The organism is Burkholderia sp. 10_S31 (genome assembly GCF_056930375.1).
In genome coordinates, this window is record NZ_JBXOWK010000001.1 from 396175 (window position 1) to 453446 (window position 57272).

Annotated in this window: 51 protein-coding genes and 4 pseudogenes (2 of these 55 only partly in view); 28 read left to right on the forward strand and 27 right to left on the reverse strand. The window is 58.7% G+C overall.

Translation table 11 applies throughout. The features are described 5' to 3' along the window. The 3 genes from AC1Z3W_RS01815 to AC1Z3W_RS01825 form a co-directional block, all read left to right on the forward strand. Positions 1 to 224, forward strand: partial view of a helix-turn-helix domain-containing protein gene (locus AC1Z3W_RS01815; RefSeq protein ID WP_082262906.1) — the 3' portion only. 67 nt of this gene lie to the left of the window's left edge; the window shows 224 of its 291 coding nt (coding positions 68–291); its start codon lies off the left edge, out of view; its stop codon occupies positions 222 to 224. A 134-nt stretch (positions 225 to 358) separates the two neighbouring features. Next, positions 359 to 3370, forward strand: coding sequence for an HsdM family class I SAM-dependent methyltransferase (locus tag AC1Z3W_RS01820; RefSeq protein WP_483506762.1), 3012 nt, complete (start codon positions 359 to 361; stop codon positions 3368 to 3370). Beyond that, positions 3367 to 4065: a hypothetical protein gene (locus AC1Z3W_RS01825; RefSeq protein WP_483506763.1), complete on the forward strand. Its 699-nt coding sequence runs from the start codon at positions 3367 to 3369 to the stop codon at positions 4063 to 4065. Before AC1Z3W_RS01820 ends, AC1Z3W_RS01825 begins: the two co-directional genes overlap by 4 nt. Positions 4066 to 4440: 375 nt before the next feature. On the opposite strand, the pseudogene AC1Z3W_RS01830 reads toward AC1Z3W_RS01825, so the two are convergent. Continuing rightward, a pseudogene (locus AC1Z3W_RS01830) lies at positions 4441 to 5043 on the reverse strand (DDE-type integrase/transposase/recombinase); the annotation flags it as partial. A 466-nt stretch (positions 5044 to 5509) separates the two neighbouring features. Further along, positions 5510 to 5914: a DUF2384 domain-containing protein gene (locus AC1Z3W_RS01835; protein ID WP_483506764.1), complete on the reverse strand. Its 405-nt coding sequence runs from the start codon at positions 5912 to 5914 to the stop codon at positions 5510 to 5512. A 148-nt stretch (positions 5915 to 6062) separates the two neighbouring features. Here AC1Z3W_RS01835 and AC1Z3W_RS01840 point away from each other — a divergent pair, with 148 nt between their 5' ends. From AC1Z3W_RS01840 to AC1Z3W_RS01880, 9 genes and pseudogenes are all read left to right on the forward strand, one after another. Beyond that, on the forward strand, positions 6063 to 6320 hold the full coding sequence (locus AC1Z3W_RS01840) for an MbcA/ParS/Xre antitoxin family protein (protein WP_483506766.1): 258 nt from the start codon (positions 6063 to 6065) through the stop codon (positions 6318 to 6320). 463 nt (positions 6321 to 6783) lie between these two features. After that, positions 6784 to 7140, forward strand: a complete 357-nt coding sequence (locus AC1Z3W_RS01845; RefSeq protein WP_483506768.1) for a helix-turn-helix domain-containing protein — start codon at positions 6784 to 6786, stop codon at positions 7138 to 7140. A gap of 291 nt (positions 7141 to 7431) precedes the next feature. Next, entirely contained in the window at positions 7432 to 8067 is a 636-nt protein-coding gene (locus tag AC1Z3W_RS01850) for a TnsA endonuclease N-terminal domain-containing protein (RefSeq protein ID WP_241021138.1), read from the forward strand. Further along, on the forward strand, positions 8048 to 9997 hold the full coding sequence (locus AC1Z3W_RS01855) for a Mu transposase C-terminal domain-containing protein (protein WP_483506770.1): 1950 nt from the start codon (positions 8048 to 8050) through the stop codon (positions 9995 to 9997). Before AC1Z3W_RS01850 ends, AC1Z3W_RS01855 begins: the two co-directional genes overlap by 20 nt. A gap of 10 nt (positions 9998 to 10007) precedes the next feature. Then, positions 10008 to 10916, forward strand: a complete 909-nt coding sequence (locus AC1Z3W_RS01860) for a TniB family NTP-binding protein (protein ID WP_483506772.1) — start codon at positions 10008 to 10010, stop codon at positions 10914 to 10916. Beyond that, the gene (locus AC1Z3W_RS01865) at positions 10913 to 11881 is read left to right on the forward strand and encodes a TniQ family protein (RefSeq protein WP_483506774.1); all 969 of its coding nucleotides are present in this window, start codon (positions 10913 to 10915) and stop codon (positions 11879 to 11881) included. Before AC1Z3W_RS01860 ends, AC1Z3W_RS01865 begins: the two co-directional genes overlap by 4 nt. A gap of 131 nt (positions 11882 to 12012) precedes the next feature. Continuing rightward, on the forward strand, positions 12013 to 12249 hold the full coding sequence (locus tag AC1Z3W_RS01870) for an antitoxin Xre/MbcA/ParS toxin-binding domain-containing protein (protein ID WP_483506776.1): 237 nt from the start codon (positions 12013 to 12015) through the stop codon (positions 12247 to 12249). A gap of 31 nt (positions 12250 to 12280) precedes the next feature. After that, positions 12281 to 13051 (forward strand): TniQ family protein, encoded by a 771-nt coding sequence (locus AC1Z3W_RS01875; RefSeq protein ID WP_483506777.1) that lies wholly within the window; start codon positions 12281 to 12283, stop codon positions 13049 to 13051. Between the two features lie 105 nt (positions 13052 to 13156). Next, positions 13157 to 13727, forward strand: a pseudogene (locus tag AC1Z3W_RS01880) (transposase); the annotation flags it as partial. A 23-nt stretch (positions 13728 to 13750) separates the two neighbouring features. Here the strand turns inward: AC1Z3W_RS01880 and AC1Z3W_RS01885 are convergent. From AC1Z3W_RS01885 to AC1Z3W_RS01915, 7 genes are all read right to left on the reverse strand, one after another. After that, complete coding sequence (locus AC1Z3W_RS01885) at positions 13751 to 14905, reverse strand: alkene reductase (RefSeq protein ID WP_483506778.1); 1155 nt, start codon at positions 14903 to 14905, stop codon at positions 13751 to 13753. Between the two features lie 53 nt (positions 14906 to 14958). Continuing rightward, on the reverse strand, positions 14959 to 16209 hold the full coding sequence (locus tag AC1Z3W_RS01890; RefSeq protein ID WP_483506780.1) for an MFS transporter: 1251 nt from the start codon (positions 16207 to 16209) through the stop codon (positions 14959 to 14961). Positions 16210 to 16541: 332 nt separating this feature from the next. Beyond that, the gene (locus AC1Z3W_RS01895; protein ID WP_483506781.1) at positions 16542 to 16994 is read right to left on the reverse strand and encodes a DUF3331 domain-containing protein; all 453 of its coding nucleotides are present in this window, start codon (positions 16992 to 16994) and stop codon (positions 16542 to 16544) included. A gap of 40 nt (positions 16995 to 17034) precedes the next feature. Continuing rightward, the gene (locus AC1Z3W_RS01900) at positions 17035 to 17754 is read right to left on the reverse strand and encodes a hypothetical protein (protein WP_483506782.1); all 720 of its coding nucleotides are present in this window, start codon (positions 17752 to 17754) and stop codon (positions 17035 to 17037) included. Positions 17755 to 18023: 269 nt separating this feature from the next. Next, the gene (locus tag AC1Z3W_RS01905) at positions 18024 to 18941 is read right to left on the reverse strand and encodes a LysR family transcriptional regulator (protein WP_483506784.1); all 918 of its coding nucleotides are present in this window, start codon (positions 18939 to 18941) and stop codon (positions 18024 to 18026) included. A gap of 74 nt (positions 18942 to 19015) precedes the next feature. Beyond that, the gene (locus AC1Z3W_RS01910) at positions 19016 to 20149 is read right to left on the reverse strand and encodes an alkene reductase (RefSeq protein WP_483506785.1); all 1134 of its coding nucleotides are present in this window, start codon (positions 20147 to 20149) and stop codon (positions 19016 to 19018) included. A gap of 197 nt (positions 20150 to 20346) precedes the next feature. Continuing rightward, complete coding sequence (locus AC1Z3W_RS01915) at positions 20347 to 21273, reverse strand: LysR family transcriptional regulator (protein WP_483506787.1); 927 nt, start codon at positions 21271 to 21273, stop codon at positions 20347 to 20349. 258 nt (positions 21274 to 21531) lie between these two features. Between AC1Z3W_RS01915 and AC1Z3W_RS01920 the strand changes: the two genes are divergently transcribed. Next, a complete protein-coding gene (locus AC1Z3W_RS01920; protein ID WP_483506789.1) occupies positions 21532 to 22788 on the forward strand; it encodes an MFS transporter in 1257 nt (418 codons plus the stop codon). A gap of 182 nt (positions 22789 to 22970) precedes the next feature. Here the strand turns inward: AC1Z3W_RS01920 and AC1Z3W_RS01925 are convergent, their stop codons facing one another. The 4 genes from AC1Z3W_RS01925 to AC1Z3W_RS01940 all read right to left on the reverse strand — a co-directional run bounded on the left by AC1Z3W_RS01925 (position 22971) and on the right by AC1Z3W_RS01940 (position 26600). After that, positions 22971 to 23960: a zinc-dependent alcohol dehydrogenase family protein gene (locus tag AC1Z3W_RS01925; RefSeq protein WP_483506791.1), complete on the reverse strand. Its 990-nt coding sequence runs from the start codon at positions 23958 to 23960 to the stop codon at positions 22971 to 22973. A 68-nt stretch (positions 23961 to 24028) separates the two neighbouring features. After that, positions 24029 to 25147, reverse strand: coding sequence for a Gfo/Idh/MocA family protein (locus tag AC1Z3W_RS01930; protein WP_205785759.1), 1119 nt, complete (start codon positions 25145 to 25147; stop codon positions 24029 to 24031). Between the two features lie 94 nt (positions 25148 to 25241). After that, a complete protein-coding gene (locus AC1Z3W_RS01935; protein WP_483506793.1) occupies positions 25242 to 25982 on the reverse strand; it encodes an SDR family oxidoreductase in 741 nt (246 codons plus the stop codon). A 201-nt stretch (positions 25983 to 26183) separates the two neighbouring features. Further along, on the reverse strand, positions 26184 to 26600 hold the full coding sequence (locus AC1Z3W_RS01940; protein WP_483506795.1) for a nuclear transport factor 2 family protein: 417 nt from the start codon (positions 26598 to 26600) through the stop codon (positions 26184 to 26186). 324 nt (positions 26601 to 26924) lie between these two features. Here AC1Z3W_RS01940 and AC1Z3W_RS01945 point away from each other — a divergent pair, with 324 nt between their 5' ends. Next, positions 26925 to 27902 (forward strand): GlxA family transcriptional regulator, encoded by a 978-nt coding sequence (locus AC1Z3W_RS01945; RefSeq protein WP_483506797.1) that lies wholly within the window; start codon positions 26925 to 26927, stop codon positions 27900 to 27902. Positions 27903 to 27980: 78 nt separating this feature from the next. On the opposite strand, the gene AC1Z3W_RS01950 is transcribed toward AC1Z3W_RS01945, so the two are convergent. Both AC1Z3W_RS01950 and AC1Z3W_RS01955 read right to left on the reverse strand, forming a co-directional pair. Then, positions 27981 to 28802 (reverse strand): alpha/beta fold hydrolase, encoded by an 822-nt coding sequence (locus AC1Z3W_RS01950; RefSeq protein ID WP_483506798.1) that lies wholly within the window; start codon positions 28800 to 28802, stop codon positions 27981 to 27983. Positions 28803 to 28938: 136 nt separating this feature from the next. Next, complete coding sequence (locus tag AC1Z3W_RS01955; RefSeq protein ID WP_241021141.1) at positions 28939 to 29697, reverse strand: alpha/beta fold hydrolase; 759 nt, start codon at positions 29695 to 29697, stop codon at positions 28939 to 28941. Between the two features lie 540 nt (positions 29698 to 30237). On the opposite strand from AC1Z3W_RS01955, the gene tnpB reads away from it, so the two are divergent. Further along, the gene (gene tnpB, locus AC1Z3W_RS01960) at positions 30238 to 30384 is read left to right on the forward strand and encodes an IS66 family insertion sequence element accessory protein TnpB (protein WP_483507822.1); all 147 of its coding nucleotides are present in this window, start codon (positions 30238 to 30240) and stop codon (positions 30382 to 30384) included. Here the strand turns inward: tnpB and AC1Z3W_RS01965 are convergent. Then, positions 30345 to 30530, reverse strand: a complete 186-nt coding sequence (locus AC1Z3W_RS01965; protein WP_483507863.1) for a hypothetical protein — start codon at positions 30528 to 30530, stop codon at positions 30345 to 30347. The genes tnpB and AC1Z3W_RS01965 overlap by 40 nt on opposite strands. Positions 30531 to 30647: 117 nt before the next feature. Here AC1Z3W_RS01965 and istA (AC1Z3W_RS01970) point away from each other — a divergent pair. Further along, positions 30648 to 31628: pseudogene (gene istA, locus AC1Z3W_RS01970) on the forward strand (IS21 family transposase); the annotation flags it as partial. Positions 31629 to 32267: 639 nt separating this feature from the next. Here the strand turns inward: istA (AC1Z3W_RS01970) and AC1Z3W_RS01975 are convergent. Next, positions 32268 to 33896, reverse strand: a complete 1629-nt coding sequence (locus AC1Z3W_RS01975) for an anti-phage dCTP deaminase (RefSeq protein WP_483506800.1) — start codon at positions 33894 to 33896, stop codon at positions 32268 to 32270. Positions 33897 to 34691: 795 nt separating this feature from the next. Here AC1Z3W_RS01975 and AC1Z3W_RS01980 point away from each other — a divergent pair. Together AC1Z3W_RS01980 and AC1Z3W_RS01985 are read left to right on the forward strand one after the other, a co-directional pair. Further along, positions 34692 to 34859 (forward strand): annotated as a pseudogene (locus AC1Z3W_RS01980) (polymorphic toxin type 37 domain-containing protein); the annotation flags it as partial. Then, positions 34859 to 35167, forward strand: coding sequence for a hypothetical protein (locus AC1Z3W_RS01985; RefSeq protein ID WP_483506802.1), 309 nt, complete (start codon positions 34859 to 34861; stop codon positions 35165 to 35167). The pseudogene AC1Z3W_RS01980 and the gene AC1Z3W_RS01985, both read left to right, overlap by 1 nt. A gap of 241 nt (positions 35168 to 35408) precedes the next feature. Here AC1Z3W_RS01985 and AC1Z3W_RS01990 read toward each other — a convergent pair whose 3' ends face one another. Both AC1Z3W_RS01990 and AC1Z3W_RS01995 read right to left on the reverse strand, forming a co-directional pair. Beyond that, a complete protein-coding gene (locus AC1Z3W_RS01990) occupies positions 35409 to 36728 on the reverse strand; it encodes a hypothetical protein (protein ID WP_483506803.1) in 1320 nt (439 codons plus the stop codon). A gap of 113 nt (positions 36729 to 36841) precedes the next feature. Continuing rightward, positions 36842 to 36997: a hypothetical protein gene (locus AC1Z3W_RS01995; protein ID WP_483506805.1), complete on the reverse strand. Its 156-nt coding sequence runs from the start codon at positions 36995 to 36997 to the stop codon at positions 36842 to 36844. Positions 36998 to 37485: 488 nt separating this feature from the next. Between AC1Z3W_RS01995 and istA (AC1Z3W_RS02000) the strand changes: the two genes are divergently transcribed. From istA (AC1Z3W_RS02000) to AC1Z3W_RS02010, 3 genes are all read left to right on the forward strand, one after another. Continuing rightward, the gene (istA, locus tag AC1Z3W_RS02000) at positions 37486 to 38514 is read left to right on the forward strand and encodes an IS21 family transposase (protein WP_483506806.1); all 1029 of its coding nucleotides are present in this window, start codon (positions 37486 to 37488) and stop codon (positions 38512 to 38514) included. After that, a complete protein-coding gene (gene istB / locus AC1Z3W_RS02005) occupies positions 38511 to 39284 on the forward strand; it encodes an IS21-like element ISBcen13 family helper ATPase IstB (protein WP_483506808.1) in 774 nt (257 codons plus the stop codon). The genes istA (AC1Z3W_RS02000) and istB overlap by 4 nt, the downstream gene beginning before the upstream one ends. A 332-nt stretch (positions 39285 to 39616) precedes the next feature. Then, positions 39617 to 40195 carry a hypothetical protein gene (locus AC1Z3W_RS02010; protein ID WP_483506810.1) on the forward strand — a complete coding sequence of 193 codons (579 nt, stop codon included), beginning with the start codon at positions 39617 to 39619 and terminating at the stop codon, positions 40193 to 40195. 390 nt (positions 40196 to 40585) lie between these two features. Here AC1Z3W_RS02010 and AC1Z3W_RS02015 read toward each other — a convergent pair whose 3' ends face one another. Further along, positions 40586 to 41518, reverse strand: coding sequence for a LysR substrate-binding domain-containing protein (locus AC1Z3W_RS02015; RefSeq protein WP_483506811.1), 933 nt, complete (start codon positions 41516 to 41518; stop codon positions 40586 to 40588). Positions 41519 to 41638: 120 nt separating this feature from the next. Here AC1Z3W_RS02015 and AC1Z3W_RS02020 point away from each other — a divergent pair, with 120 nt between their 5' ends. From AC1Z3W_RS02020 to AC1Z3W_RS02045, 6 genes are all read left to right on the forward strand, one after another. After that, positions 41639 to 42352, forward strand: a complete 714-nt coding sequence (locus AC1Z3W_RS02020) for a type 1 glutamine amidotransferase domain-containing protein (protein ID WP_483506813.1) — start codon at positions 41639 to 41641, stop codon at positions 42350 to 42352. Positions 42353 to 42382: 30 nt separating this feature from the next. Continuing rightward, positions 42383 to 43216, forward strand: coding sequence for a type 1 glutamine amidotransferase domain-containing protein (locus tag AC1Z3W_RS02025; RefSeq protein ID WP_242431921.1), 834 nt, complete (start codon positions 42383 to 42385; stop codon positions 43214 to 43216). Positions 43217 to 43272: 56 nt separating this feature from the next. Continuing rightward, the gene (locus tag AC1Z3W_RS02030) at positions 43273 to 44067 is read left to right on the forward strand and encodes an SDR family NAD(P)-dependent oxidoreductase (RefSeq protein WP_057929505.1); all 795 of its coding nucleotides are present in this window, start codon (positions 43273 to 43275) and stop codon (positions 44065 to 44067) included. 100 nt (positions 44068 to 44167) lie between these two features. Continuing rightward, complete coding sequence (locus AC1Z3W_RS02035; RefSeq protein ID WP_242431922.1) at positions 44168 to 44371, forward strand: putative quinol monooxygenase; 204 nt, start codon at positions 44168 to 44170, stop codon at positions 44369 to 44371. A gap of 30 nt (positions 44372 to 44401) precedes the next feature. Then, positions 44402 to 45652 carry an L-dopachrome tautomerase-related protein gene (locus tag AC1Z3W_RS02040; protein ID WP_483506815.1) on the forward strand — a complete coding sequence of 417 codons (1251 nt, stop codon included), beginning with the start codon at positions 44402 to 44404 and terminating at the stop codon, positions 45650 to 45652. Between the two features lie 96 nt (positions 45653 to 45748). Next, complete coding sequence (locus AC1Z3W_RS02045) at positions 45749 to 46651, forward strand: LysR substrate-binding domain-containing protein (RefSeq protein WP_057929507.1); 903 nt, start codon at positions 45749 to 45751, stop codon at positions 46649 to 46651. A gap of 123 nt (positions 46652 to 46774) precedes the next feature. On the opposite strand, the gene AC1Z3W_RS02050 is transcribed toward AC1Z3W_RS02045, so the two are convergent. The 5 genes from AC1Z3W_RS02050 to AC1Z3W_RS02070 all read right to left on the reverse strand — a co-directional run bounded on the left by AC1Z3W_RS02050 (position 46775) and on the right by AC1Z3W_RS02070 (position 53578). After that, positions 46775 to 48169, reverse strand: coding sequence for an efflux transporter outer membrane subunit (locus tag AC1Z3W_RS02050; protein WP_483506817.1), 1395 nt, complete (start codon positions 48167 to 48169; stop codon positions 46775 to 46777). Continuing rightward, positions 48166 to 51357 (reverse strand): efflux RND transporter permease subunit, encoded by a 3192-nt coding sequence (locus AC1Z3W_RS02055; RefSeq protein WP_057929509.1) that lies wholly within the window; start codon positions 51355 to 51357, stop codon positions 48166 to 48168. Before AC1Z3W_RS02055 ends, AC1Z3W_RS02050 begins: the two co-directional genes overlap by 4 nt. Further along, entirely contained in the window at positions 51354 to 52553 is a 1200-nt protein-coding gene (locus tag AC1Z3W_RS02060) for an efflux RND transporter periplasmic adaptor subunit (RefSeq protein ID WP_124835535.1), read from the reverse strand. Before AC1Z3W_RS02060 ends, AC1Z3W_RS02055 begins: the two co-directional genes overlap by 4 nt. A 294-nt stretch (positions 52554 to 52847) precedes the next feature. Further along, on the reverse strand, positions 52848 to 53189 hold the full coding sequence (locus AC1Z3W_RS02065) for a DUF4148 domain-containing protein (protein ID WP_057929511.1): 342 nt from the start codon (positions 53187 to 53189) through the stop codon (positions 52848 to 52850). A 215-nt stretch (positions 53190 to 53404) separates the two neighbouring features. Then, the gene (locus tag AC1Z3W_RS02070; RefSeq protein ID WP_175827231.1) at positions 53405 to 53578 is read right to left on the reverse strand and encodes a hypothetical protein; all 174 of its coding nucleotides are present in this window, start codon (positions 53576 to 53578) and stop codon (positions 53405 to 53407) included. Positions 53579 to 53875: 297 nt separating this feature from the next. On the opposite strand from AC1Z3W_RS02070, the gene AC1Z3W_RS02075 reads away from it, so the two are divergent. Further along, a complete protein-coding gene (locus tag AC1Z3W_RS02075) occupies positions 53876 to 54991 on the forward strand; it encodes a branched-chain amino acid ABC transporter substrate-binding protein (protein WP_483506819.1) in 1116 nt (371 codons plus the stop codon). Positions 54992 to 55240: 249 nt separating this feature from the next. Here AC1Z3W_RS02075 and AC1Z3W_RS02080 read toward each other — a convergent pair whose 3' ends face one another. Together AC1Z3W_RS02080 and AC1Z3W_RS02085 are read right to left on the reverse strand one after the other, a co-directional pair. After that, a complete protein-coding gene (locus AC1Z3W_RS02080; protein ID WP_057929514.1) occupies positions 55241 to 56344 on the reverse strand; it encodes a porin in 1104 nt (367 codons plus the stop codon). Between the two features lie 346 nt (positions 56345 to 56690). Continuing rightward, positions 56691 to 57272: the 3' portion of an aldose epimerase family protein gene (locus AC1Z3W_RS02085; RefSeq protein ID WP_260428409.1), read on the reverse strand. The gene runs 537 nt beyond the window's last position; the window shows 582 of its 1119 coding nt (coding positions 538–1119); its start codon lies off the right edge, out of view; its stop codon occupies positions 56691 to 56693.

Below are 57272 nucleotides of genomic sequence, written 5' to 3' on the forward strand. Positions count from 1 at the left end.
TGGTAGGCATGAGGCCCAATTCCGTATCGAACTATGCACAATCACAAGATGTCCCCCGGCATCTAGCAATAATCGCTGCGCTGCTCCGCGAAATGAATGTCCAAGGGGTTGACTATCGCAAAGCAATCGAAGGGATTGGCAACGTACCCAAGAAGCCTCGTGGGAGAAGCAGGCCTGGCAGGTTCGGCGGCGATAAGCAGGGAGAATTGGAGTTGGGCTCGTGAACCTAGGGAAGTCGATTTCGCTTGATAAGGCACATACATCGCTTGGGTGGCCCGCACCTGAGGAGATAACACGGCCGGAGGGTGGAGGCGCGGCGGTATTTGCATCTCTGGTTAAGGCCAAAATCGGACGTGCGTTGGCTCGCTTCAACGATGGCCGAGATGCAACAGTCGGCATCCTAACCGCTGATCCACTGTCTACATCGACGGAGCCTCCCATTGCAATCGTTGTAGACTTTGGATGCGCCGCTAGCGAGCCGACCCTGCGGGAACTGCATCGACTCTGTTGGAATTTCTCCCACTGCCCCGTTCTTATTACGATAGAGCCTAACCTGTTGCGCGTTTGGAGTTGCTGCGAGGCGCCAGATCCAAATCGTCAAGTTGATCAGCTCCTGGTCCATCAGGTAACCGCGGCCGATTTCAAGAACAGTCATGCCGAGTCGATAGAAAGCAGTGCAGCGCAAGCTCTGCACTGGATCAATCTTGTCTCCGGGCAGTTCTTCCATGAACATGCGGAGAGGTTCAATCGGGATGGCCGAGCAGATCAGATGCTTCTCGGCAATTTGCGGTACATGCGTCAGAGACTTGCGGATGCGGGGCTGGTCGACGATGATATTTGCCATGATTTACTGGCTCGCGTCATATTTGTCCAATTCCTGTTTGACCGTAAAGATTCTGATGGTGCAGCGGCGCTGACCCCATCGAAGTTAGCTCGCCTCCATGCTGAGGGAGTGCTGGGTCACGTCCATAATAGTTTCGATAGCATACTTTCAAACTACACGGACACGTACAAGCTTTTTGATTGGCTCAACGAGCGATTCAATGGCGATTTGTTTCCTGGCAAGGGGGATACGGCACGTGCTCGTGAAGCGGGGTGGGCAAAAGAAAAGCGCATTGTACGCAAGCAGCATCTTGCCCTGTTGGCGGATTTTATTCGCGGCGATGTGGATATGCCGTCCGAGCAGCGTTGCCTTTGGCCTCAATACGCCTTCGATGTCATTCCACTAGAATTCATCAGCAGTATTTATGAGACTTTCGTTACCGAACGTGCAGCTCAGGATGGGATATTTTATACCCCACCGCATCTTGTCGATTTTGTTCTTGATCGAGTGCTGCCTTGGCAAGGCAATCACTGGGACCTGAAAATTCTCGATCCGGCTTGTGGATCAGGGATTTTTCTAGTCAAAGCTTTTCAGCGCTTGGTTCACCGATGGAAGCAAGCTAACCCCGGCCAACCAGTCCGCACAGAGTTGCTGAGGCGTCTACTGGAGCGTAACATTTTTGGTGTAGACAAAGATCCTCACGCCGTGCGTGTCGCCTGCTTTAGTCTTTATCTTGCGATGTGCGATGAAATAGAGCCGCGGCACTATTGGACTCAGGTCGTCTTCCCGACGATGCGGGAACGTCGTTTGATTTGTTCGGACTTCTTCGCTGAAGATCAATCGGGATTTACTACCGAGCAAGATGCAAGGACATATGATCTTATAGTGGGGAATGCTCCTTGGGGCGATAGTTTGGTAACGGAAGCTGCACTTAAATGGGCCTCGGACGAAACTCATCCATGGACAGTTGCTAATAAAGACATTGGTGGTCTATTCCTAGCAAAATCTGCACTTTTGCTTAAGCAACACGGACGGATTGCGATGATTCAGTCAGCCAACTCGTTGCTCTTTAATGGCAGTACAAAGGCCACAGCCTTCCGAAGAGAGATTTTTACTAGATATAGAATTGAAGAGATTAATAATCTTTCAGCGCTTCGGTTTAAGGTCTTTAAGCGCAAGACTCATGCAACAAAGACATCGATCTCTCCGGCCTGTGTTGTGGTCATGAACTCTGAGACCCCTACATCTGAAGATCGTATTTCTTTTGTGAGTCCGAAGCATCTCAAGCCGCTCGTGGATGAGTTCACGATCGTTGTGGAGCCGCATGATATTCGGTGGCTAACTGTACGCGAGGCGGTGACCGATTCTTCAATCTGGATGACGCTAATGTGGGGCAGTCAACGAGATCGAGCGCTACTTCGAAGGTTGCAAGGGTATCCCAGTCTCTCCACGATGAAAGATCGATGCGAGATTAAAACTCGGGAAGGTATTATCTTCGGGGATCGGAAAAAAGAAGCGCCGCAGCTTTCAAATCGACAGCTTTTTGATGAACGAATGTTCCCAAATGGGTCTATTCTTCATTTGGATGCTGATGCATTGCCAATCGCAGGTGATATCAGTGTTCATAGTCGCGATTCGACGGATTTCAGTGCATTTGCGTGGCCTCAACTACTCATTAAGCAAAGTTGGCAGAAGGAATCTGGGCGTTTTCATGCGCGCCTCGTTCAATCCGACAAGAAACGAGGAGTGCTGTGTAATCAGAGCTATGTGACTGTTCATGCGCCGGCACCCATACTGGATGCTGCATGCTTGTCCTTTAACAGCAAGATCGCCGTCTACTTTATGCAGCTTACTAGTGGACGAATGGCGGCCTATCGACCAGAAGCACAGGTGCGAGAGTTGTTGGATCTACCATTGCCCGCACCGCAAGCTGGGCTGCTCGCAGGTATTGAGAGTTACAGCGAACTGGATGAGCGGGCTTTTGACGCATTCCATCTAAAGGACGCCGAGAAAGTTCTAGTCGAAGATATGCTGGAGTACACCCTCGCGGATTTTCGCGGGAATGAAAACACACGTGGACGTCAAACTACGCACGGCGGAGATGACGAGGCATGTATTCGAGCTTACTGCGAGTATTTCATTCGTGTACTGAAAGCAGGTTTCGGGCAAGACAAGTCGATCGCCGCGACGATTTTCCGGGTAGGTGATGGCCAACAACTTCCTTACAGGTTGGTGGCAATTGAACTCGGGAAGAACACGGAAGTGCCGATTACTGTTGCGAAGGTCAATACAGAGTCCCTGCTCGGCAAGCTAGAACAGCTCGACCATATTCTTCAGGCGCCAGAGTCGCGTCGGCGCGGAATCTATCATCAACGCATTGCACGAATTTACGATAGCAGTACCGGAATACCTACCATTTACCTGATCAAACCGAATATGGTCCGCTACTGGTCGCGTAGCGCAGGACTGAATGATGGTGACGAAGTGGCATTAGATCTATTCCGCTGGCAACAGCAGGAGGCATCGCGGCAGGGAGAATTGCAATGATGGCGGCGCGTCTTCCAACTGGCGTTGGCATTGCTCCAGATCCCGCTTTCATAGCATTAGCGTGTTCATGGATGCGAGACCCTGCTCAATGGCTATTGGGATTTGTTTGGGCGGCCTACGACGAAATGCGAACAAATCCCCCGGCAATTGACACCCGCGATCTTGAGCGGAGCATTACCCAATTACTTGAGCCCCGCGTCCGCGATGCAATGACCGGGGATGAGCCCTTCTATATCCAACACGGATCATTTGAGCGGGAAACGATGGCGGCCCCTCCCGCACAGCCGCCGGCTTACGACCTTGCCTTTGTCCTACGAGCGGATGAGCGTATCATGTGGCCGCTCGAAGCCAAGGTGCTGGCGACGCCTGGGGCATTAGCGGACTATGAGCGCGACATTCGTGAGCAGTACCTCACGTGTCGCTACGCGCCATTCTCCGCTTCCGGAGCCATGCTTGGATATTTGCTATCCGGCACAGCCGCACAGGCGCTTTCCCGAATCGCCACTAAACTTGGCTGTTCACTCGATCCGGTGAGCGAGTTTCCTACAAGACCTCATCGAATTTCGGTTCATCGGCGTAGTGTCCCAGCCGGGAAGACCTATCCAACGGATTTCGGCTGCCATCACTTGGTACTGGAATATCCTGGGTTAGCGCGACATCAATCGTCGTCGGAGACCCAGCGTGGCCCCCAGTGAACAACCCCTTTTATTGTCCTCGCTAGTTCGCGAGCCTGACTATCGGCAGGCAGCCATTTCAAATTCTCCGATGTCGGGGGCGTTTATGGGTGGCGGGCTGCTTGTTACCGCCCGGCACCGCTCACCGTCGACGCTCCGGTCTACGGTCTGTAAGTGGTTGGAGAATCAATCTACAGACATCGTTCCAGTCCGCTAGCAAGACGGCTTTTTGCGTGTGCGTCTACAGTCGGCACTTCGTAGGGTGTCCAGGGCAGTTGGGCGTCCAGGCGCAGATGTCAGTTGGATTCTCTCGTCGCGCCCCGCTACTCTCACATCTTCTGTTCTTGACGTCGTTCAAGAAGAGCTGGAGTTGACCCTGTAATTCCGGACACGGCATCACACTAAGGTTGCTGAATCCGTCGCGCGCCGGAACTCGCGAGGCGAGCGGTATTTCAGCACGCTATGGGGATGCTTCTCGTTGTAATGCTCGAACGCGATGGCCAAGTTGCGTGCAGCAGTCGCTGGGTCCGGCTTCGGCATGAAGGCGACGTAGTCGCGTTTCATGGTCTTCACGAAGCTTTCCGCCATGCCGTTACTTTGCGGGCTGCACACCGGCGTGGTCAATGGCTTCAGACCGATGGCTGCTGCGAACCGGCGCGTGTCGTCGGCCGTATAGCCCGAACCGTTGTCGCTCAGCCACTCGATTTCGGACGGTGTATGCAGCTCGTTGCCAAACCGATTTTCCACTGCAGCCAGCATCACGTCGCGCACGATGTCGCCGCTGTGACCTGCCGTCGTAGCCGCCCAGCTCATCGCTTCGCGATCGCAGCAGTCCAGCGCGAACGTCACTCGCAGCGGTTCGCCGTTGTCGCAGCGGAACTCGAAGCCGTCCGAGCACCATCGCTGATTGCTGCGCGCGACGGCCACCTTGCCATCGTGCCGACGTTGCGGCCGAGGCGGAGTCGGACGGCGTTGCATCAGCAGACCATGCGTGCGCATGCTTTCGCGAGAATTTGAGCGAATCGCCCGGGACGGCCTTGTCGATCGTCTCGACGGCCTCACGGAGTAGACCCAGCGCGCTGCGCAGCCTTTTTGCGGCACACGCTTCCTTACTGCCATACCAATCCCATCGTCTTGATGCGGCGACGTGAGCCACATACATGGCAATTCATGTCGCTTTGAGACCCAGTGGCACCACTTTGTTTACGGGGGGAACGTCACGCAGATATCCGTACGCCCTTAACCGCAAGACCCGTGTTGCGGCATCAGGCAAGGTGAGGTGGACTATAGGCGGCCGACGCGCTGCCGGCCTACGCGATCCGCCTCTATCACGCGGCAGGCCTGGTGTCGACGCCGGCTCGATTCAGCCGACCGCCATGAAGTGCTGCGCCTGCGCTCGAAATTGGCTGGAAGGCTCATTTGGGCGCATGGGCGCGATAGGCCGACTCGCTCATATGCATGAGCTTCATCCGAGGAATCCGGCCTCGGCCATCTGCAGATACTGGATCGCCGCGTCCGCGCGACCCTCAGATACGAGAGTCTGCGCCGTTTTGTAATCAAACTCGCGCAGCGGTTCGTTCTTGAACCAGAAAATCGCACGCTCGACATCGCCGGAGATGTCAGTGGCTGCGCGAAGCACGCGGAGCGTTTCGCGCAAAAAGCGCTGGATCGTCTCGGAATCCGGCGCACGGCTGATCGTGCTCCGATGGACATGAGCTTGCGCAGCGAGATCCTGCAGTTCGAGACGAAGCACGCTGCTGTAGCGCCGCGGCGAAATCGACACCGGGCTGGCGTCGGCGTCATGCAGGTAGCTCATCAAGGCGCCGAAATCAGCTTTGAACGTCGGGACGGTTTCAGCTTGAGCGGACATTTTGCGACCTCAATGCAACACATATACGACGTGATAGTAGCGCGAAGGATGCTGGTGGGTTCAACAGTGAACGGGTTATCTGTTCTGCCCCGGCTGTCCTCGCCGGAAAGTTGGCGCCGCTGTTGTGGGATCCGGCCAAGTCAGATCAATGATTGCAGGCGCCGTGCATCGTGAGGTCACCCGTCAATTGCGGGCAATCGGTCGACCGGACGGTGATTCGCTGTGGTCAGTGCGTGCCTGTGCTCGCGAAGTATTCGGTAGCGCGGCTAAAGCCGATCGCTGGCTCGGGAGGCCAGCGATCCGCTTCGACGGTGAAAGTCCGGTTACTTGGCTGCAAAACCGCAACAACGATCCTGTAGATGTCTACAGCGCATTGGACGCGATTGCTTACGGCACCCCGCTGTGAGTGGCGATCGTATGCCGTGTTCAGTGGCCCCCGTGGAACGACCCGCCAGCGAGTTCCAGTTTGAGCGCCCATGTCGGTCTGCGATCCGATTCGGACTTGCACTAAAAGTGTAACTCTCATACAACGGTCGCAGATCGGACGGCGGGTATCGCCCGTCCGTCATCGAAAATTTGTGTGCGTTTTGAACACCTATTGATTAATTTTTCCTGATTCCCTCACGCACTTCGTCCAGAAGTTTGACGAATGAATTGTCCCTACTCGGGAAATGCCCGAGCCGTTACTTGTACAAAAAGGGAAATTATATTCTTCTAATTTTCTGCGTCTCCATAACATGTCTCACTATTTTTTAATTCGCAGACGGCTTCTTCTGTCCTTACTGGCGACGAGAACAAGAAAATTCCCCTTGCCGGCCGGCTGGGTCACGGCATAGATTGGGAGGTAGGAAACATCGAGGTGCGAAGCGATGACGCCATTCTCAAATGCGTTGGTGTATTACAGGAAGCGAGCTGGTCTGAGTCAGACGAATCTGGCCAAGCAACTCGGGGTCGCGATTCAGTATGTGTGGAAGCTCGAGCGCGGAGTGAAGCCGCCGCCGTCGCTTGGGCAAATCGAGCCCATCGCCGCGGCACTGGACATGGGCGAAGCCGATGTGGCTTCATTACTCGAGGCGGCCCGGGATTCACAAAAGAAATTGCGACTGCCTGACGACCTGCACTCAGACACGTTGCGGGTGATCAATCGTTTGGTGCGAGCAGCAACACGTCTAGACGGTGACGAAGTCACCCAGCTGGACGAATTGGTTGCGAGGATTGATCGGTAGCACCACGCGAAAAATACATTTCCCCATCAACCTATTGGATTAGGACTACTGCCTATTCGACAGAAAAGAAAAAACCAACCCATCTAGGACGGATTGGTTTCTTCGACCCGGCTGAGCGGGGCACCAACTACTGAGGTATTCGCAGCTTCAGTATAGCCCTCTCTTCATCCGCGTCAAGGCCCCAACTCGTCTCCTCGTTGCGTGGAAGTGACATTCACGCGGCCGGCGCTCGCCCCTACGGGCCGGCGCCCCCTCCATCCACGCGCCCTCAGAGGCGCAGGAGACATCACCATGCCTTCGTACGATACTCGCAGTGGCGGAAATTTTCGAGGTTTCACGCCCTCCGTCAAAAACGCTTGCTCGATGCCCTGGTATTCCCTGGCTGAAGAGGCGACGACCCTCTTGCTCGAGTTCAGCTCAGAGGTGCTGCGCTTCCGTAGCGCACAAGATAGAACATTTGATCTGCATGAGGCCGGCCAGACTTTTCGGTACACGCCCGACTACGAGGTTGTACGCCGCGACGGTTCGGTTGTCTTCGTCGAAGCCAAACCTGCAAAGGATTTACAGAAGCCTTCAGTACAGGTCCGCATGGCGCGCGCGAGAGCTATCCTCGCGCAGCACGGATACGCTCTTTTCATTTGGGACGAACGCACCTACATCTGCGGCACGCGTCACGAGACTCTGCGGCTCTTGCGGCCGTGGCGGGGGCGAATGTTGTCCGAACGGATTCGAGAAGCACAGCGGCTCGTCGAAAAGAAGCATCCGAAAACTTTCCGAAACCTTGTACATCTAGCCCGTACGCGCGACGTCGCGTTAACCTGGATCGCCAATGGCGCCGCGGGCATCGATCTCGATGTGCCGCTGACCTCGGACGCAGCCATTTACGTCGCTCCTTCGGAGGTGCGCCATGCAGAAATTTTTAATTAAGCGTGGTGTCGAGTTCCGTGAGGGCGAGTACGTCTGGCGTGTCCAGAGTGCGCTGCCCGATGGTCGAATCGAGCTCAGCTCAGACTACGGCTCGCCAATACGCCTGCATGAAACGGAAATCTGGGCACGACACGGTAACGGGACATGGTCCGTCAGTATCGAATCGCTACGCGAAACGGGTGCCTCACCGATCGTTGTTGCCCGGCGTGATGTCTCCACCTTCGAAGAAAAGGATCTCGTCGTGATGCGTGCGAGGCTCGTCTACCTGAGAGCCGTTGAGGAGGCGAAGTGCTCACGCGTTCGCGAGGTCGAAACAGTCATCAAACGGGTCGCGTGTGAGGTTGGTGCATCGATGCCGCCGGACTATCGAACCTTCTGTCGCTGGAGAAAGCGCTATCAGCACTCACGTGATGTCATGGACGTGGTGCCGCGCCATGAGAACAAGGGGCGACGTGAAGTCCTCGACGGACCACTGCTCGCGCTGGTGGAGGATGTCATCGAAACGCACTATCTGAATGACCAGAAGCTCAACGTCGCGAGATTGTACGATCGCGTAGAGGAGGCCATTGACGCTTATAACGAACGTGATCCGGAAAATCTGTTACGAAAGATTAGTAGAGCGACGCTTTATCGCCATGTCGAGAAACTGAATGGCTATCTCGTAACCGCGGCCCGGGAGGGCCGCACCGAAGCACTGAAGCGGTATCGGCCGGTGTTTCGCCGGCTCAAAACAAAGCGACTCAACGAACGGTGGGAGATTGACCACACGCCGGTGAACTTGATGTGTGTCTGTGAGCGCACCCGTATGGTCATTGTCCGTCCGGTTCTGACGCTCATCATTGACGCGCACACCCGCATGGTGATGGGCTTTCATATTGGGGCGCGCTCGCCTGGCCAGGAGGAAGTCGGATGGGCAATGCGAATGGCCATGCTCAGCAAGCGCGATTTGTTGAATCGATTGGGTCTGGGGCACCTTGAATGGCTGGCGCGAGGTGTGGCAGAGATGGTCGTCGGGGACAACGCGTGGGAATTCCACGGGTCCGCCATGCGAGCAGGCTGTGACGAGTTGGGGATTTCACTCGTGTACTGCCCGAGGCGTGCGCCATGGTTCAAAGGCCGCATCGAACGGTTCATGCGCACGATCGCCGAACAGCTCTTTCACTTGATTCCCGGGACGACCCGATCGAACACCAAGGATCGTGGAGACTACCCGTCCGAGAAGCTTGCGTGCGTCTCTCTCGAGGAGCTGACGGTGTTTGTCGTGCGCTGGATTGTGGAGTGTTACCAGCACGCGCCACATCGCGGCCTGAAGCGCAAGACGCCAGCCCAGGTCTGGCAGGAGAGTGCACGGCTGACACCCATCTATATGCCGGCCGATCCGGATCAGCTATCTATCGCGTTTTCGGACACCATCATGCGCCCGATTACAAACAGTGGCGTGACGTTTGATCACCTTTCATACAACTCCAGTGCACTGCAGTTGCTCCGTCACAGCATCCCCGACGATGAAAAAGTCAGGGTTCGGTATTTCAATGAGCAGACCGGCTTTGTCTACGTCTATGACCCACGCCAGAAGGAATACCTTCGCGTTGATTGTACCGATCCGGATTACACGAAGGACTTGACCAGATGGATGCACAACGAAGTCACTGGTGCCATGCGCGACAGCCGCATCGATATCAACTCTGTCGCGCTGCGTAAGGCACGTATTCGTCTCGCGGACGACATTGCCAAGGCGGAGCTTGATCAGAAACTCAAGAAGCGCAAATGGGTTGCGCAGATCAAGGGGAAGTCGAGCAAGGAAGTTGTGTTCGGAGCCGCTGGCGGGACCGCCATGGGTAATTCCGCTCAGTCCAATCAAGAGGATTCCATGGTCGTAAGATTCGATAGTGTTCCTGAATTTTCAGTCATGAAGCGAACCGAACGGTAAGGAGATCATCATGAAACGATTCAATGTCCGTAAAAGCATCGTCGAACATCCCGATTTCGTTGCTGCGCTCAAGAGTATCGAGGACGTTCATCAGTGGCTGCGGGAATCCGGCGAGGCCGGTTGTCTGGCCACGATCGGAGAGTCTGGCGCCGGAAAGTCGACGGTGCTCGAGTGCTATCGCGCCAAATTCCCGGTGCGAGAGGAGGTCCTCCGCCGGCACGTGCCCGTGCTCTACGTCATCGTGCCCGCAGTGCCAACCGTTCGGTCTCTTGCAGAGGCGATCCTGATTGCCTTGGGCGAGATTCCGCAAGTCGGTCAATCGAGTGCGCGCCTGACGGAGCAGATTGTCAAGCTGGTGCACGGTTGTGGCGTCGAGATCATCATGCTCGACGAGTTTCAGCACTTTGTCGAAGGCGATCGTCGTTCGTTGAGACAGGTCGCAAACTGGTTGAAGGTGCTGCTGGACCGGCTCCCAGCCGCTGTTGTGCTCGCGGGGCTTCCATCGCTGCTGGGTGTGCTGCGGGTCAACGGACAGTTGAGACGCCGTTTCTCGCGCGTGACGGAGATCCGTCGGTTCGATGTGAACACCCAGGAGGGCGCTCAGACGTTTATTGGCGTGATGCAGGCGCTAGCCAAGGATATGCCCCTGCCGATGATGGACATTGCTGACAAACGGATTGCGATGAAGCTGTACTTCGCGAGTGCAGGCCTCGTGGATTACATGTGCAAGCTGTTGAACGGCGCTTACCAGATCGCCGAACGACGAGGTGCGAAAGCGGTCGCACTACATGATTTCGCCGCAGCGTTCCGCGTTCATATCTGGAAGGATGCGCCCCCGTCGCGCAATCCCTTCGATGCGAAGTTCAATGGTGTGCCGCTCGACCAACCGGGTGAGCCGTTTGCGGGAGACGTGCAATGACGATGCCTCTTCTTCTCAGCGTCGCGCCGCATCGTGGAGAGGCACTCTCGTCGCTGCTACATCGAGTTGCGGAGGTTAACGGGCTGAGTGGCCCAGGAATGGTACTTCGCCGCGCGGGCATGGTGGCCGCGCGCCCGCGCTTCGTCTCGGAGGTCGATGCGCTTGCCCGTGTTTGCCGGCTTTCCCCGAAACTGGTCCGGGCGATGACACCGCTGAGCGTAGGCGCGATGGACTGTAACGGGGTGAAGCACGCGAAGATTAGCTTGTACGGTCACTGGGTTGAACCCGATGCAATCCTTGTCGGCGCCAACGAGCGCATATGCCCGGTGTGTATCGCTGAGCACCAACATGTGCTGGGCGTGAATGCTTACATATTCGCGACGTGCTGCGCTGTCCACGGCGTCCAACTCCTCGATCGCTGTCCGGGCTGTCGACGTGATGTGTCGTCCATGCGACCGGGTCTGGCGCGTTGTCAGTGTGGGACGGATCTCGGGGCGGCCGCGTGTCAACCCGCGAAGCCGGACGACCTGATGATCACTCGGCTCATCGATCGACGCTGGCGTATGAGCTTTGAGCATGATGTGCGGGATTGTCCGCCAGGCGTCCCTCCCGATTTCGCCGCGCTTGACCTTGGGGAGTTGCTGCGTGTGCTTTCGTTTCTATATCGCGTCAGTGGTGCAACGAGTGGGTCGACAGATAAGGGGCTGCGCTCGAAGGCCATTTCCGAACTGACGCCACGCATGCAGAAAGTCGGACGGATCATGTTGGACTGGCCTCGGGGATTCGCGGAACTGGTCAACGCAGAACGGCAATACCGACCTCGGTCGGGTTCGATCCTGAGCTCGGCCCGAAGCGTTGAGCACATCTCCTTGCGTTTGTTCACGGAGTTGCCGGAGCCGCCGTTCGCGTTCCTTCATCGCGCATTGGTCGACGCAATAGGCGGTCCGGTGGTGCAGGCCGTGTGACGCGGTGTTCTCAATGAACCGCGGCGATCCGATTCGAATCGGATCGCCACGGGTTCCGGCGTAGGACTTCGAATCTGGGTGAGGTGAATATCATGAAAACGTGCCGTTGTGGCGCATGGCGATCCGAATGCATGGTCGAGCAAGTGCCTGAAGCGGTTTGGAACAGGCTCGTGAATCTTGTGCAGAAAATGGTCAATGAGTCAGGCGAGCCGGAGGGATTTGATGCGAGAAAGTGGTTGTGTACGTGGCTGCACGAAGAGGTTCCGTCACTCGGGTGGAAGAAGCCGGTCACGTATCTCGATACTGCCGACGGCGAGGAACTGGTGGCCCAGACGCTGCTGAGCATGCAGACAGGCACCTACCGCTAGAAACGAGCACTGAATCGATCTGGAGTTCGATATGGAAAATCAAAGTTGGGTGCCGTGTTCCGCAAGGCCAGCGAATGCGATGTTACGGCCGCCGCTCGCGCTTCGCATCGAGCCCCATCCCGACGAGTCGTTGTCGTCGGTGCTCATGCGCTTGGTGGATGCCAACGGCCTGAGAAGCGTTGGGGCGTTGCTGCGTGACGCCGGTTGCGTTGCCTTCGGTCCGTTGGTTTCCGCCGAGATTGCGGAATTGTCCCGTGTTTGCCGGATCGGTCAATCGACAATGAGATCGATGTGTCCGGTCGAAGTTGGCGGGCGGGCACGTGGGACCGCGTTCAGCTACGCGGTGGGGTGTCACGTGATTGAGGCGAGGCATTTGCTTGTTCGAGAGCGCGAGCGGATTTGTCCGCTGTGCCTTCTAGACGGCGGCATCATGCTTGCCTCACATCGTTTTACGTGGATGACGGCATGTCCCGTGCATGCTGTTCGAATGCTTGATGTCTGTCCGCAGTGCGAGAAGCCGATCACGATGACGCGCCCAAACATGACGCGATGCCGATGTGGTTTCGATTTTTCTCGCATTGAACCCGCGGCATCTGCACTAGAGGAAACTGAGAACGCGTGCTATCTGGACCAGAGCTGGCGCATGCCGCCAACGACAGGATCCGAACTTTCCGAACGACTGACGGAAGTAGAGAAGCGAATGGCCCGGCAACATACCGTTCTAACAAAAAGGGGCAACGACTTGGTCGACCGGCGGGGCGTTCCGTTGCATCAGCTACGGAACGCATTGGGCTTTAGCTGATTCGCGTGGAGGCTGAACTTACTGCGGCAGTCGATCGGTATCCGAGACTCGAACATCGTGACGCGATTGCCAAGGATGACCGAGATGAGCTGTATCGACGTCTCTCAGGAGCTTCAGGCTCTGGTGGCCCGCCGTCGCCAGTTCGTCACATTATTAACGTCCGAGCGGCAACGACTTGGAATCAGTCACGAGGCCGTACGCGAAAGTGTGACCGCCGTCATTGGGGTTCTTCGAGGTCAACTCAAAGCTGTTGAAGCCGCCCTGGCGAAGCACGTCAAAGCGCATCACGCCAGTCTTGTCGACCTGCTGTCCAGTGTCCGTGGAGTCGGTCCTGCTACTGTCGCCACACTGATCGCCGACGTGCCCGAACTCGGCAAGCTGACGCGGCGTGAGGTCAGCGCACTGATCGGGGTAGCGCCCTTCAACCGCGATTCAGGCGTTTCGCGGCAAACGAACGATCTTCGGCGGACGTGCGGCCGTCAGGCGCATGCTGTACATGGCGACGCTAGCAGCCGTCCGCTTCAACCCAGTGATCGGGACCTTCTATCATCCGCTCGTCGCGACCGGTAAGCCGAACAAGGTGGTCCTAGTTGCCTGCATGCGAAAGCTGCTGACCATCCTCAACGCCATCGCAAAAACAGGAAAGCCGTGGGATGAGTCCATCCACACGGCGTAACTGGTAAGACAGTTGCTCGTTAATTACTGACAGGCCCCGATCCGCGGATAGTCGGTATAGCCCCGTTCTGCTCCACCGTAAAACGTACTGCGGTCATAGTTGTTCAGAGGCGCTTGCATTTCCAGCCGTTGGACCAGGTCGGGATTCGAAATGAACATCCGGCCAAAGCCTATCGCATCCGCGAGTCCTTCGGCAATTGCTGCACTACCGCTCTCGGCATCGTAGCCTCCAGCCGAAATCACCCGCCCCTTGAACGACCGCCTGAACAGAGCGGCATTGTTCGCGCTATCCACACTCAAATCCTCGCCGACACCGATCGATGACGAACGCGGCTCGATCAAATGCAGGTACGCGAGCCCGAAGCCATTGAGTTCACTGATTACATGACCGAAAAGCGCTTGCGGGTCGCTGTCGTACATGTCGTTGAAGTTGCCGTGCGGGGATAGGCGTACACCGACCCGGTTCGAGCCGATCGCCTGCGATACTGCGGCTACAGTCTCAAGCAGGAATCGCGAACGCGCGGCGATCGAGCCACCATAACGATCTGTGCGGCGATTGCTACCGTCCTGCAAGAATTCATCAAGCAGATAGCCATTGGCAGCATGGAGTTCGACGGCGTCGAATCCGGCTTCAAGGGCGTTCAGCGCAGCGTGGCGGAAGTCCTCGACGATAGCAGACACTTCTTCGGTATCGAGTGCTCGGGGCGTTTCGAAATCAACCAGCGAGAATGCAGGTGTAAACGCCTGCCCTGTCGCCGGCGCGATCGCGGATGGCCCGACGGGTAATGATCCATCAGCGTTGTATGAAGAGTGGGATGCGCGTCCACTATGGACGATTTGCATCGCAACAAGCCCACCCTGTTCGTGAACTGCTTTAGTCACCTCGCTCCAGCCGACGATCTGCGCACGACTGTAAATGCCTGGCATGTTCGGGTATCCGTGCGCTTGCGGCGTAATGGCGGTCGCCTCCGTAATGATCAAGCCGGCAGTAGCTCGTTGCGAATAGTAAGTTACACTGAGAAAAGTTGGCACGCCGCCTGTGGCAGCCCGCATTCGAGTCAACGGTGGCATCACGATTCGATTCGGCAATGACAGTGCGCCGAGAGACAAGGGGGTGAAGAGGTTATCGATGGGCATGATGGTCTTCCAGGTAAAGATGAAGTAATCAAGATCAGACAAGGGCGTTGCATACTTGACGACGGGGAGATCGTAGCTTTGAAAGACAAAAGCGGTCAGTTGTTGACTCTTTGGGTTTCCAGCACTGAATCGTTTCGCGCGACAGTGCTAGCCGGCCTCGTTTCGACTTTGCTGCTCACCAACAGCACAAGGGCCGCGATCTCGCACATCGCGCCAACCCAGCCGAGGTGTTCGACTCCGCCATGGCTTAGCGTGTACGCCCCGATCGATGCACCAAGGGCAAAGCCCATATAGAGAAACGACGCGTTGAGCGACAGCGCTACTGGGGCCGCTTGACTGCCTGCGACCTGAATCAGACGGGCCTGCTGTGCCGGGTGAACTGCCCATGCGGCAATACCCCATACGACGACGATAATGAGCATCGGAATCAACGCGGCGTTGGGGGACACGAAGTGGCCCAGTAGCGACAGCGAGATCAGAGCAACGGAAAGTGCCGGAAGGCCGATAGCGATGATCCTCCTTGCACCGAGCCGGTCTGTGCCGATACCCCCTGCGAATACCCCCACCGCTGCTGCGGCCCCCCATAGAAAGAAGGCAATACCAAAGTGAGTGGCTTGCAGCGTCGTGATGGACGATAGCAAAGATGCCAGATACGTATAGACGGCATAGGTACCGGACGACCAGAGTGTTGTCATTGACAATGCTTTCAGGACGGCCGGGCGTCGAATGATGTTGAAGCGTTCCCTGAGGCCCGCGACTTGAGCAGCCGTATCGTTGTGCGTCTTGAGGCCGACAGTCAGTCCGACGGTCGCGAGCGCGGCGAGCGCCGCCACGGACGCGAACGTCGCATGCCAGCCACACGCGTTGCCCATGAGCGTGCCTAACGGTACACCAAGAGCAATTGCGACCGTCGTCCCCGCGCTAACAATCGCCAGCGCGTGGCCGCGACGTGCTGGTTCGACCAATGCGCTGGCGAGAGCGATAGCAGCAGGCATGTACACGCCCGCAGTCAGCGCAAGCATGATGCGGGCGGCGACCAGGTCCCAGTAGCTGTGCGAAAGTGCAGCAATTACATTGCTGAGCGCAAACGCGCTTATGGACACGAGTAGAATCTTGCGACGATTGTGATGACTGGTTAGTGCAGTAATAAACGGCGAGCAGATGGCGTAGGCCAACGCGAAGATCGTCACCAACTGCCCCGCGGTGGCGGTGGAAACGGATAGATCCTTCGCCACGGCAGGCAAGATCCCTGCGATCATGAAGCCTTCCGTGCCGATGGCGAATGCGCCGAGCCCCATCCAGTAAAGCGGGGTGAGCGATACACGGCCGGCGGGAGAGTTTGTCATTTGAGCACCTCGTCTAAGGGAACCGCGTCATGGAGGTGAAGATACGAGAGCGAAAATTTGGAATAAATATCTATTCATGTAATGTATTGTTTCTGCGGAGAAATAATCTAGTCGAGTGCCCTCTTGCAACGCCATGTACGCCCGCCCATTCCATTTCATCGCTCAGCGAGCGTTCTATTCCGCACGTGACGTGCTTCGCTTCATCCCGGTCGACATTGTGCAAACAGAATCTGGATGCGGTCGACCTGGGGCGGGAGAAAGTCGTTCCACTGAACGATCTGTCCGTTCCAACGAAGTTCGCTCAACGAGCTAACTAAGTAGTGCGAATTTATCTAGGGATGACAAAATGCGTGCCCGTTATCCAATAACCCGATTTCATGCGAGCGAGCCGACAGCGCCGAGAGCAGGATCATTTCATGCCGATTGGCAGGCGCTCGCGAGCCGCGACACTGCGGTTTGTAGATCAAGTCCCCACACTGGATGGGCAAGCCCGTCAGCGCACAACACCCATTCTTGCGAGCAGTCACGTTGACCCAGACTTGGTCGATATAGTGACAGCTTGTCGGATCACACCACGACACCAGCAGCGAATTTTTGCCATGCGGTTCGATAGCTTTTATCGACGTTCGGTTGGGAACCCAGTTTGTCCGCTCCGGCAAGTCTCGAGCTGAACGTGGGTCGGGACGTACGGGCGCCGGCGGGGACATCCTGAGCGTTGCCGGGGACTGCCCCGAAGCAATGGCGAGCGACATCAGGATCTGGTTCCATGAACTGCGTTCCTCCATATGGCAAACTTTCCTGGTCGGAATTTCGGGGGGGGCAGTGTCAATTGAACTTCAGTTCACCGAAATCCAGCGACACAAGCAGAGGTTCCGGTATCTTCTGCAATTGCGCGTCGTAGGCATAGATCCGTCGCGTTGTCGGCATCTTGATACCTTGAAAGTCTCGATAGTTGGTCGTGTAGTTCGCGCCGCTTGCACCGCCGAGAATATCGACTGTGTAGTCGTGACGTCGCATCAAACCGTCGGGGCCGAAATGCGTGATCTGTGTCTTGGTGTGGCTAGCAATATAGTCGGGGAAGGTAACCTTCAAGCGGCGCCACTTCTCGCCGTTCTCGAACCACGGTTCGATTTCTTCCGTTTCGAAGCCTGGATAGGTATACAGAAATGGCGAAGTCAGATAGGTCCACAGCGCCTCGCTGGCGAAATACGCGACGTGGAATTTGTCCCACGGTGTTTCGATGGTCTGGCCTGAATAGGCGGCCTCCGGATGATCGCGTGTTTCAACGACATCACCATTGAGTGTCTCCAGCGTCAGCTTGCCGGGACGAAAGACACTCTTTCGGTCAGGCGCGCTAAACGGTGTAATGGTGAGTTGCTCTGCGTGCGTCTTGATCGAGAACACCTTGTCACTCAGAAGGCCCGGTTGCTGCTTGAGATGCCAGATGGCACCATCAATCGACACCGGCGCTTGCAGCTCCGTGAACTCGTTCCAGCGTTCGAGACCGCCGTGTGCGATAACGGCAAGTTCAAGCAGGTCGTTCATAGCGTGCTCCTTTCGATGAATAGCCGGTTTTACTTGGCAATACGGCGATTTGCAGCGGCGACGGTTGTGATATCACGCGCGATATCCTGCGGTTGCCTGGCAGCGTATCACTCGAAGCGGACCGTGACGCGGTGTGCAAACTCGTTGCGGATATCGCATTGCCGACAACCGTTAATCTAACCGGATGGCAAAATCGTCGAATGCCACAAATCCCTCCTTTTGCGACATTGCAAAACGGCTGAAGGACGTATGTGATTGCCTGCGTCGTTTTACGCGATTTCGCGGTCCCACGGCGGCAGTGGTTGCCATGTCTCGACAAGCCGATCGATAAAGAGGCGAACCTTCGGTGTCAAATGCCGCCGCGTTGGATAGATCGCACGGATCGGCATTCCTTCGACGGAGAAGTTCGCGAGAATCGGCCGCAACCGGCCTTCGCGGATGTCTGACGCCAGCAGGTAGGTGGGCAGGTTCACAATGCCTGCACCGTCGACAGCCGCTGCCACGAGTGCCTCCGCGCTATCCATGCGCAATCGACCGCGTGTCTCCATCACGCGGTGGTCGACGCCCGCGAAGCTCCAGGGTTGTGGACGCCCCGCACTCACGAACTGGAGGCACTCGTGATCGACGAGATCGGACGGGGTGGCCGGTACGCCTCGCTTTTCCAGATAGCCCGGCGAGGCGCAGACTGCCAGCCGTTGGGTTGCAACCGTGCGTGCGATGAGGCGAGAGTCCGGCTTGGGTTCGCCGATCCTGATTGCAATATCGAAACCCTCATCCACCAAGTCGACGAACCTGTCCGTAAAACTGACGTCGGCAGTGACAGCAACCCAGCTTGCCAGAAAGGATTCGATAACCGGCAGCACCTGCCGGTGGCCAAGCGCAATGGGAACGCTGATTCGGAGTGCCCCGGTTGGCGTCGCGCTTCGCGCGGCCATGGCTGTTTCGGTCTCTTCGAGGTCGTCAAGGATCTGAGTGCACCGCGCAAAGAAGGCCGAACCGTCGTCGGTGAGCCCCAGGCTGCGCGGAGTACGATGAAGCAGGCGAACCTGCAGGTGCGACTCGAGGCGTGCGATGATTTTTCCCACCGCGGAGCGCGTAAGACCAAGTTGTTGCGCCGCCGAGGTGAAACTTCCAGCTTTCACCACGGCGACGAAGGTCGCAATGTCGTTCACGTTGCCAAGTGCCACTTCGATTTCCTCGCAAGTTGAGGCGTCCCGCGCTACGAAGACGACGCAGTCGGGACGCGTACTCATACCTTGGTTCAGGCGACCGACTCCACTGTCGGCTCTTGGCTCGCAATCGGTGTTTGATGGAACGGGTAGTCTGTATAGCCGACAGCCGTACCGCCGTAGAACGTATCGCGGTCGTAGTCATTCAACGGCAATCCGCGACGGAAACGCTCCGGCAGGTCGGGATTCGAGATGAAGTAACGACCGAACGCCACCAAATCGGCACTACCTTCGGCAATGATCGCGTCTGCCGAATCCGCATCGAATCCACCCGCGGCGACGATCACGCCGCGATACGACTGACGGAATAGCCGTGCAGCGATCGGGTTTTGATCCCGACTTTCATCGGCAGAATTGCCGGCTATCCGCGGCTCGATCAGATGGAGATAGGCCAGATCCAGTCGATCGAGTTCCTTCACGACGTGCGTGAAGAGCGCCACCGGGTCGCTATCCGACATATCACCAAACGAACCGCTGGGGCCAAGGCGCACGCCCACACGATCGCTGCCCCATACGGAAATCGCTGCTTTAACGATCTCGAGAAGAAAGCGGGCTCGATTTGCGATCGATCCACCGTAGGCGTCTTGGCGTCGGTTGCTACCGTCGTGCAGGAATTGGTCGATGATGTAGCCGTTGGCGCCGTGGATTTCCACACCGTCAAAGCCAGCCTCGAGACCGCGTTCTGCCGCAGAGCGAAAATCTTCAACCAGCGTCCTGATTTCGGCCACAGTCAACGCACGGTTAGGGGTGCTCGGCACCCATCCATTGGCGGTGTAGGCAACGCCTTCCGACTCAACCTCTGAAGGGCCGACAGGCAGCGCCCGGTTCGGCTGCATATCCCGGTGTGACTGGCGCCCGGCGTGGAACAACTGAAGGAAAATGCGGCCGCCCTTTTCGTGAATCGCGTCGGTGATCCTTTTCCAGCCCGGAACCTGGGCATCGGAATAAATCCCTGGCGCTCCCAGATAGCCGTTGCCGTTTGGCGAGACCACGGTCGCCTCCGACACGATAAAGCCGCCCGCCGAGGTGCGCTGTGAATAGTATTCGCGCATTAACTCGTTGGGTACATCGCCTTCTTCGGAGCGCATCCGAGTCAGCGGCGCCATGGCGACGCGGTGTTGCAATTGATAGGGGCCCAGCTTGACGGGCTTGAAGAGTTCAGACATGACGACCACCTGTTCCGTGAGTGATGCGCCGGTGAGCTCACCGCATATGGCAAGGCGGGGCGCTTACGGCGCTGCGTTTCCGCATGTGACGACTGCTCGGATGAGCAGATGAACGGAGATTAGATGATCGGTCTTCGACAATAAATATCGCTTTTGGTCCAGCTTTATTTCATGTATGGAACAATCTCATCGGCCGCTTACTTCCGCAGTACGGGTTTGCTCGCTGTGTCGCTGGTAGAAAACAGCGTGACCAGCCAGTCGACAAATACCCGGACCTTTGCGCTCAGATGACGGTTCGGTGGATAGACGACATAGACAGGAATCGGCTCGGCCCACCAATCGGCGAAGGCTGGCTCGAGCGTACCGTTATCGAAGTGCATATGACTTAAGAACGTCAGTGCATGCACGATTCCCAGACCCGCCAGGCCCATGGCGAAGCATGCAGTCGAATCGTTCGCGGTCAGCGTGCGACCGGGCGTTACCTCGACTTTTTCGCCATTCCTGCTGACGACGATAGGGAAGGCACGCCCGGTTCGCGCGGCGACCATCTGGATCACGTCGTGTCCGTGTTCCAGTTCGGACGGATGCTTGGGGCGGCCGTGTCTCTTCCAGTAATCCGGGGTGGCGCAAAGCACTTGACGGACTTCGCCGAGCCGTCTCGCGACCAAAGACTGGTCTGTGACCTTCCCGGTGCGGACAACACAGTCGATATTGTCGGCTACCAGGTCAATCGGGCGGTCGCTTACACCGAAATCCAGCTGTATATCGGGATAGCGTGCGACAAACTCCGGCAGTGCGGGAATGATGAGGCCGAGGCCGATCGGCACCGGGAAATCCACACGCAGCCTCCCGCGAGGATTACTCTTCGCCCGCGACATGACACCTTCGAGTTCTTGAAGCTCGTTGAGCAACCGCACAGCGCGTTCGTAGTATGCGGTGCCGTCGGCGGTCGGGCTGACCTTGCGCGTGGTGCGGTTGAGCAGCTTGGTATCCAGTTGCGCTTCGAGCGTTTGGATCAGGCGTGTGACAGTTGGCTTGGGAATGTCCAGGGTTTCCGAGGCCCTTGTAAACGTTCCTGTTTCCACCACGCGCACAAAGGCCTGCATCGCCTGAAACTTGTCCATGGGACGCCTGTTCGAATTGGATTTGCCGAGTCGCACCGGCCGAGGGTGCGACTTGATGATACATCGAGTCGCGGCGGTTTTTTGTGGTTATTGAACGCTGCGTACAACGACATCGTGATCGCTCGTCATCTTTAAGGGGACGCACATTCCCCACCGATCCTCCTACTCTCTGCTTCAGGCAGCAGTTTTGATCGGCGGCCAACTCACGTCACGTGCAGTGCCGTCCACATTCCCATTTACCTGAGTCGGAGAACATCCTTGGATGCCAATCAATTTGCCAGTTCATCCGTAAGACCGCCCCTCGTGGGCGATAGCGTGACTGACATCCCTACCAAGCCGGCGGCGAGCCGGCAATCGTGGCCGGCCGTTTTGTCTGTCGCGGTGGGTGCGTTCGCCTTTGTTGCGACCGAATACATGCCCGTGGGCGTGCTGCCGCAAATCGCCCGAGAACTTGGCGTCACGTCCGGCACGGCGGGCCTTATGACAACAACACCTGGAATCATCGCCGCGATATCCGCGCCCGCTCTGCTGCTCGCCGCCGGTCGAATCAACCGTAGGCTGATTCTGTTGATGCTGGCTGTCCTTCTGCTGGCCTCAAACCTGATTTCGGCAATCGCACCAAGTTTCGCGGTGATGCTGATCGGGCGCGCATTGCTCGGAGCCAGTCTCGGCGGTTTTTGGACCGTGGCGCTGGGTGCGTCGGGGCAATTGGTTCGCGAGGATCAGGCTGCCCGTGCGAGCGCGACGATTTTCATGGGCATCACGCTGGCCACTGTGGTTGGCGTTCCCCTCGGCACCTTGATTGCCGACCTGACGTCGTGGCGCATGTCGTTTTTTGCGACCGCGATTCTCGCGGCGCTGGCGTTGGCGGCGCAGATCGTACTGTTGCCGTCGATTCCGCCGAAGGCCGCAATGAGGGCCAGCGATTTCGGTGCCATGCTGTCTCGTTCCAATGTCCGACGCAGCCTAATGATGGTCGGGTTGCTGTTCGGTGCACACTTCGCGGCATACACGTATATCGCGCCATTTCTCGAGCGTAACGCGGCGCTCGGCGGGCACTGGATTACCGCGGTGCTGCTTGGTTTCGGAATCGTCGGTTTTGTCTCGAATTTTGCGGCCTCGGCATTTGTCACGCGTCATCTGAAGCTGTCCCTACTCGTCCTGGCCACACTCGTCATGGTTGCGCTCTTTGCGCTGCCTGTGTTGCAGGCGTCGCATGTCGGCGTGATCGCGACGGTCATGGTCTGGGGCATCGTGTACGGCGCGATCCCGCTCTGCCTGAGCGTATGGATGCAACTGACGTCGCCCCATCGCCCTGAGGCAGGTTCGTCGATGTTTGTCAGCACCGTGCAGATAGCGATCGCCCTCGGCTCGCTCGGGGGCGGTGCCGTGGTGGACCATCTCGGCATTGCTTCGACGATGCGCTTCGGTGGTGCTCTCGCGTTGCTCAGCCTGTTTGTGATCGTAACGTTCAGCACGCGCGAGGCCGCACTTAGGGAGGTGCTGGAAAAGTGACCTGTACGGTGCAGACACTGATCGGCACGCCGCGACAGCCGGCCTGCTTTCGGGGTTAGATGGCCTTGCTGCGTGGGCAGTGCCTATGAACGGGAATCCGGCGCCGTACCATCGATGCGTGGATGGCGAATTGCTTACCGGAGCGATCGGTAGCGCGCGTGAACAAACATCGGGAGCGGTGGTCAGACTGTAACGACCAAGCGGCCGAAATGCTGATTTCGCTCGAGTGTTCGATGGGCTTCGGCGATCTCTTCGAATGCGAAACGTTGCGAGATGACTGTCTTTAGCTTGCCGGATGCAAGGCCATCGACGATAAACGCGACGGCATCCGCTTGTCGCGCAGGCGTGGTGGTCGTGTCGAAAAGGTTGTAGCCGTGGATCGTGATGCGCTTGGCAAGCACCGCCAGCATGGGAAGCGGAGTAACGTCTTCACTGAGCGCGCCGTACACCAGTATCGTTCCGCCGGGTACGGTTGCGTCGACCAGCTTTGCAAAGGCGGGGCCACCTATCGGATCGAATACCAGATCGGCACCGTTTCCGCCAGTAAGGCGAGCGACCTCCCCAACCAGGTTTTGCTCACTCGTCACGATCACGTGCGCCGCGCCCACTTCCAGCAACGCGTCGCGTTTTTCGCGAGTGCGAGTGAGCGCAATCGGAATGGCGCCGAGCGCATTCGCAACCTGAATTGCCCCGATCCCGACACCGCTGGACGCTGCTGGAATCAGGACGGTCTGTCCGGCGGACAGGCGGTTGTTTTCGGTGAACGCTGCATAGGGTGTGATGAACACGTTCCAGATTGCCACCGCATCTTCGAAGGAAATCGGCGCTGTATGCCTGACGACCGCATGCGCAGGCGCAAGGACGACTTCGCCGTACATCCCGTAATCATTCATCGAAAATGAAGGTACCGTGCTGACAACGTCGCCCGGCGCCACATGCGTGACGTTTGCGCCGACCAAGTCCACCACGCCTGCAATTTCGTATCCCAGTCGCGCAGGTAGTGTCGCGGCCTCGACGTAGACGCCCTGGCGCCACATCACTTCAGCCCGGTTGAGGCCGATTGCTTTGACTTCGATGCGAACCTCGTCGGCTGCGGGTGCCGCGACCTGGACATCGTGAATTTCGAGAACTTCGGGGCCGCCAAAGCGGGAAAAGCTGACTACGCGGGACATACCTACCTCGAAAGATTGAGCAACGTGGCAAATGCCACCGAACCACCGCATTGGACGTCACGGCACCGTTAAGCGAGTTCGACGTGCCTTCCGGTATCCGACGACTCGGTTGCAGCATTGATCAGCTGATGCACGCGGACCGCGTCTTCAAAGGTCGGGGCGGTATGGCTACCCGTGTGCAGATCATTCGCATAGGCGGCGTACAACTGTGCGAGTTCGAGCACAGCCGACGGTAAATCGGACGAGGGGAGCCGATCATACGAGTCAGGCACAGGCAATCGTGAAAGCGGAATATTGTTGCCGTGCGCGCCTTCGATCACGTAATCGTCACCGACGTCGCCGAATGCCGAACGGTTGGTGATACGCAGATCGCCCTCGGTACCCGTAATGTCGATCTGAACGCCCGAGCCATTGCGTTTGCCACCTTCGATGTGTACGGAGACAACGGCGCCGTCATGTAACCGCCCAGCCAGCACGAGCTGGTCGGGTGTCGATGTTGGCAGCACTTCGCCCGTCTGCTCGATCGTCACCAGCTCGAACTGGTTGACACTGAGTGCCGCGACGCTGAGGGGCCAACCGGTCGCCTCGAAGAGCATGTCGAGGAAGTGCCCAGCGTAGATGGCAATGACGCTCGAGAAGTTTTCCGGCGGAATAGTCCAGCGCAGTGCGCTTGAGCGCACGGCCTGGAAGTAGTTCATGCTCACGTGAATGCGGACCGAACGGAGCCCGCCGACGTAGCCCTCGGTGATTAAATCCCGGAGGTAACGATTATGGGGCGCGAGGCGGCGCTGCAGGCCGACGATGTGACGTACGCCCGCGCTATTGGCGAGTTCGATCAGTTCGCGCGATGTGTCGATATTGGGTGTGAGCGGCCATTCGCAGTAAACATTCTTGCGCGCTGCGATGGCCGCACGCACGCCCTGTTCATGCTGCGGCGCGGTCGTCAGAATGATGACCAGGTCGACTTCTGGATGCTCGACCAGATCGGTCAGCGAGTCGGTGACATATTTGAAGCCGTAACGTTCGGCCAAGGACCGCGCGGCATCGCCTCGTTGACTGTATACGGCAGTGAGTTCGTATTGTGGCAGGAGGCTCAACACGCGCACATGGCCATGTTGGGCCCAGTTTCCTACACCAACGATACCAACGCGGATCGGGGCGGGGGTGGATACTTCAAAAACAGTCATGACATCACCTGCGTAAAGTGTGAAGCGGACAGCGAACGCAGCAAAACCGCGCTATCCCATGCATATTGTTCGGTTTGAGAAGAGAGCATCCGGCTCAGGAAAACATGTCGTTGAACTGCGTAACGAATGCCGCTTCGTTTGGTCCGGCATGGTTGCGCATCGGACGAGCGATCTCGACGAGTGCCTCGTTCGCATCCGTGTCGAGTTCGTGCATTGTTTGCTCGATGAACGACGCGAGCGGCATTGCCCGCGGTTCGTTTTTGCTGTCCAGCAAATCGGTTTGAACCCAAGGCGGCGCGATTTCGACCACCCGCACCGATGTGTCTTTCAGCTTGTAGCGCAGAGATTGAGTGTACGAATGGATCGCGGCTTTGGTCGACGAGTAGACGCCGGCAATCGCCATCGGCACGAATCCGAGCACTGACGATACATTGATGATCGTTGCGTCGCGCTGCTGTTTGAGGTGCTCGACGAGCGAGCCTGTCATGCGGATCGGGCCCATGAGATTGGTGGTCAGCGTCGATACCAGCATCGCATCATCGACAGGATGGCCGAGATCGTCGATGTGCATCACGCCCGCATTGTTGACGAGTACGTTGAGCGACGGCCAATTGGCGAGAAGTGCTTCCGCAGCCGACGCGATGCTTCGCGGATCGGCGATGTCGAGTTCGATCGCGCGCATTCCGGGGTTGGCTGCGATCGTTTCGTCCAGATTTGCGCGACGTCGCCCAGCAATGATGACCTGATTGCCGAGTCGATGAAATGCTTCGGCGAGTCCGCGACCGATGCCGGAACCGCCGCCGGTGATAAGAATGGTATTTCCGGTCGTCTTCATAGATTTTCCTCAATGTTGATGTCGACGAGTCCGCCACGACCCGATGAGAAATCGATACATCCGCCCGTATCGACTGGATCAGTCTGAGGCAGTGCGGCAACGATACTTGCGGCCAGCGTGGCAATAAACAGGTCGCCAGATAACGTTCTATTTCATGGGAGAAATAATCGAATCATTCTTGGGCATGTGACGCGGCGATGCTCAGCCGATGCTCAAGGGGCCGGATCGGACGGCGGCGAGTTCGGTTGAAAAGGCAAGTACTTGCCCCAACGGACGATGATGAAGCCAGATGTTGCTTATGACACCGCTCGCATTTCGACACAGGACGGTGACACCGGCGACAGCGTTGCCGGCGAAGACGCCTTCCCACGCGATATAGGTATGCGAGTCAGTGCTCGCTTCGTGGACAAAGATAAGCGATTCATACATATTTCGCGTCGCATCGAAAAAGCGTCTGATTTTGGCGGCACCCACCACTGGCGCGTCGAGAACAGTTGCTTCGAGCGTCGCATCTTCCGTGAACGCGGCCGCAAACGTTTCCAGGGACGGTTCGTTGATCAGTTCGATCCACTTGCGAGCTGACGATATGGACGTCTCGTACATTTCCATTTCCTTCATCGTGAGCGGGTCGTTGGCCGGACACGTTGAACTCCCGGGGAAAGCGTATCGGAAATGCTGTTGCGTGACATGTCAAAACTCCACCTTTTCCGGTCAATCAAACGAACGCAGGCGTGTTTATTTTGGTAAACGAAACAAATGGAATGGTATCGTGGAGACGCTTTGAACAGAAATCGGCGCGTGATAAAGTCGAAACGGTGAATCGGTCAAACACACGCCCCAAACCTCCAACGACGTGGGTATTTTGATAGGAGTCCATCTCTACGAAATGCGACTCGTTTGCCGACGCACGATGTGATTCACCTATGGCGACATCGACACAACATGCTGCGTATCGGCCTCGTTCTATTCCCGGGTTTTGGCGTCATGAGCCTCTGCACGATGTCGGTCTTCGACATCACGAACATTGAGCTTGGTGAGAGGTTCTACGACATTCATCTGATTTCCGAAGCTGGTGGTCCAATACGGAGCTCGATGGGGGCTATCGTCGAGACGGAACAGTTCGACGACGCGTCGTTCGACACGCTGATCATTTGCGGCACCGGAGGCATGCCGTCCAGTGCCGCGTTCCGGGCGTATCTGCGCAGGGTAGCCGGTAGTGCGCGACGCATCGGCACAACTTGCCGAGGGGTGTTCTCATTAGCTGAAGCCGGCATCCTGGACGATGTTCGAGTCACGACTCATTGGTCCTTCGCCGCCGATTTCCGACGCCGTTTCCCCAATGTCAGACTTGACGAGGAGCGACTTTTCATTGCCGATGGTCCCATATGGACCTCGGCCGGTATGACCGCAAGTATCGACCAGTCTCTCGCAATGGTCGAGAAGGACCTTGGTTTCAATATCGCGAAAGCCGTCGCGAAGAATCTCAATCTGCCATATCGGCGGTCCGGTGGTCAGCCGCAAGCGTCCGTTCTCCTCGACCTCGGCCCGAAGACCGACCGGATTCAATGCGCGATTGCCTACGCGCAATCAAATCTTCATAAAAATCTGTCGGTTGAAGAACTTGCGCGTGCGGCGCATCTGAGTCCACGCCAGTTCGCACGGGTGTTTAGATCAGAAACGGGCATATCCCCAGCAAAAGCGATCGAAAAGATGCGTATTGAGGCAGCCAGGCTGCTCGTGCGTGACGGGCGTCATTCAATCGAGCTGATCGCAAGACAGACTGGCTTTGGGAAGGCCGAACGGATGCGGCGTGCTTTCATGCGTGTGTATGGCAAGCCGCCACAGGCGCTCCGGCGCGATGCCCGAGTCGACAAGGATGTGTACGAGAGCGAGCGATCATTGGCGAGCGTCATTGAGTAAGCCCGCTTCGGCATATTGCGACGGGGCCTTCATGCCGGTTGATAGCCGACGTGAAGACCCCGTCAGGCGATTGTGGAATTACGAACGAAGGAACGTGAGCAGGTCCGCGTTGACCTGGTCTGCGTTAACGACGCACATTCCATGCGAGGCGCCCGGGTAGACTTTCAGCGTTGCATTTCCAACGATCTTCGCGGACAAGCGACCGGAGTCGTCGATTGGCACGATCTGATCGTCGTCGCCGTGCAAGATCAGCGTTGGGACGTCGATCTTCTTCAGGTCGTCCGTGTAATCGACCTCGGAGAACTCACGGATGCACAAATACTGAGCGTAGACACTGCCTGTCATGCCTTGCGCCCAGAACGCGTCGATCGTGCCTTGGGAGAATTTCGCGTCTGGCCGATTGAAGCCGAAGAACGGTATCGCCAGATCTTGATAGAACTGTGAGCGATTTTCGGAGACGTGCTGACGGATACTGTCGAACGCTTCGAGCGGTTGGCCACCCGGGTTCACGGCAGTTTTCAGCATGAGCGGGGGCACTGCGCCGATTAGCACCGCCTTTGCGACTCGCTTTGTACCGTGGCGGCCAATGTAGTGCGCAACCTCACCTCCGCCGGTGGAGTGACCGACCAGTGTGGCGTCGTGAAGATCAAGGGTATCGAGCAGTGCAGCGAGATCGTCGGCATACGTATCCATGTCGTTGCCTGTCGACGGCTGCCCCGAGCGACCGTGACCGCGACGATCATGTGCAATGACCCGATAGCCATGCTGCAGTAGAAACAGCATCTGCGCATCCCAGGCATCGGAGTTGAGTGGCCATCCGTGAGAAAAAACCACTGGGAGGCCTTCGCCCCAGTCCTTGTAATAGATTTGCGTACCGTCTTTAGTCGTGATCGAGCTCATAGGAGATGCTTCAGAGAGGTGATATGAATTTGGATAGCTAAGAAAATATTGTGAGCCGGGAGCGAAGAGCGGTTTGTCCTGATCCAGGATGGCTAATGCGCTAACCTGATCATGGGCAACCGCGACTATCACTCGCTTATTGGGACTTTGTAGCCTCTTCAATCACCTTCGCCACCGCGCGCGGTTGCGAGATGTAGACAGCGTGACTGGCATTGATCTCGGTTGTGGTGGAGTGCGAGCGGTTGTACATCGATCGCTCCAGATCGGGATTGATCGCGCGGTCCTCGGTTGCGACAATGGCGAAGCTCGGCTTGTTCTTCCATGCCGGAGATTTGATGGTTGCAGAAATGGCCTTCACCGAAGGCAGCACCTGTGAGACTGCCATAATCTCGGTTTCAGCCCGCGGTAGATCGGCCGCGAAGGCGTCATGGAACTTGGCAGGAGGAAGGAACAAGAATCCGTCCTTTGTCGGCGCAATGTCGTTTGAGGCGGCGGGCTTGCTAGCGAGTAACTGCCCAGCGCTTTCTCCAGTGTCCGGTTGCAGCGCGGCAACATAGACGAGACGCTCCACGCGCGGATGATTGCCGGCTTCGGTGATGATCGCACCACCGTAGCTATGACCAACCAGCACGGCCGGGCCATCTTGCTGGTCCAGAATTCGGTTGGTTGCGGCGACGTCGTCCGCGAGGGATGTTTCAGGCGGTTGCACGATGCTGACCATATAACCGTCCTTGCGGAGGATATCCGCGACCGGCTTCCAACCGGACCCATCCACAAAGGCGCCATGTACCAGCACGATGTTCTTGATCACCCCAACGGGGGCCGCGATCGCGTGTATGGCGCCCATGAGCGTGGTCATCGACAAGGCGGCTATCAAGGGAAGATGCTTGGGCATTACCGTTCCTCTTCTGTGTTGTCGGGATCAAACGCGCTGATAACGAACGTCGGAAATCACAAAGCTCGATCGTTGCCGGTGTTGCCGCAGAGCGGCTATCGCTGGCGGTAATCGAAGTGTTGGCGAGTACCGGTGAGCTGCGGATTTGCCACCCATTCCATATTTCCGAGAATCCTATATAGATTCAGCTTTCACCATCAGTCACAAATCCCTCTTTTCGTGCCATGTTGAGGCGCGGCGACCCGACCGCTACGCTTGTCTGCCTTGAAATAGCGTGTACTGGTCAGCTTCGTGATATTTACATGGGCGCTGTACCCAGAAATCAAACCAGTGGCCTCGAGCTGTTTGACGCGTCGCAGGCACAGGCTCGCCGATGCCTACGCTCGTCTGGAGGTCTTCCGTGACAAGGTTCTGTCCGAGCATGGCAACGACTACGCGAAGCTGCTAGGAAATGGAAGTTTCGGGGGAGCTCAACGGCCGCATGTCGACGCACGAAACTCGCTTGCACGATCTCATTGACGAGCGCACATGTGTTTGCTGATGAAACGGCTCGAACGTGGTCGCTTCATCTGGCCAAAGGCGGATGGAGGTGTCGTCTGCCTGAGCCAGGCGCAGTTGTCCATGCTGCTGGAAGGCATCGACTGGCGTCAGTCGGTGCGCACGGCGGCGCCAAGCTCGGCGTTGTAAACCTGCTGGTCGGCGCGTAGACTGCCGGCATGACGACGGCGAACGCGTACCCGGATGACATCGAAGCGCTCAAGTGCGTATTTCGGACGAACGTGACCGGGCGTTTCGGGATCGTGACCGGCGATTTCGGCAACGTGACCGGTCATTTCGGGAACGTGACCGAGCGGACCGGAAGGCAGGATTGGCGTTGCGCATGACATCAACCACGCGGGCTATGCTCGCCGGCTTTGGCCGGAGACAGCATGCCCGCGCACCGGATGAACATGCGCATGATCAAGGACGTTTTACGACTTAAATTCGACGGCGGCTTCTCGCATGATCGGATCGCCGCGTCGCTGGGCATTTCCAAGGGCGTGGTCACGAAGTACGTCGGACTGGCGGGCGCCGCTGGGCTGGATTGGGCGAGTGCCTGCGCCATGGATGAAGGCGAGCTCGAGCGCCGGCTGCTCGGCAAGCCCACGGGGCCAGCAGCCTACGCCCAGCCGGACTACGGGCGCATCCATCAGGAGCTGCGCCGCAAGGGCGTGACGCTCACGTTGCTCTGGGAGGAGTATCAGGCCGAGTTTGCGGACCGGCAGACCTATCGCTACACGCAGTTCTGCGAGCACTACAAGACGTTCACCAAACGCCTGAAGCGTTCGATGCGGCAGATCCATCGCGCCGGCGAGAAGCTGTTCGTCGACTTCGCGGGCCCGACGTTACCGCTGACCACCGGACGCCGCGCGCACATCTTCGTGGCCGCCATGGGCGCCTCGAGCTACACGTTCGCATGCGCGACGCCGGCCGAAACGATGGAAGACTGGCTGGGCGGCATTGCACGTGCGCTAACCTTCTATGGGGGCGTGCCGCAGCTGATCGTGCCGGACAACCCGCGCACGATGATTGCCGATCCCGACCGTTACGAACCGCGCGCAGGCGACACCGTGCTGGACTTCGCACGGCATTACGGTACGTCATTCCTGCCTGCTCGTGTATATCGCCCGAGGGACAAGCCGAAAGTAGAGGTGGCGGTCCAGGTGGTCGAACGCTGGATCATGGCGCGTCTGCGTCATCATCGATTTGCGTCGGTCCAGTCGGTCGATGACGCGATCCGGCCGCTGCTGAAGAACCTGAACGAGCGCCCGTTCCAGAAGCTGCCGGGATGCCGCGCCAGTGCGTTCGCCGAACTGGACGCGCCGGCACTGCAGACGCTGCCACTCCAACCCTATGAGCTCGTGCGCTTCAAGGCGGTGACGGTTCACATCTTGTGTGGCGAAGCGATTTCTGTGGCCTTGGTGCTGAGGAGCGGCGTTCAGCGGAGATCCCCACAGCCTGAAGGCCACAGAAGCATGGCCCAATTTGAGGAGCAACTCAGGTGCATTCTTGATATGGCGGCATCCGGGCGCTCAGCTCTCGGAACACCGGCTTTGCCCGTGCGTTCTCCTCGCAACCTTCAATTGTGGTGGCGCGGGCTGCGAACGTTAGTCTGAACCAAGATGCCACAAGTTCGCCACCGGCGACAATTGATAGCGATCTATGGCAAAAATTCAGCATGCCGCGAAGTGAGTCACATGGAGAGGTACTTACCAATCGGGGAACGTACTCAGTGTCTCAGTCGGCGGAATGTATGGTGTGTACATTGCCGGCAGCAGTACGTCAATTGTGAGGATGGCTGGGTCTAGCGAAGAGCCGCGGTACCACTTTCATCGCCACAGTCGAAGTGATCGAGACCCGCTAAAGGGTCTCGAACGACGTCAGATTACTTTGCAATCACCCGTGTACGGACCAACTGTTCGATGACGCGTCGTTGGAACGATGTCGTTGGCGTGGAAACCGGGAAGCGTACAAGATTTGCAGCGCTCGGTTGTTGCGGTTGCTTCGGCGCGCGACTTGGCTCAGGCACATCAAGCTTCAAAGAGAGCTGCCTGCCCTCCGGACGTTGCGTCTCTTTCATGTTGCGCATACTCCGCGATAACGTATTTCTCATGGGTCGGGAAGTCATCCAACGAGACAGCGACCAACGGGGATGCAGTGCGCCTGTCAAACGAGCGTAGTTTTCCACTGGCGTCCTTCCGTGTCAACTTCGCGTTGAACAATGCGAGCATATTCTTCGGTGCCACGCCGGAGTATTGCAGAAATACTACTTTTTCTGCTGCATCCTTGCCGTCCTCTGAGACTGCATCGCGGTGGAGGTCCAACGCGAGACTCTTCGGATACGGTTCGATATATAGAACTTTCGTGATGCCGCTGGCGACAATGTGTCGCGCACAGGAGTGGCACGGAAACGTTGTTGCGTACAATGTGCCACCTAGAAGCCCTGGTTTGTTGGCTCTGGCAACGGAGACGATTGCATCCATCTCGGCGTGGACGGCCCGTGAGTATTCAATTAGTTGCTTTACGTCGGTTTCCTTCAGCGCGGAGATGACCGCGTCCTTGAGCGCATGATCTACGACCAAGTTTCTTTCAATCAACTTGCGCGCGATCTGCTCATACAGTTTCTCTTTCTTTCGATCGTTATGGCAGCAGTGCCCAGACCATTTGAAGCATCGGTGGTCGTTCCCTTCATTCTCTTCACTGTACAGGCCTCCGCCAAACCTCGGCACGTCATTCCTTCCAAGTCCAATTACATGACCAGAAGAGTCGGTTATGGCAGCCCCTACTTGCCTAGACATGCAAGCGGATTTTGCTGCTTCCGCATGTGCGGCATACATCGATGATTCGTCGATCGTTGGAGTGTGGATCGGATATCCAAACAGAATGTCGATGTATCGATTCAGCGAATTCTTGAGGTCGGTTTCAGTCGATTGATCATTTCTGACAAAAAAATCAGCCTCGTGAAACACGTCACGGACGCTTTGGCCGTGCCCACGCTTTTCGACCTCATCGTAATCGGTCTTGATTATATCGTTTAGTCGATCGGATTCGAGTCCTTGCACGTGCTGAAGACGATCTTTGCGAACCGCTTCGGGTGCGAATACACCGAAAACCCAAAACATTTGTCCATAAGTATCGCGAAGTAGCTTTAATTCCTCTGGGTTTTTGAGTGAGTCGATGATGTGAATGCGTCGCTGGCTAACTGGAACTTCGTTGCCTTCGGCAGTTTTTTGTGTGCCAAATTTATATCGAACTTCGGCAATTTTTTCGATAGCTTTCGCAGCAAGATAGCCGTGCCCGAAGGTTTCTCGCAGAGTATCTCCTACCTTTTGGAGATGTTTGACGCGAGCAGCCCCCGTCATGTTCGATGCACTTTTTTCATGAACCAAGTGGGCGTAGTCACTAATCAAATCGCTGAGCTTATACTTTTCGATCGCGTATCCGTAAGCGTGCTCTAAAATTTCTCCGATTTCATTTCCTACCGTTGTGCAACCCGATCCTACTGGACCAACAAGTGCAATAACCAACTCTTCAGTGACTCGATCCTTTAGCTTTGGGATCGAATTGTTGGCGTTTGACTCTGTGGTCGATGGCACGGGTTGGTCGATTTGAGGGGCGGCCGGAAAATTCGCAGATATAGCCCTAATCGGAATGTGCATATGTAGAATCCCCTGTTGCGACACCGCGCGGCTCCCTTGGCCTGGCGGTGCGCTTGGTCGTGAATCGACTTGATGATCTTATAAATAATGATGCAATCATGCCACCTCAATAAGGGTGTATCAACGCGAAAATACCCCTGTTAGAAGAAAAATCTCTCGAAGGCGATCTTGCATTTCGCTGGCGGCCATCGAACGAATTGACGCGTGGCTCGCCGTTCACGAAGTAATCCAACGGTTCGAACGCAGCATCGCCCGCCGGACGACTGGAAGATGCCCTTGGTGGCGACGTTGGATAAGCCGCCTTACGCCGAACCGTTTGGTTTAGACACAGCCACTGGGACCATGCGCGTCGCCTCGATGGTCGTGCGCATGACCGGGTGCTGCTCGATGTCCCTGCTCCATTGCGTCGGACGCATAGCAGTAAGCAAGCAGCATTTCTGCGCTACCACCTAGATCACGTGTTTCAGAGGGAGAAGGGAGGCAGCGAGGCCCCTGGGTTGGCGCTGCATCAACAGCTTTTGAGCGGGTTGGCCAGGAGGGTTCCGACAGACACTGAAATCCTAGTCAATTCACGGATCCGCTCGGTTTGCAGGTTGTAATCCCGGTTCCCGTGGGACCGATGCCAGGTACTGGGGCCGGGGCGTCTGGCGGTGTTCCCCAGTGGTTTAGCGATCTATTTAACGGGCTGACGTGGGCGAAGCCACCTGATAATGCTTACCTCCCGGATGAGCCAAAGGCCTCGGGTAAGCCTACAGCGGCTGACGGTTTCAAGGACCCTAAGGGGGTGAAAATTGGGTTCGCAATGCGAATCCCGGAAGGGGCGGCTCTTCGTGGGGATGGCAAGATGCCAAGGGAGGTGTTTGGTGTCCAACCGGACAAGGTGGTAGCGCTCACGGCGGTCCGCATTGGGATGTTCAGACTCCTGGCGGGGGCTATAGGAACGTTAAACCTAGGAAACCATGATGAAGAATATTCAAATTATTGACGGTGCACAGAATTGCGTCTATGACATCTTCTCTGCTACCGATGAAGAGTTTTCTCTTGTCTTTCCTGATGGAACCGACATTGCCTTTATTGATGAGGTATACGCGAGCAGCGATAGGCGATTGCTCGATGTGGCATTCAATAACATTTGGCAACGGCGAGTAAAAAAGTCTGAGGTCCAAGGCATCCACGGTATCATCTTCTATGAGCTTGATGAGACGAACGTGTACTACCCAACAAGAAGAGATGAGGATGCTATAAATCCTGACGGCTCCTATCTGCGGTAGCGCATGCAGATCGGTGGCATACTCGCCAGCCTGAACCTACCGGCGGCGCTGGCGTGCGCGACCTACGACGCGGATATGCGGGTCGGTGCATATTCCGAAGGCTCGTGCACATCACGAGCCGTAGTTCGTGAACACATATTTCGACAAGTGATGAACAACCGAAACGGTGCCGTGAACGCCTTGCACATCCGGCAGGCCCCTTTTCTAACGGAGCATTCGCAATTTCAATATTCGAGCGGCGTCAGTTTTGATCGGGATTGTTGGTAAGCGCTTCTATGTAAAAATGCTTTCTAATCAACCATCCGGTTAATTCATGAATGTTTACGTGGTAATCAGGAGTTTGGGTGGCGAACTTTTTCCCGAGCAGAGTTAACGGGCGTCCAGGTCTTCTTGCGCTGAAATCATATAAATCCTTTCCAGTGTGAACGAATTTCGAGCGATCCTCATACAGAGGCTGAAAGTATTTTTTGAAAATACTTTCATCTATACAAAGCTTGAGTGTAAAAGATTTATATTTTTCGCTTATTTTCCATTCCTCTCTAATTAAAGTGTGCGTGCAGTTTTTGCATTTAATTTCGGTAATGGTTTTCTCTGTATCCAGCAGCGCCTCTATCGTCGCGGTGTATGCGATAAGCTCGTAGGAAACGGAGTTTAATGGTAACCGATTTCCTTCAATCAAGCCTCTAAAATAGAGCGCCTCTGCAAACCGACTGCACGATTGTTGAAATTCCTCCGTTTCGAGAATTTTTTTTAAAACTGAGTCGACCTGGAGCGGAAGTGTTAGCAGGTCGTTCTTGATGCAGTCGCTGATCTCAATAATCTCGTGCGTTTTTGTGATTCTGGGTATAGTGTTTGCATACTTTAAGAAACCAGAGTCGTCGACAAACAGATTGCAATTGGAATATCGATTCGATATATTTTCGAACTCGTCATTTGTGAAAATGCTCCAGCCAAGAGATTCAATTACCACAAACAAATTTTGCGTGAGTGCTGTCAATCCTGCACATATTCTTGTGGCTTCGTCGATAACCTCTTGATCTATGTCTGCCTTGTTTTTTGAAAAAATTGGCATAAAGAGGTGGCCCGTGCACCCAGCCTCATCGTCGATTTTGATAATCAAAATTTTCGACTGAATGAGGTTGTAGTTTCCCGCCAGCTTAAATTCGGTTCTGAATGGAATGCATGCATATGAACTTGGCAGGGTGTCCGGAGAAAAGCTCATTGCCAAAGTCTGCTTGATGGCATCTGAAATTTTTAACTGGATCGCATCGTCCGCGATTTTTGATTGCCGATTTATTGCCCCGTACTCGACAGAAACAAGTCCTTTCGAGGTGTGGTTATAAAACTGTAGCTCTGCCTCAAAACTAGAACTCGCGTCCGACCAATGTATTCTGTAAATATAAATTTCCGGATCATTGGTTGGGGAGTAATAATGAGCACACCCTACGCGACCAATAGTCTGATTGAACTTGTTCCAGAGCTCTTGTAAGAATAAATTGACGAATTTTTTTGCTACAGATAGTTGCATCGACTTCAGCGGGGAACCAATATGGACGGACACTTAGCTTGCTCCATAAAATTTTGATCAATCTGTAAGGTCAAATTTGACACCCTACATCACCGGTCGAAGGCGGAACGATTAAACATGCAACCGCTGTACCGGAATGTCCGCTGCTACTCGAGGCTATCGGCACCCCTGAAGGAGACCGCGTCCAACTCCAGCAAGGCAGCATCGAGCTTGCCGCATTCCGAGCGGGAGAACCCAACGCGCGCGAGCCACAGGGTCACTCCGATCACGACCGCTAGGCGGATACGCTTGTGCTCAATCATGGTCGGCTCCACTCGTGTCGGAACAGTGTATCTCGTGGCTACCTCGCCCGCGGTGGGGCATCGATCAATGGTGCGGCAGGAGGAGACCCATGGCGTGGTACCTCTGAAAATCTTATTTTGGCGAACGCGCTCGAGATCGCGGAGCAGGCTGAGATGTGAAAGAATCCGGCAAGTGAGAGGACGCTTGCCAGCCACGAAGAAACTTCGGTCCGACGCGTCATTCGGACATTCGGGATCCGTCTCCGAAGCGCTAAGCGGTCATTCGATATCCGAGGTCATGCGCGGGCGTATGTTGACGAACGTTATCTCCCCTTTTTTGCAACGACTTCCTTTGGTGGCAAGCGCCCGGCCGTCGAATTGCGATATTGTCTTCGCATCAAAGCTACGGACGACATATGTTGGGCGCAAAGTAATAATGAGCCACTTCGCGCGAAGTAAATCTGAGCCACCTTTCAGTACAGTCAGCCTTTTGCGCGCAAAGGCTGGCGATGCTCCAGAAGGAACAGTGGATGCAAATCCATGTGCTCAAAGCCCAAGGCGTATCGGAGCGCGAGATCGCGCGGCGCCTGGGCATTTCTCGCAACACGGTGGCGCGGTACCTGTCGGCCGCGGAAGTGCCGCGCTACAAGCCGCGTGAACCGCGGCCAACCAAGCTCGGAGCGTTCGAGGCGTACATCATCGAGCGAATGAGGGCCGCAGCACCCGAGATCATCGCGGCGCCGGCGCTGCTGCGCGAGTTGCGTGCGCGCGGCTACGATGGCCAACTGCGAAGCCTGCAGGCTTTCATGAACGCGCATAAGTCCGTGCTGAAGCCGGATCCGGTCGTGAGGTTCGAGACCGAGCCCGGTCGGCAGATGCAGTGCGATTTCGTCGTTTTCCGCCGAGGCGCCGATCCGCTTTACGCCTTCACCGCCACGCTCGGCTTCAGTCGTTGGCGTTGGGCACGCTTCACCACCGATGAACGCGCCGAGACACTAGTCGCCTGCCATCATGCGCTGTTCGAAGCCCTGGGCGGCGTTCCTCGCGAGATCCTTTACGACAACGCCAAGACCATCGTTGTCGAGCGCGATGCGTATGGCGACGGTCAACACCGCTGGCACGCCGGGTTGCTCGACCTGGCCAAGCGGTACGGCTTCCTGCCCAGACTGTGCCAACCATACCGTGCGCAGACCAAGGGCAAGGTCGAGCGATTCCACCGCTATCTGCGCGGCAATTTCTATGTGCCGCTGGCCAGCCAGCTCAAGCAATCCGGCTTGATGCTCGACGCCGTGACTGCGAACGTCGAGGTAAGTAAATGGCTGCGCGACGTGGCCAACCAGCGCGTGCATCCGGTTACAGGGCTGGCACCCGCGATTCTGTTGGAGCAACGAGAACGGGCTTGCTTGCGCGATATGCCTGGCTACACGGTGCCCCGGTTGCCGGCTCGCGCCGTCGCTCGGCCGCGCGTTGACCCCGCGATGTCGATCCAGCACCCGTTGTCCATCTACCAGCAATTGCTGACCGAGGTGCGCGCATGAACCTGCAGCAGGAACGCATCGACGGACACTGCCAGAGCCTGAAGCTCGAGGGGCTCATGCAAAGATACGTCGCTCTGGCGAGCGATGCCGCGGCCAAGCAATGGAGCTTCCTCGACTTCCTCGAGAACGCGCTCGCTCACGAACGAGAGACGAGGCAAGTTCGTTCGCGGCAAACACTGGTGCGCATGGCCGGGTTCCCCGCCATCAAGACGCTCGATGACTACGACTACAGTTTCGCCGTCGGGGCGCCGCGCAAGACGATCGACGAGCTTGCCACCCTGCGCTTCATTGAGCGGGGTGAGAACGCCGTGTTGCTAGGTCCGTCAGGCGTGGGCAAGACCCACCTCGCGATCGCCATCGGGTATGCCGCGACACAGGCCGGCATTAAGACGAAGTTCATCACGGCGGCGGATCTGATGTTGCAGCTCGAGGCCGCGCGCCGGCAGGAGCGATACGACGCCGTACTTCGGCACAACATTCTCGGCCCGAGGTTGCTCATCGTCGACGAGATCGGCTATCTACCGCTCTCGGGGGATCAGGCTAGCCACTTCTTCCAGATCGTCGCCAAGCGCTACGAGCGCGGCTCGATGATCCTGACCAGCAACCTTCCGTTTGCGCAGTGGGATGAAACCTTCGGCGGCAACACCACACTGACTGCAGCTATGCTCGACCGCATCCTGCACCACGCCCACATCGTCCAGATCAAAGGAGACAGCTACAGACTGAAACAGCAACGCCAAGCTGGCCACGTTTCGTCATCGAAGAGGTAACGACTGGCTCAGTTTTACTTTGCGCGATCAGGCGCGAAGTGGCTCAGATTTCAAATGCGTTTGACAACATATTCATGGCCGCCAGAACACCGCCGTCAAACCGCCCTCGAAATCCGCAACCGTCCAGATCTCAAAAGCAACCCGCGGCGCCAACACCGACATCAACCCCACCGTCACCGCCACCTCTACCGTCGCCTCGGCCCGCGACCGTTTCGCTTTGGTCGAGATTCTGGAAAGCCGCCCTGGAAAAGCCAAACCGCGAAACGATCATAGCGGCGGCAGCGGCCATTTTCTCCGCATGGTCCGCTTTCTCGGCCTATCAAGCCAACCATATGAAGGATGACGCTCTATCTCTGGCGGCCGCACCCACGGAAAACTGCGCGTTCGAATATCGTGGTGGGCCGATGAACGGGATCGCGGCCTTGTGCTGGACCGTGACAATTTCGAATACCAGCGATCGCCGCCTGTCGATCGTCAGTTCGCACCTGCAGAACTTGAACGGCGGTACCAGCGTCCAGATCGCTGGCTTCCAAACGTTCGAATTGCCCGACGGCCAGCCCGTGGCACTTCCAATCAGTCTGGATAGTGGCGAAGCAAAAACGATGATCGTCCATGCGCCAATGCTGCTCGACAGGCCCGTGAATGATGCGCTCAGAAAGAGCGTGGACGATCAGCACTTAAAAATCACCGAACTGAAGCTGGAAGAAATTAACAAGCTGCTGGCCGAGCGGAAAACCGATTTGCTGGGCAACAAAGTGGAACTGTTTGTCATTGATCCGAAGGCGCCGCTCAGGACTATATCGTCGCCCGTCAACCACGCCAAGAACCTGTTGACGCTAACCACTGGCCGCGCTGCGACGTTCACAGTTAAGTTGGTCGATCCACCCGAGGTGGGAGGCGTCAATAACTGAGCGCCTAACCCGGGCAGTTCGCTCTCGGATCCGCCGTGTGACAGACGACCGTCATGGGTTGGTGCCTCGGTGTTCGCGCCGTTGTTGCCGTTGCTATGCACACGCCGGTCGACGATCGCCTTGAATACCGGACGCAACCGTGACACGTTGGAACGACAGCGCGAATGTTACTTCCGCTTCGGGGCGGTTAGCGCAGCCGGACGTTTCTCGAAGACAACTTTTCTGAGAATTCCCGTGCGCAAGGACACCTTTTCTGAGACGGGTGGCATGTGATCGTCTCAAAAAAGATGTCCAAGTCATTGATTTATATGGGGTGGCAAGGACAACTTTTCTGAGAGCCCACAGTTGTTGTTGGCCTTCGGCATGTTCACAGCTAGTCGAGAGCGCCCATCAACCACCATTCTGTTTCCACTTCGATGAATCGGAGGTCGACGCGACAATCATGTCGATCAGGGCCCGTGACGCCGCAGACAAGCGACGATGAGGCGCATAGATCACCGAAAACGGCCGTGTGCGGCCACGGAAGTGGGGCAGCAGTTCGATGAGCGTTCCGGCCTGAATCCGGTCCCGAACAATAAAATCATAGGTCTGGCAGATGCCGGCGCCGCTCTGCGCCATTGAAACGACCCCCAGCACATCGTCGGAGACCGCGATGTTCGACGGCGGCAGCCAATCGATGTCCTGCCCGCCGTCCCGGAACACCCACGGTGCGATACGGCCGCTGCTGGGCAGCATGAAAGGCAAACAAAGGTGACGCTCCAGATCGGCCACGGTTTCCGGCATGCCGGCATGGGCGATGTAATCGGGCGACGCGACCAGGCACAACACTGCATCTTCGAGCTTGCGCGCGACCAATCCACTGTCGGGCAATTCGCCTAGCCGGATCGCCAGATCGAAACCCTCGGCCACCAGATCCACGTTCCGGTTCGCGATGTTCAGCTCCACGCGAACCTGCGGGTGTTGCTGCGTGAACCGCCGAAGCAGCGGCGGCAGACGATAGTGTCCGTACGTCGTCGGCACGCTGAGCCGGACATGACCTGTCAACGTGCCGCCGTGCCCCTGAATGGCACGCTCGGCGTCGTCGATCAGCAAGAACGCCGCTCGCGATTGTTCCAGATAGAGCCTGCCTTGCTCCGTCAGGCTCAACCGCCGAGTCGAACGACGCAGCAACTGCGCGCCCAGCCGAGTCTCCAGGCGTGTAATGGCTCGGCTCAAAACGGAAGGTGTGCTGCCCAGGGCCACCGCGCCTGCGGTCATCGAGCCTTTTTCGATCACCGTGATGAATGCTTCCACATCACCGAGATGGTCGAATCTTCGTCCCATCTTGTCCTCCAGAGAACAGAAGATTTACTTTTGACTGAGTTTATCTCCTCCATTGAGCCAAATAAAGTGGGCGCGTTGTGATCCGTCGTCGGGTCACCCACTGAAATCGAGGAGCGAACCATGAATAGTGAACATCGCGACCGGCAGGACTTGTCCGTGCTGTTCGTACTCACGAGCCACGCGACGAAAGGCTCGACCGGCGAGCCGACCGGGTTTTATCTCGGCGAAGTGACGCATCCGCTTGCCGAACTCGACGCGGCCGGCATCCCGGTCGAATTCGCGTCGATTCAGGGCGGCGAGCCGCCCGTCGATGGGCTTGACCTGACGGATGAAATCAACGCGCGCTATTGGAACGACAGTGCTTTCCGCGACGCGCTGCGCCATACGCAGCGACTGGGCGATGTCGACGCGTCGAAATATGCCGCTGTCTTCTTTGCAGGCGGCCACGGCGCGATGTGGGATTTTCCGGGCAATGCCGACGTGCAAAAGGTGACGCGCGCGGTCTATGAGGCGGGGGGTGTGGTCGGCGCGGTATGTCATGGCCCCGCGGCGCTGGTCGATGTGACGCTCGGCGACGGTACTTACCTGGTCGCCGGCAAGAACCTCAGCGCATTCACGGATGAAGAGGAACGCGCGGTCCAACTCGATCGCGTCGTGCCTTTCCTGCTCGCGAGCATGTTGACGCAGCGCGGCGCGCTTCACCATCCCGTGCCGAACTGGACGGCGAAGGTCGTCGTCGACGGACGTCTCGTGACCGGCCAGAACCCGCAGTCGGCTTCCGGCGTTGGCGCGGCGATCCGCTACCTGTTGCTGAACCGTTCAGGACAGGCCTGAAATTCCCCAATGGAGAAATCGATGCATTCGATGCGCAAGCTCGCCGTTGCCGCCATGCTCGGCATTGCAGCGTACAGCGCTCACGCTGCCAACGTGCTCGTGGTGTTGTCGGATTCCGATCACCTCGATCTGAAGGACGGCAAGGTCTTCGCGACCGGCTTCTACCTGAACGAACTGATGCAGCCCGTGAAGGCCTTGCTTGATGCCGGCCATCAGGTGACCTTCGCCACGCCCGAGGGCAAGGCGCCCACGATGGATGCCACGTCTGCCGACAAGATGTACTTCAACGGCGACGAAAAGGCGATGCGCGACTACCGGGCTTTGCTCGACAAGCTGCAGATCACGTCGCGCTCGCACTCTCCCGTGATCAGTCTGTCGCGGGTGGAGCAGATCGGTTACGGGCACTTCGATGCCGTCTATGTTCCCGGCGGCCACGCGCCGATGCAGGATCTTCTGACGAGCCCCGCGGTCGGCCGACTGCTGGCCGATTTTCACGCGCGCGGCAAGACCACGGCGCTCGTTTGTCATGGTCCGATTGCGCTGCTGTCGACTCTGCCCGATGCACAGGGCTTTGCACGAAAGCTCGCCTCGGGAAACACGAGCGACAGCTACCCGAAATGGATCTATGCCGGTTACCGCATGACGGTGATCAGCAACGCGGAAGAAGCGCAGGCGAAAGGTCTGCTTGGCGGCGGGGTGATGAAGTTCTATCCGCAGACTGCGTTGCAGCAGGCAGGCGGAATCTATAGCAGCAACGAGGTGCCGTTTACCGCGCACCTGGTGACCGATCGCGAATTGATCACCGGCCAGAATCCGGCCTCCGCACTCGACGTCGCCGGTGAAATGCTGAAGCGGCTGAAGTAATGCCACGCAATGGACCGGCGTGGCCGGTCCTTCGACGAGTAAAGGAGAAGCAAACAGTGGATCTGCAACTTGAAGGTAAAACCGCCATCGTCACCGGCGCCACTGCCGGCATCGGCATGGCGATTGCACGAACGTTGGTCGGCGAAGGCGTGTCGGTCACGATCACGGGGCGTCAACGTGACAAACTCGACACGGCCGTCGCCGAGATCTCCGCTGCCGCGCAGCGCGGCAGCGTGCGCGGAATCGTCGCTGATGTGAGCGGCGAGCGAGGTGTTGCGGAACTGATCGAGGTGCAGCCGGATACGGATATTCTCGTGAACAACCTCGGCTACTACGAAGCCAGGCCATTCACCGAGATCACCGATGACGATTGGCGGCGAATGATCGACGTCAACGTGATGTCGGGTGTCCGGCTGTCACGTCATTACTTTCCTCGCATGCTCGCGAAGAACTGGGGGCGTGTGATCTTCATGTCCAGCGAAGTCGGGGCGTTCACGCCGCCGGACATGGTGCACTACGGTGTCAGCAAATCGGCTCAGCTCGCGGTCTCGCGCGGAATGGCCGAACTGACGAAGGGGACGGGTGTGACGGTCAACAGCGTGCTGCCGTCCGCTACGCGCTCTGAAGGCATCGTGGCGTATTTGCGGCAGACCGCGCCACGACCCGATATGACCGATGCGGAAATCGAGTCCCACTTCTTCGACACGTACCGTCCGAGTTCCCTGATCGCACGCATGATCGAGGCCGACGAGATCGCCGCGATGGTGGCGTTGCTGGCCAGTCCTTTGGGTGCGGCGTCCAACGGCGCGGCGGTGCGCGTCGAAGGCGGCACCTTTCGGTCGATTCTCTGAACAGGTGCCTCGATATGTCCGCCCACGTCATCGTCGCGCTCGTCGAAGCGAAGCAAGGTTGCGAGGGGGGCTGGTGCAAGCCCAACGAGCGCTTGTCGAAATGGCGTGCCACCAGCCCGGCTGTCTCAGCGACGAACTGCATGAATCGCTGGATCAGCCCGGGACGGTGGTCTTCTTCGAGCAATGGCTGGACCGCGCCGCCTGGGAGCACCACATGCGCAGCCCGCTGATGGACGCATTCCGCGCGACCGCCGGTCAGTGGATCGGCAACTTCAAGTTGCTGCATCTGCATCAGATCGCATAACCCCATCCAACGCACTGGCCAACCTTCATCATGTTCAAGCGCTCGAATCGAGTTGCGGCATTTGCTTTCGCAATTGCCTTCATCCATTGCGCGACCGCAGCGACTGCGGTGGCCGACACCCGGCTCGAGCGCTGGCGAAGCTATGCCGGCGTGAGCTGGGAGATTTCGAAAGACGGCCGGGATCCCGCGCCGTTCGCAGGCTCGGTCAATGCACCGATTGCCGGGCTTCATTTCGACGCACGCGGCGCCGCATACGTGAGTACGCCGCGCTTCGTCGCGGCATCGACGCCAGCGACGCTCAGCAGGCTGGATACGCGATCGACTACCGGCCCGGCGCGGCTGACGCCATTCCCATCAATGAAAGGCAATTCCATATCGACCGCGCCAGGCGAACATTTGCGCAACGTGCTGGGCTTTTACGTCGACCGCGGAAACGATTGGTTATGGGCGCTCGACATGGGGTTCGTTGCCGGCGAATCCGAGGCACCTGCGGGCGCCCAGAAAATCGTCGTGTTCGATTTGAAATCGGGACGAATCGTGAAGCGCATCGGCCTCGATGGCGTAGCCGATCGTGCCGGCAGCTTCCTCAACGACATCGTCGTCGACGAACGCAGGCGCATCGCCTACGTTTCCGACAGCGGCTCGCGCAGTGCGCCCGATAACAAGGTGGGCCTGATTGTTGCCGACTTCGCTTCAGGTACGGCACGGCGTGTGCTGGACAGGCATCCGGGTTTGCAGGTCGAAGCGGGGGTCAAGGTCGTTGCCCACGGCGTTGAAGTATGGCCGGGAAAGCCGCTGTCGATCGGTATCAACGGTATCGCGCTGTCGCCGGACGGCGCGACGCTGTACTGGACGGTGACGACGGGGACACGCGCGCGCTCGGTTCCGACCGCCGTTTTGAGACGGCACGGTTCGACAGATGCGCAGATTGCCGCGGAGATTCATGATCTTGGCGCTGTTGGCGGCAACACGGACGGAATCGTGATGGATTCGCGGGGTGTGCTCTACATGACCGACGTTACGCATAACGGCATTGTGAAGTACGAGCCGCGCACGAAGTCGATGTCGTTGATCGCATCCGACGACGGCGTGCACTGGCCGGATACGCCCGCGATTCATCCGAACGGGGATCTGATCTTCACGTCCAGTGCGCTAAGCGATCACGTTGCGGGCATCGTGGAGCGCGGCAGCGAGCGTTACGACTTGTGGCGGATCGGCGCTGCCACGCCGGTTCGACCAGGGTCGACATCCGCATGTGGTGAAGCTAGCCCGATTTATTGATCGAAAATCAAAAATGATTCGTTCCGACTCGTGGTTATCAACGGAACGAAGCCGCACTATCGTAGCGGCTTACGATTGGTGCTCGACTCTCTTCCCATGAAGACCACACTAGACGAAATGCTCGCGTTCGTAACGATCGCAGACACCGGTTCGCTGACAGGTGCAGCGGACCGGTTGCATCAGCCGACCTCCGTGATGAGCCGAATCCTGCGGCGCCTGGAAGATAAACTCGACACAACGCTGATCAGGCGCACGACACGCCGGCTGGAGCTCACGGAAGAGGGCAACGTCTTCCTCGACTATGCGCGAGACATTATTGCGTCGGTCGAGTTTGCCGAAGACCAGATCGCCCGGCAGCGCGAAACGCCGGCGGGCCGTCTGCGGATCAATGCCGCGATGCCGTTCATGCAGCACGTGATCGCGCCGATGATGCCGGGGTTTCGCGAAGCCTATCCGGCGATCGAGGCCGAGCTTCATACGAGCGACGAGATCATCGACTTGCTCGAACAACGCACCGATGTCGCGATCCGGATCGGTGAGTTGCGCGACTCGACACTGCACGCGCGCAAGCTCGGCAGCAGCAGGCTGCGTATTCTCGCCAGCCCGGCCTATCTGGAGAGGGCCGGAACACCCGAGAGCGTGGACGATCTTGCGACCCATACGCTGCTCGGCTTCGTCCAGCCGGAGACGCTGAACCACTGGCCGTTGCGCACCTCGGCCGGCGATGGATACCGGGTACAGCCTGCGCTGCAGGCATCGAGCGGCGAGACGCTGCTGACGCTCGCGCTCAATGGCGCCGGCATCGTGTGCCTGGCGGATTTCATGACGGGTACGCATCGCCGCGACGGCAGTCTGGTCGAACTGCTCGTTGACGACACCACTGAATTTCGCCAGCCGATTCATGCGGTCTACTATCGCAACGCGACGTTGTCGTCACGCATCGTCAGCTTCCTTGACTACGTCGGCGCACAGTTGAAGGAAAGCGGCGACATCGACTGAGCGAAGTCGGTGAATGGCCGCTCATGTTGCGGCGTCAGGGCGGCCTGTTCGATCGATATCGGACAGGTCGCCCTTTTTTCTATCGACCGATCCGCTGCCTCGATCGAATCCCGGGAGCAGTGTCTATTGCCCCAGTGCGCTCATCAGCCTGACGTGGCTGAGCACTTCGTCGGTCCGTGCCTGCGCGAGCGAGTCTTCGGCCGCGAGCAGCGAACGCTCCACTTCCAGCGTATCGATGAACGCCGATTCGCCGCTGTGCCACGACTGGTTGATCTGCGTATATGCACCGCGCGCGTTTGCCACCGCGCGTTCGAGGCGCTCGGTGCGACTGTGATCGCGGGCAGTCGCCGCCACCGACGTCTCGACATCGCTGACCGCCGTCAGCACCGTCGCGCGATAGGCGGCGAGCGCCTGATCCGCCTGCGCACGACGTAGCGCGACGACGCTGCGCCGCCGCCCGCCGTCGAACAGCGGTGCGCTCGCGCCGGCGCCTGCCATCCACGCAAGCGACCGCGCGAGTGTGGCACCCGAGAAGCCGTCGATCGCCGCGCCAATCACGCCGATCAGTTGCAGGTGCGGCTTCAGGTCGGCCTCGGCCACGCCGATTCGCGCATAGGCCGCGACGACGCGTGCCTCGGCGGCGCGGACGTCCGGCCGTCGGCGCAGCAGGTCGGCCGGCGTGCCGATGCCCGGCGTGGCGGCTGTCCACACCGGCCCTGGCGCGGGCGGGTCGAGTTGCGCGTAGATGTCCTGCGGCGTCGACGCGGTGATGATCGACAGCCGATGAATCGCGGTCTGCCGCTGCAGTTGCAGCGCGGGCAGTTCGGCCAGCGTCGTCTCCGTCTGCGCGGCGGCGCGGTCGACGTCGGCGACCGGCACGACACCCGCGTCGAACAGTCGCCGCGTCGATTCCTCGGTGCCGCGCTGGCTCAAAGCGTTGGCCTCGACCAGTGCGAGCCGCTGTTCGAGTCCGCGCACCGTCACATAGGTGCGCACGGTTTCGTCGATCGTTGCGATCCGCACGGCCGCCGCATCATTTTGCGCGGACGCAATGTCCGCGTCGGCAGCCGAGACGCCCTGGCGGATGCGGCCGAAGATGTCGATTTCCCATGCGAGGCTCGCGTTCAGATCGAACGCGTTGCCTGTCGTCGGCGTATCGGTCGGAAACGCCTGCGACGCGGACAGCCGCTGGCGGCCGGCGCTCGCATTCAGGTCGAGCGACGGGAACCACTGCGACGCCGCGCCGATCCGCACCGCGCGCGCCGCGTCGATGCGCGCGACCGCCGCCCGCAGGTCGAGGTTGTGCGCGAGCGCCGTGTCGACCAGCCGGTCGAGAATCGGATCGTGAAAGCCGTGCCACCACGCATCGGTGTCGGCGGCCGGGCCGCTGGCCGCGAGGTCGGCATTCGCATAGGTCGCGGCCAGCGGCGGCGGCGAAACGGTGGCGACCGGCGCGCTCGTGCACGCGGTCAGGACGGCCGCCGCGGACAGCGCGGCCACGAGTCGAACGAATTTCATTGCACCACCTCCGTCGCGACGGCCGCGACAGCGGTCTTGCGCATCGCGAGCCGGCGAACCATCACATAGAAGACGGGCGTAAACAGCAGCCCGAAGAACGTCACGCCGATCATCCCGAAGAACACGGCCGCACCGACCGCCTGGCGCATTTCCGCGCCGGCGCCCTCGGAAATCACGAGCGGCAGCACGCCGAGAATGAACGCGAGCGACGTCATCACGATCGGGCGCAGCCGCTGCACGCATGCTTCGACGACGGCCTCGACCAGTTCGATGCCGTCGGCTTCCAGCTGCCGCGCGACCTCGACGATCAGGATCGCGTTCTTCGCGGCGAGTCCGACCAGCACGATGAAGCCGATCTGCGTGAGGATGTTCACGTCCTGGCCGAGCGCGCGCACGCCGAGCGATGCGGCAAGCAGGCACATCGGCACGATCAGCAGGATCGAGACGGGCAGGCTCCAGCTGCCGTACTGCGCGGCGAGCACCAGATACACGAGCAGCACGCACAGCGGGAACACGAGCAGCCCCGTGTTGCCAGCGGTGGTCTGCTGGTACGACAGATCGGTCCATTCGAACGAGATGCCGGGCGGCAGCACCTGCTTCGCGAGCGTTTCCATCGTCTTGATCGCAAAGCCGGAGCCCAGGCCCGGCGCGGTATCGCCGTTGATTTCGGTGGCCGGATACAGGTTGTAGCGCGGCGCGCGATCGACGCCGAGCGTGTCGTCGATGCGCGTGACGCTGCCGATCGGCACCATCTCGCCGTCGCGGTTGCGCACCTTCAGCCGCGCGAGATCGGACGCATCGACGCGGAACGGCAGGTCGGCCTGCGCGGTCACGCGGTAGGTACGTCCGACGATGTTGAAGTCGTTGATGTAAGTCGAGCCGAAGTACGTTTCGACCGCATCGTTGATTTCCTGGCTGGGCACGCCGAGCATCTCGGCCTTCTCGCGGTCGAGTTCGACATGCACCTGCGGGCTCGTCGCGGAGTAGGGCGTATAGACGCCGACCATGCCGGGCGTGCGGTTTGCGGCGGCCACCAGATCCTGCGTCGCCTTCGCGAGCGCGGCGGTGCCGAGGCCGTTGCGGTCTTCCAGCCGCATCGCGAAGCCGCCCGTGCTGCCGAGACCCTGCACCGGCGGCGGCATCGCGACGACGATCGACGCTTCCGTGATGCTCGCCAGCCGTTGACGCATCTCGGCTGCAATCTTCTCGATCGTCAGGCCCTGCTTCTTGCGTTCCGGCCACGGTTTGAACACCGGGAACAGGCCGGCGCTGTTCGCCGAATTCGTGCCGGTCGCCGCATTGACGCCGGAAAACACCGGCACGCGGGCGACACCGGGCACCGACAGCGCGATGTCCTCGATCTTGCGCGCGACCGCGCTCGTGCGTTCGAGCGTCGCGCCGTCTGGCATCCGCACGAGTACGACGAGGTAGCCGCGATCCTGCGCCGGAATGAAGCCCTTCGGGCTCGATACGAGCAGATAGCCGGTCGCGGCGATCAGCACGACGTACAGTGCGGCCATCGCAGGGATAATCCGTACCACTTTCCGGACCAGCCTGCCATACGCATCGGACAGGCGCTGGAACACGCGGTTGAATGCGTTCGCGAAGCGCTGCACGACGCGCATCGCAGGCGCGAACCACGCGGCAACCCGCGACACGGGCGCGGCGGTATCGTGTTCGTCGGCATGCGCTTTCAGGATCATCGCCGACAGCGCGGGCGCGAGCGTCACCGACGTAAAGAACGAAATCGCGGTCGACACGGCGATCGTCACGCCGAACTGGCGGAAGAACTGGCCCGAGATGCCCGGAATGAACGAAGTCGGCACGAACACCGCGCAGAGCACGAGCGTAATCGCGAATAGCGCGCCGCCGACTTCCTTCATCGTCAACAATGTCGCGTCGCGCGGCCCAGCACCGGTCGACAGGTGCCGCTCGACGTTCTCGACCACGACGATCGCATTGTCGACGACGATCCCCACCGCGAGCACGAGACCGAACAGCGTCAGGTTGTTGATCGAATAACCGAGCACGGCCATCGCCGCAAACGTGCCGACGAGCGACACCGGAATCGACAGGATCGGGATGATCGACGGCCGCCAGCCCTGCAGGAACAGCAGCACGACGAACACGACGAGCACGACGGCCTCGTAGATGGTCTTCACGAGTTCGTGGATGCTGTCGCCGATGAACGCGGTCGGGTTGTAGCCGATGTTGTAGACGATGCCCTTCGGGAATTCCTTGCTCAGCTCGGCCATCTTCTTCTCGACCGCATCCATCGTCGCGACCGCATTGGCGCCGGGCTGCTGCAGCACCTGCAGCGCGATCGTCGGGTGGCGCAGCATGTAGCTGTCGGTCGCATAGGCGAGTGCGCCCACTTCGATGCGCGCGACGTCTTTCAGCCGCACGAGCCGACCGTCCTTGCCCTGCTTGACGACGATGTCGCTGAAATCCTCGGGGCGCTTGAGCCGTCCTTCGAAGATCAGGTTCGGCTGGAAGGCCTGGTTCGTGATAGGCGCCTGCGCGACCACGCCGCCCGCGAGCTGCGTGTTTTGCGCGCGCACCGCGGCGATCAGGTCGCTCGGGCTCAGGCCGAACGACGCGACGCGCTCGGGATCGAGCCAGATGCGCATCGAGTATTCGCGCGCGCCGAGCGGGTTGATGTCGCCGACGCCTTCGATCCGCTTGAGCACGTCCGCGACGTTGCGGATCGCGTAGTTCGATACGTACAGCGGGTCGTAACGCTGGTCGGGCGAGTACAGGAAGATCGTGCCGAGCTGCGTCGGCGACGATTTGCGCACCGACACGCCGCTGCGCTGCACGGGCTCGGGCAGGCGCGGCGTCGCGAGCGCGACGCGGTTCTGCACGAGCACCTGAGCCTTGTCGACATCGGTGCCCGGCTTGAACGTCACGGTGATGTTCAGGCTGCCGTCCGACGTCGCCTGGCTGTACATGTACAGCATGTCTTCCACGCCGTTGACTTCCAGTTCGATCGGCGTCGACACCGTCTGGGAAACCGTTTCCGCGGAGGCGCCCGGATAGGTCGCCTGAATCACGACGGTTGGCGGCGCGATGTCCGGATACTCGGACACCGCGAGCGAGAAATAAGCCAATGCGCCGGCGATCGTCAACACGATCGACAGGACGATCGCGAGCACCGGTTGCTGCACGGACAGGCGGCCGAGGTTCATTGTGCACTCCCTGTCGTAGCGGTTGCGGGACCGGCGGCATTGGCCGTCTCGATCGCGCGCGGAACGATCTTGACCTTGTCGCCGGCCTGCACGCGCTGGAAGCCATCGACGATCACGCGGTCGCCCGCATTCAGCCCCGCGTCGATCTCGCGCAGGTTGCCGTACAGGCGGCCGGGCGTCACCGGGCGGATCGCGACGACGCCGCTCGCGTCGACGAAATACAGCACGCGGCGTGTCGCGTCGGTTGCGACGGCCGAATCGGGAACGAGCAGCGCGTGGTGCGCGACGCGGCTCGACAGATACACGCGGCCGAACTGGCCGGGGCTCAGGCGCCGGTCAGGATTCGCGACGCGTGCGCGCTGCCGCAACGTGCCTGTCGAGTTGTCGAGGCGGTTGTCGACGAAATCCATCGTGCCCGTCAGCGATGGCTGCGTATCGCCCGGAAGCGCGATCGCAACCTGCCGCGACGACGCGTTGCCGCCGCTTTTCTGCGCTTCGCGCGTATAGCGCAGGTAGCTTTCCTCGTCGACGTCGAAGTAGATGTCGATCGGATCCTGCGACACGATCGTCGTCAGCACAGTCGCGTCGCTGTCGCCGCCTTTCACGAGATTGCCCTCGCTGACGAGCTTGCGGCTGATGCGGCCGGACATCGGTGCGACGATGCGCGTGAACGACAGGTCGAGCCGCGCGCGTTCGAGCGCGCCTTGCGCGCTCGTCACCTCGGCCTGTGCGCTTTGCACGGCCTGTCTGCGCTGGTCATAGAGACTTTGCGCGATGGTGTCGGTCTTGATCAGGATGCTCGCGCGCTCGAAATCCTGCCGGCTCAGCTTCAGTTGCGACTGCGCGCGTTCGAGCGCGCCCTGTGCAGCGGTGACGGCCGCCTGGTACGGGCGCGGATCGATGACGAACAGCAAGTCGCCTTTGCGGACGGTCGCGCCGTCCTGGAATGCGACCTTGTCGAGATAGCCGCTCACGCGCGGGCGCACGTCGACCGTGTCGACGGCTTCGAAGCGGCCCGTATAGACGTCGACGTCGTTGACGTCGCGCGCGACGGGCGGGCTGACGATCACGCTCGGCGTCGCGGCCGGTGCGTTGTCGTCCGACTTGCAGCCGGACAACGCGAGCAGCGCGGCCAGCGGAACGGCGGCCAGCACGGCCGGTAGCGCGATGCGCTTCAATCCTGGATATCGGTTCATGTGCGTGCGAAATATCGAGTGAGGCGCATCGCGCCGGATGGTGCGCAGTATCGTGCGCGGCGCACGGCGGATAAACAGATGAAGCGGCATAAGAACTTGTACTGCGCAGTCACGAATCGCCGCGCGGGGCGACGATGTGCGAGCACGGTCGTGCTGGATGGAGGGACAGGCGGGACGTTCAGCGACGACGCGCGGCCCGAATGCCTGTTCAGGCGGTTCGGGCCGGCAATGCGGAGGGACGGGACGGGCGTATGCGCGTGTCGAGAGGCCGGCTCTCTTGCGCGTCGATGCGAATCAATGGCCGCGATAGATCGAGTCGCGGCCGTTGACCATCATCGCGCGGCCGGATTCGCTGGTGGAGCGGCCTTCGCTGCCGTAGCCGGCCGTCGGGGCGGTCGGTGTGGTGTGCGGCGCATCCTGCGCGACGGTGTTTTCGCGGACACGCTTTTCGGCGGCGAGGATCGCTGCCGGATACTGGTTGTGATCCATCGCCGGACGATAGCCGGCGGCGACGAGTTGCGCGAGTTCGGCCTTCACCTCCGCACGGGTCAGTTGACGGTCGGACTGTTGCGCGAAAGCGAGGGCCGGGGCGAAAAGAATCAGCGCGACAAGGGTACGAGAGCGGAACGATTTCATGACAGGAACCTGTATTGGTTGAGAGGACCGCAGCGACCTTCGTGTCGCTGCGGTGATGCCAATATAGGGCGGGTGATGTCGATGAAAAATGGCAGATGAACAAATTGACTTTTGATCTTATGTCATGAGTCGCGCATCAGGTTTCACATGTACCCCCCTGGATTTATGGGCTGTGCCTTGTCTAATCGACTGGCTTTTTGGAACCGTATCCAGGCTCATTCAATATCGTCCAGCTTGACTCCGGTGTTGTTCTTCCATGTCAGCACGGCGCAACTCGCGACTACTGCCACCACGATGAGATAGACATTGAATAGCTGCCCCTTGTTGATGGAATACAGCCATGCATTCAGATATGAGGCGGTGCCGCCGACCGACTGCGTGACGAGCAACGTCCACGGCTCGCTGGAAATCAGGCTCCAGAGCGGAAAGAGGGTGATCTAGATGCCGAGCAGCGAGATGAGCGTCGTAACCTTGCGTCCAGCGAAATCGAAAAGGCGCCCGATGAGCGGAAGCGCGATCAGATAGATCGCCTGGGCGATGCAACTCAATGTGAACGCGCTTCGCAGACGACGGTTCGTCGAAATTGGCTACCCAAGCTCGGCGCCGCTGGACGATGCGACCTCTGCCATGTTACGAAGGGAGGCGCATGCCAGTTTTCCCTTGATGAGGTGACGTAGCTAATGAGAATGCAACTCAAATCCGTATTTGCACTGTCGGTGCTCGCATGTGCCGTCGCAGCACCGGCCGAGGTGGTCAAGATCGGCGTGGCAGGCCCGCTGACCGGCCCGCAGGCGCTGTTCGGGAAGGATGACGAGCGCGGTGTAAGGCTGGCGATCGACGACCTCAACGCGTCGAACCTCAAGATCAACGGACAGCCGGTCAAGTTCGAGTTGCTCTCGGAAGACGATCAAGGGGATCCCAAGACCGGGATGTCGATTGCCCAGAAGCTCGTCGATTCGGGCGTCAAGGCCGTGATCGGCCACTACAACTCCGGCGTGATGATCCCTACCGACAGCATCTACAACAACGCGCACATCCCGGTCATCACTGGCGCTGCCTCGAATCCGGCGATCACGGCGGCTGGACTGCCGTACGTTTTTCGCCTGGCGGCAAACGACAATGTGATGGGCGCGCGGATGGCCGAGTTCGCGCACAATCAGCTCAAGGCAAAGAAGGTCGCGGTGATTGATGACCGGACCGCGTACGGTTCGGGCGTCGCCGATGTTTTCGTGGCAACGGCGAAGAAGCTGGGGATGACTGTTACGACTCGCGAGTACGCGACGGATAAGTCGGTCGACTTTACCGCGATTCTGAACAAGATCAAGGGAACGAAGCCGGACGCGGTCTTCTATGGCGGCTACTACGCGCAAGCCGCGATCGTCGGCCGCCAGTCGCGAAAACTTGCGCTCGATGCGCCGATCCTCGGCGGCGACGGGATCTGCTCGGTCGAGCTGCCCAAGCTGGCCGGAGGCGCACTCGACGGGCGCGGCTATTGCGCTCAAGGCGGCTTGCCGCTTGATCAACTGGCGAAAGGCCCGGAGTTTGCCGCTCGGTACACCAAGGAGTTTGGTGGCAAAGCCGACATTTACTCACCGGCGTTTTATTCGGCCACGATGCTCGTTGCCGATGCCATGAAGCGCGCCAACTCGACCGAGCCGGAGAAGTTCGTTCCGCTGTTGAAGAAAGATGCTTTCTCGACGTTGGTCGGCACCGTGCGTTTCGACGCTTCCGGCGAATGGGTTAACGCGCCGGTGACGCTCTACAAGATCGTCGACGGAAAGCTGAAGCCAATCCGGCAGTAAAGAGCTGCCGTCTCCAGGAACGCGAGGTAGCGGTTCCGCATTGCCGGTGTGGACATGAGTCAGACGACGGGATCGCGACTGCCGGGCAGGAACTCGACACCGTTCGTCTGACACGCGCGATATCTGTGCCACGAGGTCGTCGCCATCAAACCGTCGTGACACGGTGCGATGCCCTGACCGTGCATCGCACCGGAACCCGCTTCGCGAAGCAGCACGGAGAAGCGTTCCTGTCCCTTATGTGAGATCGAATCAGAACAGGTGCTGGATGCCCGCGTAGACGCCCGTCTGGCTGTGGCCGGGCGTCGGGTTGTCGTTGTATCCGCCGCCGGCAATGGGGCCTCCCGCGCCTGCCGCGTTCGACTCCAGACCAAAGTTCGCATTCTTGCTATTGCGAATCGTGGCGATCTGCATGTCGAAGAGCGTGCGCTTCGAGATGTTGTATGTGCCGCCGATCGTGTAGATGTTGGCGTTGCCGCCGCCATGATTGGCATTGACGTGATAGACGGCACCCGTCAGGGCCGCGGCCGGCGTAGCCTGCCAGGTGACGCCGCCCCAGACTTGCTGCGTCGACGTGATGCCGTTGTTGGCGGCCGGCGCGCCGTTCGCATGCGAGGTCTGATAGGCCGCCTGCAATTTGAACTGGCCGAGGAACACGTTCACGCCGGCGAAGTACTCGCGGGAATAGTTGAACACGTCCGAGAACTTGCCGTTGACGTCGCGCGCTTCGTCATAGATGCCGCGAACCTGGAAGTACGAATTCGTGTAGGTCAGTTGCAGGCCGTCGGCACGACCTTGTGCGGTTGTGCCGTTACCATTCCAGCTCGTTGCGTTCGACAGCGAATACTGGCCATATACGTCGAAACCGTAGAGGCTCGGCGACTGATAGGAGATGTTGTTGCTGGTCTTGTTCCAGTTGCGCCCGCGCACGAGCGAACCGGACGACCAGGACGTCTGGCCGAGCGGATCGAAGTCCCACAGCCCGTTCGAGATCGAGAGCTCGCGGCCGAGCAGCAAGGTGCCGTATGAGTCATTGGAAAAACCGACCGTTGCCCAGCGATCCCAGATGGAGCCGGCGCCGCCGAGGCCGCCGTTCATCGCATTGAACGAGCCTTCGAGGTGGAAGACTGCCTTGTTGCCACCGCCAAGATCCTCGGAACCTTTCAAGCCCCAGAGGCTGGTACCCCAGTCGCCGCTTTCGGCACGCCAGCGGCTTGTCGTGCCGCCATTGCCGTTGGCCATGCCGTTCAGGTACTCGATGCCCGCGTCGAGGCGGCCGTAGAGCGTGACACTGCTTTGCGCGTGGGCGAGGATACCTGCGGACATCAACGTGGCGGTGAGTATTGCTTTTTTCATAATTGGCTCCAAACCTGTCAGAAAGAAAAACGCGTTACTGCGGTACAACAGCTCCGGCACGTACTATCACCGGATTAAGTAAGGAAAACGAAATTATTTATTTTTGGAACGCCTGTCGTGTCCAAACAGGCAGGCGGATGGGCCTCGGTTTGCGAAGTGTCCAGCCGGGTAAGCTGGACGAGGTCTCCTTGGTCGCCTGGAAAAGAAGCGAAGCTTCAGGAAATTCAGGTAGTACGACTATTCATGGATAAGGTGCCGGATGATCGAGCGGTCGTTGAGCCAGCATCTGCCTCGGAGCAATTGCCTGAGGATCTGAAGCAAGAGCGGTCCGATGTGCGATACCCACTTAATTTTCGGCGAGTACCTCGAATCGGTAAGCGATTTCGGTTGGCGTGTCCGGGTTCAGTGCGAGTGCCGTTCGGACGCCTCGCGAGTTGATCGGATTGGGGCCGAGCGAGATCGCGCGGCCAAGCTCGAATGCGCTCGCAACCGGCTCGATGCCCACGCAGAGGTTGCGGCCGTTCCATGGCGCGTAGGCGCGTCCGCGGTTGCTGATCCACAACAGCAGTGACGGCAGCGCGTCGGCATCCCACGTCAGCCGGTAGCGTGTGCCGGTGGCGGTGTCATTCATCGTGACCGAACCGTCGATTCCGCAGAGCTGGAGGATTTCTTCCGTGGACTGCGCGAGCGGTAGCCGGTCAAACGCGCCGACGCCGCCGGCCGCCAGGGGTACGGACTCGAGCGTTTCGAAGGTCGCACCGGCGAGTGCGGTCGATACGCCGGGTTCGGGGCCTGCCGGATGCACCATCCCGAAACGGTACGTGCCCGGCTCGATTCGAAATGCGCCGGTAAGCGTGGGCAATGCGAGATTCGGATGGAGTCCGACGGGCAATGGAATCGATCTGCGCGCTTCGATGCGGAGCGTGAT

Excerpts from the sequence above, each read along its gene's own strand:
- AC1Z3W_RS01825 (WP_483506763.1), top strand. The coding sequence starts at position 3,367 with ATGATGGCGGCGCGTCTTCCAACTGGCGTTGGCATTGCTCCAGATCCC.
- AC1Z3W_RS01835 (WP_483506764.1), bottom strand. The coding sequence starts at position 5,914 with ATGTCCGCTCAAGCTGAAACCGTCCCGACGTTCAAAGCTGATTTCGGC.
- AC1Z3W_RS01840 (WP_483506766.1), top strand. The coding sequence starts at position 6,063 with ATGATTGCAGGCGCCGTGCATCGTGAGGTCACCCGTCAATTGCGGGCA.
- AC1Z3W_RS01845 (WP_483506768.1), top strand. The coding sequence starts at position 6,784 with ATGACGCCATTCTCAAATGCGTTGGTGTATTACAGGAAGCGAGCTGGT.
- AC1Z3W_RS01850 (WP_241021138.1), top strand. The coding sequence starts at position 7,432 with ATGCCTTCGTACGATACTCGCAGTGGCGGAAATTTTCGAGGTTTCACG.
- AC1Z3W_RS01855 (WP_483506770.1), top strand. The coding sequence starts at position 8,048 with ATGCAGAAATTTTTAATTAAGCGTGGTGTCGAGTTCCGTGAGGGCGAG.
- AC1Z3W_RS01860 (WP_483506772.1), top strand. The coding sequence starts at position 10,008 with ATGAAACGATTCAATGTCCGTAAAAGCATCGTCGAACATCCCGATTTC.
- AC1Z3W_RS01865 (WP_483506774.1), top strand. The coding sequence starts at position 10,913 with ATGACGATGCCTCTTCTTCTCAGCGTCGCGCCGCATCGTGGAGAGGCA.
- AC1Z3W_RS01870 (WP_483506776.1), top strand. The coding sequence starts at position 12,013 with ATGGTCGAGCAAGTGCCTGAAGCGGTTTGGAACAGGCTCGTGAATCTT.
- AC1Z3W_RS01875 (WP_483506777.1), top strand. The coding sequence starts at position 12,281 with ATGGAAAATCAAAGTTGGGTGCCGTGTTCCGCAAGGCCAGCGAATGCG.
- AC1Z3W_RS01890 (WP_483506780.1), bottom strand. The coding sequence starts at position 16,209 with ATGACAAACTCTCCCGCCGGCCGTGTATCGCTCACCCCGCTTTACTGG.
- AC1Z3W_RS01895 (WP_483506781.1), bottom strand. The coding sequence starts at position 16,994 with ATGGAGGAACGCAGTTCATGGAACCAGATCCTGATGTCGCTCGCCATT.
- AC1Z3W_RS01900 (WP_483506782.1), bottom strand. The coding sequence starts at position 17,754 with ATGAACGACCTGCTTGAACTTGCCGTTATCGCACACGGCGGTCTCGAA.
- AC1Z3W_RS01910 (WP_483506785.1), bottom strand. The coding sequence starts at position 20,149 with ATGTCTGAACTCTTCAAGCCCGTCAAGCTGGGCCCCTATCAATTGCAA.
- AC1Z3W_RS01915 (WP_483506787.1), bottom strand. The coding sequence starts at position 21,273 with ATGGACAAGTTTCAGGCGATGCAGGCCTTTGTGCGCGTGGTGGAAACA.
- AC1Z3W_RS01925 (WP_483506791.1), bottom strand. The coding sequence starts at position 23,960 with ATGTCCCGCGTAGTCAGCTTTTCCCGCTTTGGCGGCCCCGAAGTTCTC.
- AC1Z3W_RS01930 (WP_205785759.1), bottom strand. The coding sequence starts at position 25,147 with ATGACTGTTTTTGAAGTATCCACCCCCGCCCCGATCCGCGTTGGTATC.
- AC1Z3W_RS01935 (WP_483506793.1), bottom strand. The coding sequence starts at position 25,982 with ATGAAGACGACCGGAAATACCATTCTTATCACCGGCGGCGGTTCCGGC.
- AC1Z3W_RS01940 (WP_483506795.1), bottom strand. The coding sequence starts at position 26,600 with ATGAAGGAAATGGAAATGTACGAGACGTCCATATCGTCAGCTCGCAAG.
- AC1Z3W_RS01945 (WP_483506797.1), top strand. The coding sequence starts at position 26,925 with ATGCTGCGTATCGGCCTCGTTCTATTCCCGGGTTTTGGCGTCATGAGC.
- AC1Z3W_RS01950 (WP_483506798.1), bottom strand. The coding sequence starts at position 28,802 with ATGAGCTCGATCACGACTAAAGACGGTACGCAAATCTATTACAAGGAC.
- AC1Z3W_RS01955 (WP_241021141.1), bottom strand. The coding sequence starts at position 29,697 with ATGCCCAAGCATCTTCCCTTGATAGCCGCCTTGTCGATGACCACGCTC.
- tnpB (WP_483507822.1), top strand. The coding sequence starts at position 30,238 with ATGAAACGGCTCGAACGTGGTCGCTTCATCTGGCCAAAGGCGGATGGA.
- AC1Z3W_RS01965 (WP_483507863.1), bottom strand. The coding sequence starts at position 30,530 with ATGACCGGTCACGTTGCCGAAATCGCCGGTCACGATCCCGAAACGCCC.
- AC1Z3W_RS01975 (WP_483506800.1), bottom strand. The coding sequence starts at position 33,896 with ATGCACATTCCGATTAGGGCTATATCTGCGAATTTTCCGGCCGCCCCT.
- AC1Z3W_RS01985 (WP_483506802.1), top strand. The coding sequence starts at position 34,859 with ATGAAGAATATTCAAATTATTGACGGTGCACAGAATTGCGTCTATGAC.
- AC1Z3W_RS01995 (WP_483506805.1), bottom strand. The coding sequence starts at position 36,997 with ATGATTGAGCACAAGCGTATCCGCCTAGCGGTCGTGATCGGAGTGACC.
- istA (WP_483506806.1), top strand. The coding sequence starts at position 37,486 with ATGCTCCAGAAGGAACAGTGGATGCAAATCCATGTGCTCAAAGCCCAA.
- istB (WP_483506808.1), top strand. The coding sequence starts at position 38,511 with ATGAACCTGCAGCAGGAACGCATCGACGGACACTGCCAGAGCCTGAAG.
- AC1Z3W_RS02010 (WP_483506810.1), top strand. The coding sequence starts at position 39,617 with ATGAAGGATGACGCTCTATCTCTGGCGGCCGCACCCACGGAAAACTGC.
- AC1Z3W_RS02015 (WP_483506811.1), bottom strand. The coding sequence starts at position 41,518 with ATGGGACGAAGATTCGACCATCTCGGTGATGTGGAAGCATTCATCACG.
- AC1Z3W_RS02020 (WP_483506813.1), top strand. The coding sequence starts at position 41,639 with ATGAATAGTGAACATCGCGACCGGCAGGACTTGTCCGTGCTGTTCGTA.
- AC1Z3W_RS02025 (WP_242431921.1), top strand. The coding sequence starts at position 42,383 with ATGCGCAAGCTCGCCGTTGCCGCCATGCTCGGCATTGCAGCGTACAGC.
- AC1Z3W_RS02035 (WP_242431922.1), top strand. The coding sequence starts at position 44,168 with ATGGCGTGCCACCAGCCCGGCTGTCTCAGCGACGAACTGCATGAATCG.
- AC1Z3W_RS02040 (WP_483506815.1), top strand. The coding sequence starts at position 44,402 with ATGTTCAAGCGCTCGAATCGAGTTGCGGCATTTGCTTTCGCAATTGCC.
- AC1Z3W_RS02045 (WP_057929507.1), top strand. The coding sequence starts at position 45,749 with ATGAAGACCACACTAGACGAAATGCTCGCGTTCGTAACGATCGCAGAC.
- AC1Z3W_RS02050 (WP_483506817.1), bottom strand. The coding sequence starts at position 48,169 with ATGAAATTCGTTCGACTCGTGGCCGCGCTGTCCGCGGCGGCCGTCCTG.
- AC1Z3W_RS02055 (WP_057929509.1), bottom strand. The coding sequence starts at position 51,357 with ATGAACCTCGGCCGCCTGTCCGTGCAGCAACCGGTGCTCGCGATCGTC.
- AC1Z3W_RS02060 (WP_124835535.1), bottom strand. The coding sequence starts at position 52,553 with ATGAACCGATATCCAGGATTGAAGCGCATCGCGCTACCGGCCGTGCTG.
- AC1Z3W_RS02065 (WP_057929511.1), bottom strand. The coding sequence starts at position 53,189 with ATGAAATCGTTCCGCTCTCGTACCCTTGTCGCGCTGATTCTTTTCGCC.
- AC1Z3W_RS02075 (WP_483506819.1), top strand. The coding sequence starts at position 53,876 with ATGCAACTCAAATCCGTATTTGCACTGTCGGTGCTCGCATGTGCCGTC.
- AC1Z3W_RS02080 (WP_057929514.1), bottom strand. The coding sequence starts at position 56,344 with ATGAAAAAAGCAATACTCACCGCCACGTTGATGTCCGCAGGTATCCTC.